Origin of the sequence: Microbacterium sp. (assembly GCF_035554235.1) — a bacterium.
Taxonomy (GTDB): domain Bacteria; phylum Actinomycetota; class Actinomycetes; order Actinomycetales; family Microbacteriaceae; genus Microbacterium.
This window is the reverse complement of the sequence record NZ_DATMIO010000018.1, coordinates 1-45,554: the sequence shown is the minus strand read 5'-3', so window position 1 is coordinate 45,554 and position 45,554 is coordinate 1. Positions and strand designations below refer to the sequence as shown.

General features: G+C 67.9%; 37 protein-coding genes. 25 read left to right on the top strand and 12 right to left on the bottom strand.

Annotated elements, in window-relative coordinates; translation table 11 throughout:
• Nucleotides 1-12 precede the first annotated feature (12 nt).
• Both VNT50_RS01085 and VNT50_RS01080 read right to left on the bottom strand, forming a co-directional pair.
• On the bottom strand, nucleotides 13-951 hold the full coding sequence (locus VNT50_RS01085) for a carbohydrate ABC transporter permease (protein ID WP_325483262.1): 939 nt from the start codon (nucleotides 949-951) through the stop codon (nucleotides 13-15).
• 16 nt (nucleotides 952-967) lie between these two features.
• Nucleotides 968-2,311 carry an ABC transporter substrate-binding protein gene (locus VNT50_RS01080; protein WP_325483261.1) on the bottom strand — a complete coding sequence of 448 codons (1,344 nt, stop codon included), beginning with the start codon at nucleotides 2,309-2,311 and terminating at the stop codon, nucleotides 968-970.
• A gap of 187 nt (nucleotides 2,312-2,498) precedes the next feature.
• On the opposite strand from VNT50_RS01080, the gene VNT50_RS01075 reads away from it, so the two are divergent.
• Nucleotides 2,499-3,227, top strand: a complete 729-nt coding sequence (locus VNT50_RS01075; protein ID WP_325483264.1) for an alpha/beta fold hydrolase — start codon at nucleotides 2,499-2,501, stop codon at nucleotides 3,225-3,227.
• On the opposite strand, the gene VNT50_RS01070 is transcribed toward VNT50_RS01075, so the two are convergent.
• From VNT50_RS01070 to rraA, 3 genes are all read right to left on the bottom strand, one after another.
• Nucleotides 3,224-4,252 (bottom strand): LacI family DNA-binding transcriptional regulator, encoded by a 1,029-nt coding sequence (locus VNT50_RS01070; RefSeq protein ID WP_325483260.1) that lies wholly within the window; start codon nucleotides 4,250-4,252, stop codon nucleotides 3,224-3,226. The genes VNT50_RS01075 and VNT50_RS01070 overlap by 4 nt on opposite strands.
• 358 nt (nucleotides 4,253-4,610) lie before the next feature.
• Nucleotides 4,611-5,408, bottom strand: coding sequence for a FadR/GntR family transcriptional regulator (locus VNT50_RS01065; protein ID WP_325483259.1), 798 nt, complete (start codon nucleotides 5,406-5,408; stop codon nucleotides 4,611-4,613).
• Nucleotides 5,398-5,865 (bottom strand): ribonuclease E activity regulator RraA, encoded by a 468-nt coding sequence (gene rraA, locus VNT50_RS01060; RefSeq protein WP_325483258.1) that lies wholly within the window; start codon nucleotides 5,863-5,865, stop codon nucleotides 5,398-5,400. Before rraA ends, VNT50_RS01065 begins: the two co-directional genes overlap by 11 nt.
• Before the next feature lie 160 nt (nucleotides 5,866-6,025).
• Between rraA and VNT50_RS01055 the strand changes: the two genes are divergently transcribed.
• Genes VNT50_RS01055 through VNT50_RS01040 form a run of 4 tightly spaced genes read left to right on the top strand, consistent with a single transcriptional unit; the run spans nucleotide 6,026 to nucleotide 11,786 of the window.
• The gene (locus VNT50_RS01055) at nucleotides 6,026-7,096 is read left to right on the top strand and encodes a serine hydrolase domain-containing protein (protein ID WP_325483257.1); all 1,071 of its coding nucleotides are present in this window, start codon (nucleotides 6,026-6,028) and stop codon (nucleotides 7,094-7,096) included.
• 2 nt (nucleotides 7,097-7,098) lie between these two features.
• Nucleotides 7,099-8,475, top strand: coding sequence for an NAD(P)/FAD-dependent oxidoreductase (locus tag VNT50_RS01050; RefSeq protein ID WP_325483256.1), 1,377 nt, complete (start codon nucleotides 7,099-7,101; stop codon nucleotides 8,473-8,475).
• A 13-nt stretch (nucleotides 8,476-8,488) separates the two neighbouring features.
• The gene (locus VNT50_RS01045) at nucleotides 8,489-8,836 is read left to right on the top strand and encodes a cupin domain-containing protein (protein ID WP_325483255.1); all 348 of its coding nucleotides are present in this window, start codon (nucleotides 8,489-8,491) and stop codon (nucleotides 8,834-8,836) included.
• A gap of 43 nt (nucleotides 8,837-8,879) precedes the next feature.
• A complete protein-coding gene (locus VNT50_RS01040) occupies nucleotides 8,880-11,786 on the top strand; it encodes an aminotransferase (RefSeq protein ID WP_325483254.1) in 2,907 nt (968 codons plus the stop codon).
• Nucleotide 11,787: 1 nt separating this feature from the next.
• Here the strand turns inward: VNT50_RS01040 and VNT50_RS01035 are convergent, their stop codons facing one another.
• The gene (locus tag VNT50_RS01035) at nucleotides 11,788-13,152 is read right to left on the bottom strand and encodes an MFS transporter (RefSeq protein WP_325483263.1); all 1,365 of its coding nucleotides are present in this window, start codon (nucleotides 13,150-13,152) and stop codon (nucleotides 11,788-11,790) included.
• Nucleotides 13,153-13,190: 38 nt separating this feature from the next.
• Nucleotides 13,191-13,862, bottom strand: a complete 672-nt coding sequence (locus VNT50_RS01030) for a TetR/AcrR family transcriptional regulator (protein ID WP_325483253.1) — start codon at nucleotides 13,860-13,862, stop codon at nucleotides 13,191-13,193.
• A gap of 260 nt (nucleotides 13,863-14,122) precedes the next feature.
• On the opposite strand from VNT50_RS01030, the gene VNT50_RS01025 reads away from it, so the two are divergent.
• The 7 genes from VNT50_RS01025 to VNT50_RS00995 all read left to right on the top strand — a co-directional run bounded on the left by VNT50_RS01025 (nucleotide 14,123) and on the right by VNT50_RS00995 (nucleotide 23,880).
• Complete coding sequence (locus tag VNT50_RS01025; protein ID WP_325483252.1) at nucleotides 14,123-15,700, top strand: amidohydrolase; 1,578 nt, start codon at nucleotides 14,123-14,125, stop codon at nucleotides 15,698-15,700.
• Nucleotides 15,701-15,736: 36 nt separating this feature from the next.
• On the top strand, nucleotides 15,737-17,395 hold the full coding sequence (locus VNT50_RS01020; RefSeq protein WP_325483251.1) for an ABC transporter substrate-binding protein: 1,659 nt from the start codon (nucleotides 15,737-15,739) through the stop codon (nucleotides 17,393-17,395).
• Nucleotides 17,395-18,354: an ABC transporter permease gene (locus VNT50_RS01015; RefSeq protein WP_325483250.1), complete on the top strand. Its 960-nt coding sequence runs from the start codon at nucleotides 17,395-17,397 to the stop codon at nucleotides 18,352-18,354. The genes VNT50_RS01020 and VNT50_RS01015 overlap by 1 nt, the downstream gene beginning before the upstream one ends.
• On the top strand, nucleotides 18,351-19,214 hold the full coding sequence (locus VNT50_RS01010) for an ABC transporter permease (protein ID WP_325483249.1): 864 nt from the start codon (nucleotides 18,351-18,353) through the stop codon (nucleotides 19,212-19,214). The genes VNT50_RS01015 and VNT50_RS01010 overlap by 4 nt, the downstream gene beginning before the upstream one ends.
• A complete protein-coding gene (locus VNT50_RS01005) occupies nucleotides 19,211-20,857 on the top strand; it encodes an ABC transporter ATP-binding protein (protein ID WP_325483248.1) in 1,647 nt (548 codons plus the stop codon). The genes VNT50_RS01010 and VNT50_RS01005 overlap by 4 nt, the downstream gene beginning before the upstream one ends.
• A gap of 95 nt (nucleotides 20,858-20,952) precedes the next feature.
• Nucleotides 20,953-22,461 carry a gamma-glutamyltransferase family protein gene (locus VNT50_RS01000; RefSeq protein ID WP_325483247.1) on the top strand — a complete coding sequence of 503 codons (1,509 nt, stop codon included), beginning with the start codon at nucleotides 20,953-20,955 and terminating at the stop codon, nucleotides 22,459-22,461.
• A gap of 159 nt (nucleotides 22,462-22,620) precedes the next feature.
• Nucleotides 22,621-23,880: an MFS transporter gene (locus VNT50_RS00995; RefSeq protein ID WP_325483246.1), complete on the top strand. Its 1,260-nt coding sequence runs from the start codon at nucleotides 22,621-22,623 to the stop codon at nucleotides 23,878-23,880.
• A 49-nt stretch (nucleotides 23,881-23,929) separates the two neighbouring features.
• Here the strand turns inward: VNT50_RS00995 and VNT50_RS00990 are convergent, their stop codons facing one another.
• The 3 genes from VNT50_RS00990 to VNT50_RS00980 all read right to left on the bottom strand — a co-directional run bounded on the left by VNT50_RS00990 (nucleotide 23,930) and on the right by VNT50_RS00980 (nucleotide 27,050).
• A complete protein-coding gene (locus tag VNT50_RS00990; RefSeq protein ID WP_325483245.1) occupies nucleotides 23,930-25,132 on the bottom strand; it encodes a serine hydrolase domain-containing protein in 1,203 nt (400 codons plus the stop codon).
• An 86-nt stretch (nucleotides 25,133-25,218) separates the two neighbouring features.
• Complete coding sequence (locus VNT50_RS00985) at nucleotides 25,219-26,631, bottom strand: NAD(P)/FAD-dependent oxidoreductase (RefSeq protein ID WP_325483244.1); 1,413 nt, start codon at nucleotides 26,629-26,631, stop codon at nucleotides 25,219-25,221.
• A gap of 38 nt (nucleotides 26,632-26,669) precedes the next feature.
• Nucleotides 26,670-27,050, bottom strand: a complete 381-nt coding sequence (locus VNT50_RS00980; RefSeq protein WP_325483243.1) for a cupin domain-containing protein — start codon at nucleotides 27,048-27,050, stop codon at nucleotides 26,670-26,672.
• 173 nt (nucleotides 27,051-27,223) lie between these two features.
• On the opposite strand from VNT50_RS00980, the gene VNT50_RS00975 reads away from it, so the two are divergent.
• Nucleotides 27,224-28,738, top strand: coding sequence for a CoA-acylating methylmalonate-semialdehyde dehydrogenase (locus tag VNT50_RS00975; protein WP_325483242.1), 1,515 nt, complete (start codon nucleotides 27,224-27,226; stop codon nucleotides 28,736-28,738).
• Between the two features lie 16 nt (nucleotides 28,739-28,754).
• Here the strand turns inward: VNT50_RS00975 and VNT50_RS00970 are convergent, their stop codons facing one another.
• Entirely contained in the window at nucleotides 28,755-30,278 is a 1,524-nt protein-coding gene (locus VNT50_RS00970) for a helix-turn-helix domain-containing protein (protein ID WP_325483241.1), read from the bottom strand.
• Between the two features lie 112 nt (nucleotides 30,279-30,390).
• On the opposite strand from VNT50_RS00970, the gene VNT50_RS00965 reads away from it, so the two are divergent.
• The 11 genes from VNT50_RS00965 to acnA all read left to right on the top strand — a co-directional run bounded on the left by VNT50_RS00965 (nucleotide 30,391) and on the right by acnA (nucleotide 43,846).
• Entirely contained in the window at nucleotides 30,391-31,716 is a 1,326-nt protein-coding gene (locus VNT50_RS00965; RefSeq protein ID WP_325483240.1) for an aspartate aminotransferase family protein, read from the top strand.
• A 168-nt stretch (nucleotides 31,717-31,884) separates the two neighbouring features.
• The gene (locus VNT50_RS00960; RefSeq protein ID WP_325483239.1) at nucleotides 31,885-33,660 is read left to right on the top strand and encodes an ABC transporter permease; all 1,776 of its coding nucleotides are present in this window, start codon (nucleotides 31,885-31,887) and stop codon (nucleotides 33,658-33,660) included.
• Entirely contained in the window at nucleotides 33,653-34,777 is a 1,125-nt protein-coding gene (locus VNT50_RS00955; RefSeq protein ID WP_325483238.1) for an ABC transporter ATP-binding protein, read from the top strand. The genes VNT50_RS00960 and VNT50_RS00955 overlap by 8 nt, the downstream gene beginning before the upstream one ends.
• A 49-nt stretch (nucleotides 34,778-34,826) precedes the next feature.
• Nucleotides 34,827-35,906, top strand: coding sequence for an isocitrate/isopropylmalate dehydrogenase family protein (locus tag VNT50_RS00950; protein WP_325483237.1), 1,080 nt, complete (start codon nucleotides 34,827-34,829; stop codon nucleotides 35,904-35,906).
• A gap of 10 nt (nucleotides 35,907-35,916) precedes the next feature.
• Nucleotides 35,917-36,597: a hypothetical protein gene (locus VNT50_RS00945; protein ID WP_325483236.1), complete on the top strand. Its 681-nt coding sequence runs from the start codon at nucleotides 35,917-35,919 to the stop codon at nucleotides 36,595-36,597.
• Nucleotides 36,594-37,868 carry a 3-oxo-tetronate kinase gene (gene otnK, locus VNT50_RS00940; protein WP_325483235.1) on the top strand — a complete coding sequence of 425 codons (1,275 nt, stop codon included), beginning with the start codon at nucleotides 36,594-36,596 and terminating at the stop codon, nucleotides 37,866-37,868. The genes VNT50_RS00945 and otnK overlap by 4 nt, the downstream gene beginning before the upstream one ends.
• Nucleotides 37,865-38,497, top strand: coding sequence for a 3-oxo-tetronate 4-phosphate decarboxylase (gene otnC / locus VNT50_RS00935; RefSeq protein WP_325483234.1), 633 nt, complete (start codon nucleotides 37,865-37,867; stop codon nucleotides 38,495-38,497). Before otnK ends, otnC begins: the two co-directional genes overlap by 4 nt.
• Nucleotides 38,498-38,593: 96 nt before the next feature.
• Nucleotides 38,594-39,763, top strand: a complete 1,170-nt coding sequence (locus tag VNT50_RS00930; protein WP_325483233.1) for an ABC transporter substrate-binding protein — start codon at nucleotides 38,594-38,596, stop codon at nucleotides 39,761-39,763.
• Nucleotides 39,764-39,846: 83 nt separating this feature from the next.
• Nucleotides 39,847-40,923 carry an Ldh family oxidoreductase gene (locus VNT50_RS00925; RefSeq protein WP_325483232.1) on the top strand — a complete coding sequence of 359 codons (1,077 nt, stop codon included), beginning with the start codon at nucleotides 39,847-39,849 and terminating at the stop codon, nucleotides 40,921-40,923.
• On the top strand, nucleotides 40,920-41,237 hold the full coding sequence (locus VNT50_RS00920) for an antibiotic biosynthesis monooxygenase (protein WP_325483231.1): 318 nt from the start codon (nucleotides 40,920-40,922) through the stop codon (nucleotides 41,235-41,237). Before VNT50_RS00925 ends, VNT50_RS00920 begins: the two co-directional genes overlap by 4 nt.
• Complete coding sequence (gene acnA, locus VNT50_RS00915; RefSeq protein ID WP_325483230.1) at nucleotides 41,234-43,846, top strand: aconitate hydratase AcnA; 2,613 nt, start codon at nucleotides 41,234-41,236, stop codon at nucleotides 43,844-43,846. Before VNT50_RS00920 ends, acnA begins: the two co-directional genes overlap by 4 nt.
• A 43-nt stretch (nucleotides 43,847-43,889) precedes the next feature.
• Here acnA and VNT50_RS00910 read toward each other — a convergent pair whose 3' ends face one another.
• Nucleotides 43,890-44,888, bottom strand: a complete 999-nt coding sequence (locus VNT50_RS00910; protein WP_325483229.1) for an amidohydrolase family protein — start codon at nucleotides 44,886-44,888, stop codon at nucleotides 43,890-43,892.
• Nucleotides 44,889-45,115: 227 nt separating this feature from the next.
• On the opposite strand from VNT50_RS00910, the gene VNT50_RS00905 reads away from it, so the two are divergent.
• On the top strand, nucleotides 45,116-45,554 hold a 439-nt coding region (locus VNT50_RS00905), incomplete at its 3' end, for an aminotransferase class III-fold pyridoxal phosphate-dependent enzyme (protein ID WP_325483228.1).

Sequence of the window (45,554 nt, the reverse complement as noted above, 5' to 3'; positions counted from 1 at the left end):
GGAGATCGACGCTCATGACGTCTCCTTGCGGGTGGTGAGTTTGTAGAAGCCGAACGAGAGCAGGCCCACGACGACGGCCAGCACGACAGACAAGGCGGCGGCGTAGTTGTAGTTGTTGCTCGTGAATGCCTGGAAGTAGATGGCCATGATCGGCGTGAAGTCCTTTGTCACCGTTTCGGGCGATGCGGCTCGGAAGAGAAGCGGCTCGTTGAAGATCTGCAGCATTCCGATGATGGAGATGAGGCCGGCGAGCACGAGCGTTCCGCGGATAGCGGGAATCTTGATCGACCACGCGATCCGCAGCGCCCCGGCGCCGTCGACGCGTGCCGCCTCGAGGGTCGACCGGTCCACGCTTCGCAGCGAGCTGTAGAGGATCAGCATGTTGAAGCCGAGCACCATCCAGACGATCAGGTTGCCGATCGAGATCCACAGCAGGCTCGAGCCGAAGAAGTTGACGTCGAGCCCGAACACCTTTCCGACCGCGGTGAGCGGGCCCACTCTCGGTGAGTACAGGTACACCCAGATCAGGCTCGCGACGACGGCCGGCACCATGTACGGCACCAGGAGCGCGGTGCGCAGACCCGAACTGCGACGCTCGGAGTTCACCGAATCGAGGAGCAGCGCCGCGCCCAGGCTCAAACCGAGGGAGATCGGGATCTGGATCAGGGCGAACACCGCGACCCGCAGCATCGACGCCCAGAAACCGTCGTCCCCGAATGCCTTGATGTAATTTTCGAATCCGGCGAAGACCGTGTCGGTCCCGCCGAGGCCGAGGCCGCCCGCCGCCTCGACGCGGAAGAAGCTCTGGTAGAGCGCATAGGCGATGGGCAGCACGAAGACGAAGACGAAACCCAGAAAGAAGGGTGCGCCGAAGGCGATGCCGGCCTTCTGGTGCGAAGCCTGCCCGCGGCGGCGTTGCACCGGCGACTCTGTGGAAGGCGTTGTCGTCATCGTGCTACCCATCATGTCAATCGACGACGGCGATGTTCTGCGACTCCAGGTCGGCGGTCGTCCATTCCTGCATGTGCTCGAGCAGCTGGGCGACGGTGACTTCCTTCGTCAGCGCGCGGGCCCACCAGTCGACCATCTCTTCGGTCGCAGCGACCTGGTTCGGGCCCTCCCGCATGGAACGGCTCGTTGCCACGGCGTTCTCGACGACCTCCGGTGCCGAAGCGAGGTTGTCTCCGAGGAGAGCGCTCGGCAGGAGATCCTCGATGTACGGCGTCGGGTCGGCGACGACGGGGAAGACCGACGCGCCATCGGTGGTGTCGGCGAGAATGGCGACGGCGTCGGGGTCGGTGGCGAGCCACTCCGCGAAGTCGACGGCCGCCTCGGGGTGCTTGCTGCCGGCCGACACGCCGTAGATGTTGAAGTAGCTGGGCGAGACGAGGTCACCCGAGTCGGACTCGGCAGGATAGGGCGCGAGGGCCCAGTCGCCGACGGAGCTCGCGAAATTCGTTTCGTACACCGGGAGCTGCCAGGTGGATGTCGTGAACTGCGAGAGCTGGCCCGACGCGAAGAACTGCATGAGCGCGTCCCACTCGATGTAGGTGTGGTTCGAGACGACGTTCGCGTCGATGGCCTGCTGGATCACTTCGCCCGCTGCGAGCGACTCCGGTGACGCGAACCCGACCTTCCAGGCATCGCCCTCGGGTGACCACCACTCCGCGCCGAACTGCGTCGCGAGATCCCGGAGGTACGACGGGTCTTCACCCGGCAGGTTCATGCTCTTGACATCGCCCTGCGTCTGCATCGTCTCGGCCTGCGTGAGGAACTCGTCCCAGGTCTTCGGTGCCTCGAAACCGTACTTCGAGAAGGTCGCCATGTTGACGGCGTTGAAGGTCGGGTTGGTCGCGTACGGAACGCCCACCACGACGTCGCCGATGTGGACGAATTCGAGCGCGCTCTCCGCGAGCTTGTCATCGGCGTCGAACCACTCCGCCAGGTCGCGTGACACGCCGTCCACGAGGAACGACACCCCGTAGCCGCGGGGCGTCTCGAAGAGGTCGGGGGCGTTGCCTGCGGCCGTGGCGTTCTGCAGCGCGGTGGTCATGTCGGCGTCACCGCCCTGCTCGACGTAGGTGACCTGCGTCTCTGGATGCTTCTCGTTCCAGAGATCGACCTGGGCCTGCTGACCCTGGGTCGTGCCCCAGAAGGTGAGCGACACCTTCTCGTCGGGCGACTGTGTGTCAGTGGGACCCCCACCGGTGCAGGCCGCCAGGCTGATCGTGAGGCCGGCGACGACTGCTGTGGCGACCCACATCTTCCGAGATGCCATCTTCTCTCCTTTGATGAAGTGCTCGTATTTCATGAAGTGCTCGTTCGGTCCAGCAGTTGCAGGAAGCTGGGGCAAGCGCTATCACGCTAGATCACGTGAGAGTGTCTGTCAATACGAGCCATGCGATTGCTTATCAAGACAACGTTTGCTCTAATGAAGACTCAGCCCGCAGACGGGCGTCGAGCAAAGGGGGTTGGCGTTGCAGGATTCGAGCGCAATCGTGTTCGTCCACGGATGGGCCGGCTCCGCGGAGTCCTGGACTCCCATTCTCAGCTTGCTCCCGCCCGGTGCTCGAGCGCACAGCGCGCGGCTGCCGCACTCACCGCGATCCGCGTCGGCCTCGCCGCCCAGCATCGTCGCGGCCGCGGTCGAGGTCGCATCGTGGCTCCGGTCAACGGGGGTCCCTGCCGTCCTGGTCGGCCACTCGCTGGGGGCGCAGGTCACGATGCGCGTGCATGGAATGGTTCCCGAACTGGTGCGGGGAGAGATCGTCGTGGATCCCGCGTACGGCGGGAGCGCGGCGGAGCGCTCCGCCATGAAGTCCTGGGCGCACGACATCGAAGAGCGCGGACACGAGAGCGTGGACGAATTCTTCCGGAGTGCCCTCGGAGGCCTCAACGGCGCCGATCGCGAGCGGGTGGTCCGCGACCTCGCCGACACTCCGGGATGGGTGATCGCCGCCTACCTGCGGTCGGAATACCTCGACGCCGAGGCCTTCGGGCTGCTGCCCCGGTCAGCCGAAGTAGCAGGCCTTCGCACCAAGCCCGTCCTCGCACTGCACTCGACGAGCGAGGGGGTCGAGCGCGAGCGCCGCATTCCCGCCCCGCCCGGCTCTCGCATCGATCTGTGGTCGGGCCGCGGCCACTACCTGCACCTCGAAGATCCCGAACGCTTCGCCGCGCTCGTCGCCGAGTGGTGCGCTCACGTGGCGGATTTGACCTCTGACTAGCCTCTCTCCGGGGTGGACGCCCGAACGACCGGATGCCCCTTGAGCACCACCGCTCGTTCCGCGGACCGTTCATAGGAGGCCAGCTCGAAGGCATGCTCGGCCGCCTCCGTCCACGGGAGGTGCATCGTCGTCAGCGGGGGGTCGAAGTCGCGAAGCGCGGGAATGTCATCGCACCCCGCGACCGCGATTTCGGGGCCGATCCGAACGCCCTGCTCGCGCAGCCGGACACAGGCCCCGATCGCCATGGCGTCGTTGACGCAGAAGATCGCCTGGGGTCGCGGGCGGCGTCGAAGGAGTTCGCCGGCCCCGCGATATCCGCCGTCGTGGCTGAACTCCTGCCACAGGACCTGGGTGGGGGGTATCACGGTTCCCAGCGACGCCATCGTTTCGATGAAGCCGCTCGTTCGCTGCGCACTCAGCTCGCCAGGGCCCACACCGGCGAGGAGACTGACATCGGTGTAGCCGAGCGAGAAGAAGGTCTGCGCCATGACTGCGCCGGCCTGGTAGTCGTCGACGACCACCGAGTCGAACGGCGTTCCGCCGATCCCGATCATCACCACCCGGCATCCATCGCTTTCCACGTGAGCCAGCTCCTCGAGAAGCTCTCGCACACCGGGGGCATCCGGGCCCTCGGTGCCGACGACGAACACCGTGGCGGGACGCTGCCCGCGGAGCTGGCGAACAGCCTGGCCGGTGCGTTCGACGTCGCTTATGCCGCTCACGGCGGTCGTGACAACCATGTCGCGGCGTGCTGCCGCCCGGAAGATTCCCGCCAGCACCGGGTTCTGATAGTCCTCGGGCACGCTGCCCACGATGAGTCCCACCGCCCGGGATTGCCCGAGAACGAGGGCTTGGGCGCCGAGGTTCGTCGCATACCCGAGCCTGCGTGCGATCGCGCGGACGCGCTCCTGGGTCTCGATCCCCACCTTCGCCGGGCGCCCGTTGAGGGTGCGGGATGCCGTCGAGACCGATACGCCCGCCTCACGCGCGACATCCTGGAGCGTCACTGTGCGACGGGGCGGCATGGGGTTCTCCCTCGCTGGTGGACCTGGTCGGACTTACTCTATGGGCCGCCTGCCCGGCCCGGGGCGACATTCCCATCCCTTCTCAGATTGGCCGATCGGCCATCAAGAGACAACGTTTGCGTGCGAGAAGTGCTTACGCTGATTGCTATCGCGGCTCATGGGCTGAGATTCAAAGAAAAGCCTTGCTCTCTCTGGACGCCCTGTGAGATCGTATGGATCGAGCGAACGCCGGCCAGCGTCTCGCGAGAACACGAAATCGAAACCAGCGCGCGATGCCCGATCGTGCCGCTGGCGGGCGGGTCAGGATCGCGAGTCGATCCTGGCCCGCTTTGTGCGCTCCGCGCTCGCGCCCCGGCGGTCAGCCCTGAGCGGCGTTCGACTCGTTCAGCGTTTCGACGAGCCGCGCGCTGGCGCGACCCATGTGGAGCTCCATCGCCGCGCTCGCGCGGGCGCGATCGCGCGCCTTGATCGCTTCGAACACGGGGACGTGCTCCTGGAACGACGACCATGCCTGCGGCCACGTGGCGGGTTCCCCCTCGCTGAGGACGCGTGCGTGCTCCGCCTCGACGACGCGGTGAATCCAGACATGAAGAAGCGAGGAGATGTTCTTCAGCATGTTGCTCAGCACCCCGTTGCCCGAGGCATCCGCCACGGCCAAGTGGAACCGCACGTCGGCGTCGACGAACTCGTCGACGTTGGTGGCCGCGCCCATCGACTCCAGGGCGGCGGCGATCGCTTCGAGATGCTCGGGCGTGTGGCGATCGGCCGCGAGCCCGGAGGTGACGCGTTCGATGTACTGGCGGGCCTCGACGAGATCGGTCGTGCTGCGCTCTCCGAGCATCAGCCCCCACTCGATCACTCGAGGAAGGAGGTCGGAGTCGGCGCTGCGAAGATACGTGCCGCCCCCGTGGCGCCACTCGACCAGGCCCAGCAGGCCCAGTGACTTGATTCCCTCGCGCACCACCGAGCGCCCCACGCCGAAAGACTCGCTGAGCTGCCGCTCGGAGGGCAGCTTCTCGCCCGGGCCGATCTGGCCCGAGAAGATGTAGTCGAGCAGCGCGCGAGCGACCTCGGATGACGCAGGCTCCTGCTTCTGCAGATTGACTGGGCGAAGCCCTGCGATCTTGCCCGTGGCGCCGGGAACGTCAGCGCTCAACGAGTACTCCATCGTCATCGCTGTACAGGCGCGCTCCGACCCGGAAGGTGACGCCGCCGAAAGTCACGTCGACATCGACCTCACCCTCGCCCGCCTTCGTGCTCTTGCGCGGGTTGGTGCCGAGCGCCTTCACTCCGATGGGCAGGGCGTTCACGGCGGACTGGTCGCGGATGACACCGTTGATCACGATCCCCGCCCACCCGGCATCCGACGCGATCTGCGCGATCATGTCGCCCATCAGCGCCCGTTCGAGCGAGCCGCCGCCATCGACCACCAGGACCGCCCCGTCGCCGGGTGTCTGAACGGTCTGCTTCAGCAGGGCGTTGTCCTCGTAGCATCGGACGGTGCGAATGGGGCCCTCGAACGATCGATGCGCACCGAAGGAGCGCATCTGCAGCCAAAGGGACTGGAGTTCTTCACCGTGCTCGTCGTACAGGTCTGCGGTGACAATCGACATCTGGGCTCCTTCGCGTCACACACAGTCTACGCCCGTGGCCGACTGGTCGACCAGTTTGCCGGCTCTCGGCGGACGGATCGGTTCCTCCGCGGATCGCTGTCATCGCCCGCCTCCCTTCGTCTACACTGTTGTCAACATCGATGACAGAAATGAGATCCATATGCCCCCCGCAAGCTCCGATCTCCTCGCCCGCGTCGCTGCATCTCCTCCGTCTCGGCGGGGTGAGCTCTTTCCCTACCGCGAGGTGCGCGTCGGCGCCGCTGTTCGCCCGTTCGCGCGCACCGCTGTCATCGAGAGCCTGGGAGAGGTTCCGTGGCTCGACGGGCCGCTCCCCACCGCGGACTTCCTGACCGCGACGTCCACGAACGCGCTGCTCATCGTCCGGGACGGCGTGCTCACCACCGAATGGTACGCGCCGGGCGTGTCGCCGGAGCGCAAGCACAGTTCCTGGTCGGTGGCCAAATCGATCGTCTCGCTGCTCATCGGCCACGCCGTGACGGACGGACTGATCGACGTCGATGACCGACTCGTCGACATCCTGCCGGAAATGCGGACCGGCGGTCCGTTCGATGACGTGACCGTGCTGCACCTGCTGAACATGACGTCATCGATCGACGTGCCGGAGAACGTGGAAGGGGGCGACACGGAAACCGGAACGATGGGGATGTACTACGCGGACGACTCCGCGGCCTACCTCGCACGCTTTCGCACGGTCACGGCGGCTCCGGGCACGGTGGGCACGTATCGAAGCGTCGACACGGCCTACCTCGGGATGATCCTCGCCCGGGTGACGGGCCAGCCGCTCGCCGAGCTGGCCACCGCATGGTTATGGCAGCCGATCGGCGCCGAGGCGCCCGCCCGGTGGAACCTCGATCGCGTCGGGGTGGAGAAGGCCTACTGCTGCTTCAACGCCACCGCGAGGGATTTCGCCCGCCTCGGCCGACTCATGGCCGAGGACGGCATGGTCGGAGACCAGAGAATCGTCGCCGCACACTGGATGGAGCGCATTGCGGCTCCGTCACCGCTCCCCGTCGACGAGCTGCCCTATTCGACGCAGTGGTGGCACACGCAGGGAACCGAGCGCGACTTCAGCGCGCTGGGCATCCACGGGCAGTATGTCTATGTGCACCCGGCAACCCGGACCACCATCGTGAAGCTGAGCGACTACGGCACCGAACAGCACGAGCTGGAGACACTGTCGGCCCTGCAGCACCTCGCGACGGGGAGATGACCATGAACGCGATCGTCAACGGCGGTGTCTCGTGGTGGTGGGAGCGCGAAGGGGCTCCGGCGCCGCGTCCGGCGCTGCAGCAGTCTTTGGATGCCGACGTCTGCATCGTCGGCGCGGGCTTCACTGGCCTGTGGACGGCGTACTACGTCAAGAAGCAGCAACCCGATGCTCGCGTCGTCGTGCTCGAGCAGCGGTTCGCGGGCTTCGGGGCGTCCGGCCGCAATGGCGGCTGGCTGACGAACTCGGTGACGGGAGGCCGTGGCCAATACGTCAAATCCCACGGACGACAGGCGGCGATCGATCAGCAGCGTGCGATGAACGCCGCGGTCGACGAAGTCATCGACGTCGCGGCCGCAGAGGGGATCGATGCCGACATCCGAAAGGGCGGTGAGCTGAATGTGGCGCTGCTGCCCGCGCAGGCGGCGCGCCTGAAGGCGTCGCACGCCGCCGAGAGCGCCTGGCCTTGCACGGATGTGCAGCTGTGGTCGGCGGAAGAGACCGCTCGCAGCGTGAACGTCGATGGCGTGCTGGCCGGCCTCTGGCACCCCCACTGCGCAAGCGTGGATCCGGTGAAGCTGGTGAAGGGGCTCGCGGATGCCGTGCAGCGTCTCGGAGTGACGATCTTCGAGGGGACGACGGTCACCGAGATCGTCCCCGGCGAGGCACGCACCGCGGGCGGAGTGGTGCGTGCGCCGTTCGTGATCCGGGCTACCGAGGGGTTCACCGCCGATCTGAAGGGGCAGCACCGTACGCTGCTGCCGCTGAACTCCTCGATGATCGTGACCGAGCCGCTCCCCGCCGCATTCTGGGATGCCGTCGGCTGGGCCGACGGCACCACGCTGGGGGATTTCGCGCACATCTACATGTACGCGCAGCGCACGGCCGACGACCGGATCGCCTTCGGCGGTCGAGGCGTGCCCTACCGCTACGGCTCGCGAGTGGACGACGACGGAAAGACGCAGGAGCGCACGATCGGGCAGCTCAGGGCGCTGCTGGATCGGTTCTTCCCCGGCGCAGCGGGAGTCCCCCTCGCACACGCGTGGGCGGGGGTTCTCGGCGTGTCACGTGACTGGGCCGCGAGCGTGGATGTGGACCGCTCCACGGGACTGGGTTGGGCCGGCGGCTACGTGGGAACGGGCGTCACGACCACGAACCTGGCCGGCCGAACCCTCGCCGATCTCATCGCGGGCCGAGACACGGACCTGACAAGGCTTCCGTGGGTCGGGCGCCGCACCAGGAAGTGGGAGATCGAGCCTCTCCGCTGGCTAGGGGTGAGCGCCGTCTACGGCGCCTACGCTGTGGCAGACAGGCGAGAGGCCGGGGGACAGCCGAACACGGCAGCCGCCGCCAAGCTCGCCGGACTCATAGCAGGCCGCTGAAGAAAGGCATGACATGCAGATGATCGTTTCCGAAGCCCGCGAGGTTCAGCTCGGCGAGTTCGCCCAGAAGCCGACGGCGCTCACGCCCGACCTCGTCGAAGCCAGTGTCGACTTGTGGACCGAGGGTGACGCGTCGGCCGGGTACTGGGAATGCTCCCCGGGAACCTTCACGGCCGTGCGGGACGGATACACCGAAGTGTGCGAGATCGCCTGGGGTTCTGCAACGATCCAGCCAGACGACGGCGACCCCGTCCTGATCACCGCCGGCTCCACCCTGATCATGCCCGACGGCTGGCGCGGCACGTGGACGGTGCACGAGCAGCTGCGCAAGCTGTTCGTCATCGTTCCGACATTCCGCTGACGGCAGCCCACGCGTTTCATTCCGCAACCGACGGAGGAGAGCCATGCATCCGGAATTCGCCGATACTCCCCGGCTCGCCCCGCTGACTGCCGAGTTCGCGGCCGAGCTCGCGGCACAGCGATTCGGTGTGCGCGGCGCCGTGCGCTCACTCGGGAGCAACGAGGATCAGAACTTCCTGGTCGATGTCGACGGGCAGCGCAGGCTGCTGAAGATCTCGCACGGGGGGACGACGCGCCCGCAGCTGGAGGCGCAGAACGAAGCTCTCCGCATCCTTGCCCAGAGCCCGCCCGCCGGCCTCAGCGTGCCGTCGGTGGTGGCCGGGCTGGATGGGCAGGACATCTACGCGGTGGAGGTGTGCGGTGAAACCCATCACGCTCGCATGCTCGACTTTCTGGAGGGGACTCCCGCCGGCGGACGGCGTGCGCTCGCCGCAGAGACGGCGGCCGATCTCGGACGAGTCGCCGGGACGATCGTCGCGGCGCTGGCCGGTTTCGAGCACGTCGGGCTGCACAGCGATGGCGAGTGGGATCTGCGCCAGGCATCGCGGGTCGTCGGCGCCGCCGACGAGCTGCTCGGTGACGCCGAGCGGGCGTGGCGGCAGGAACTCTTCCAGGCGGCGCAGCAACGGCTCGACTCGGTGCAGCATGCTCTCGCGGTGCAGGCCCTGCATGGCGACCTGAGCACCGACAACGTGGTGGTCGATGCCGACGGGCGCGTCATCGGGGCGATCGACTTCGGCGACCTCGCTGCGGGTTGGCGGGTGGCCGAACTCGCGGTCGCGGTCGCGTCGCTCCTCCATCACGATGGCGAGGACCTCTCACAAGCATTGACCTGCATCCGGGCCTTCGACGCGGTGTGCCCCCTCACCGACGCGGAGATCGTTGCGCTCTGGCCTCTCGTCGTGCAGCGCGCGCTCGTGCTCGTCGCCAGCGCCGAGCGCATCGAAGCCGACGATCCCGAGAACGTCTACGCGGCGGCGAGGCGCCCGCTCGAGCGGCGGATACTCGATCGGGCCGCCGCGGTCGGGGCCGTCGAGGCGGAACTGCTCATCAGGGATGCACTCGGCAGGCTGCCAGAGCTCGCGGTCGCACCGGCGGCCATCCTGGCGAACCTCGAGAACGCCGTCGAGGTCGACCTGTCGGTCTTCTCGCCGGCGCACAACTCCGGCGCATGGCTCGACGAGGGCCACTCGGAGGCCGTGCTCCGGGATGCCTGGGCGGCGCGCGGACCCGTCGTCACCCGCTACGGGGAGTATCGACTCCACCCCGATGCGGCGGGCGGGGGAGTCCCGCGCTCGTACGCCCTGGCGGTGGATGCGGTGGTGAGCGCCGGCACCCCGCTGCTCAGTCCCGCCGACGGAGTGCTCGATCGCACCGAGGACGGACGGCTCGCGCTCGAGGTCGAGGACGGCCTCACGATCATCATCGGGGGCGCCACGGCAGAGCTTTCGCTTCCGGCGCCGTGCGCGGCCGGGCAGCACATCGCGACCGCCGTGGGCGACCACGGCGGCGCACTGCTGTCGGTGCAGCTGAGTGCCGGACCCGGGCTGCGGCCGCCGCAGTTCGTGACGCCAGGACACGAATCCGCGTGGCGGCGGATCTGCCCCGACCCTGCGCCGCTGCTCGGGCGGATCGCCGCAGCGAACGAGCGCCGCAGTTCGGCCGACCTGCTCGGCAGACGCCAGGGCACCTTCGCGCCCGTGCAGGAGCACTACTACGAAGACCCGCCCCAGATCGAGCGCGGGTGGCGTCATCACCTCATCGACGTCCGCGGCCGGGGCTACCTCGACATGGTCAACAACGTCGCGATCCTCGGCCATGGAGACCCGCGCATCGCCGACGCGACGGCGGCTCAGCTGCGGATGCTGAACACGAACTCGCGCTTCCACTACGCGGCGCTGGCGACGTTCACCGAGGAACTCACGGCGCACACCCCGCCGGGCCTCGACGTCGTGTTCCTCGTCAACAGCGGCAGCGAAGCGGTGGATCTCTCGATCAGGCTCGCCAAAGCGGCGACCGGGCGGTCGGATGTCCTGGCGTTGACCGAGGCGTACCACGGATGGACGGTAGGAGCCGACGCGATCTCGACCTCCATCGGTGACAACCCGTTCGCGGTCGAAAGCCGCCCCGAGTGGGTGCATCTTCTGCCCACGCCCAACGCGTACCGAGGAGAACACCGCGGCCGGGACGCCGGTCGCTATCTCGGAGACGCGCTGGCGAAGCTGGATCAGCTCGACGCTCGTGGGGTCAGCCTCGCCGGGGTGATCAGCGAGCCGGTGTTCGGCAACGGCGGCGGCGTGCTCCTGCCGGACGGCTACCTCGCGGGCCTCTGGGAGGCCGTCCGTGCGCGAGGCGGGGTGTGCGTCTCGGACGAAGTGCAAGTCGGCTACGGTCGTCTCGGGCACCACTTCTGGGGCTTTCAGCAGCAGGGTGTCGTCCCTGACGTCATCGCCGTCGCGAAGGCGATGGGGAACGGCCATCCCCTGGGAGCGGTGATCACCACCTCTGCCATCGCCGAAGCGTTCGCGTCCGAGGGCTCGTTCTTCTCGTCGGCCGGGGGCAGCCCGGTCAGCTGCGTAGTGGGGACGACCGTGCTGCGTGTGCTCGCCGACGACGACCTGCAGGCGAACGCTCGGGAGACGGGCGACTACCTGACCGCTCGCATTCGCGAGCTGTGCGCGAAACATCCGAAACTGGGTACCGTTCACGGGATGGGCCTCTATCTCGGGATCGAGATCATCGGCAAGGATGTCGATGACCCCGACGGTACCGCCGCGTTCGAGATCTGCCGCGATCTCCTCGACGAGGGGATCATCGTGCAGCCGACCGGTGACCACAAGAATGTGCTGAAGATCAAGCCGCCGCTGACCCTCGACCGCGGTGCGGTCGACCGGTTCATCGCCGCCCTCGATCGGGTGATGATCTGGCGCGCCGCTCACGAACTCCTGTGAGTCACATCTCGGCGATGGGCCGAGTGCGCGGCAGCGAGAACGCGGCCCCGAGAGAGAGCAGCCCGACGAAGCTGAGTGACCCGAACGCCGCGGGATAGGCGAACTCGGGACCGAGGGCATACGCCACGGCCCACACCGCTGCGGTGACCTGGGCGCCGACCGCGCCGCCGATGTTCCGGGCGGTGAGGTTGACCCCCGTCGCGACGCCCGTGCTGCGCTGCGGCACGTGCCACACCACGATGTTGGGCACGACGGCGAACAGCGCACCGACCCCCACCCCGCTGAGCACCGCCGGCACCAGCACATTCCAGTCGTGTCCGTGGAAGGCGACGAGCAGTCCCGCCGCCGCCGTGAGGCCGGCCGACGCGACGAGCATGCTGCGACGACCACCGACGACGCGGGTGAGCCACCCCGCGGCGAGCCCGGTCAGGAAGAGCACGATCGTCTGCGGCGACTGGAGCAGGCTCGCCACCCCGATGCTCTTTCCCAGGCCGCCGTCCGATACGGCGGCCTGGAGAAACTGAGGCAGCAGCGTCAGGCTCGCGAACAGGTACCATCCCCCCAGGAAGGCGAGCACGTTCACCGCGACCAGCGCGGGTCGGGTGAGCAGATCAACGTCGATGAGCGGCGACGTCGACCGCCGCTCAGTACCCACCCACGCGCCGGTGAACACGAGGCAGGCCACCGAAACCACCAGCGTCGCCCACGACCAGCCCCACCTCGGCAGTTCTGTCACCACGACCAGAAAGGTGGTCAGCGCGCCCGACAAGAGCGCGGCAGACCACCAGCTCACCCGCCCGGACGGGTCGATGCTCGACGTGCTGGGTATCACCGCGAACGCGAGCGCCGTCGCCACCGCTGCGAGGGCGACAGGAAGCGCCAGCACGGCGCGATAGCCGAGAGCCGCCTCGAGTGGTGCGACCACCACTATGCCGATGCCGGCGCCCAGGGCGACGATCGACGATGTCAACCCGATCGCACCGGCGATGCGCTCAGCGGGGAACTGATCGCGGATGATGCCGAACGCGAGCGGAAAGATGCAGCCCCCGAGGCCCTGCACGAAGCGCGCAACCAGCAGCCATCCGAAGTCGGGAGCGAGCACCGCCAGCACACCGCCGGCGGTGAGAACGATCAGGACCAGTCGCAGGACGCGTGGCCGCCCATACAGGTCGCCGAGCCTGCCCCCGACGGGTGTGGCGACCGCGGCGCTGATCAGGTAGGCGGTGATCAGCCACGACGCCTCACGGTGGTCGATTCCGAAGTGAGCACCGAGAGACGGCAACAGGGGTGCCAGGAGCGACGGGAGAATCGAGTACGACATCGCGGCAACCGCGAGGGCGCAGTAGGTGACTCGATAACCGTTGATGTCAACGATGATGACATCAAATGCGCGCCGCTACAAGATCACGGAGTCCGGGCACTCGCGAGAGAGCGGACCCCGGCCCAGTAGATGGCGAGGAAACCCTCTGCGACCTTCTCATCGGTCATCGACAGGTGCAGATCGATGGCGCTCATGGTGTGGGGGAAATCCTCCGGCTCGAGCTGGTACAGGGCCGCACGCGCCATGGCGAATTCACGAGCCCGCTCCTCGGCGGACCGCTGCTGCTCTACGGCCTTGGAGGCGGAGAGAGCGATCATCACGTCGGCGAACACGCGGTAGTGAAGAACGACGTCTTCACTGGGCACGCCCATCTCCAGAAGCGCCGCCACGATGCGCTCCCACGCGGTGCTCCCGTTGACCAGAGTGAAGTTGCGTGGTCCGAGCTCGGATGCCACGAAGGGGTACCGGCCGAATGTCCTGATGAAGGCGCGGAACATCTCCTCGAGGCGTTTCTGCGGCGAGGCCGATGGCGGAAGGGACTCGAGGATCACGCCGATGATACGGTCGGCGACCGCGAGCAGAAGGTCGTCCTTATCCTCGAAGTGGCGCCAGATGGCGGACCGGTCTACCCCCAGGGCGTCACCCAGCGACCGGCCGGTAAGCGCCTGACCGGGCTGGTCGTCGGTCTTCTCGGCGATCTCCAGCGCACGATCGAGGATCACTGTTCGGGAGAGGCGCGGACTCGTTCTCGGCATCGGGCCAGCCTATCCAACGGGTTGACGCGAATGTCCCCTCTAGCTGTCAACACTGATGTCAGCTATGTTTACTTTTGTTTCAACGCCGTAAACCATTGGTCAGATCACCGTCGTCCTGCCCTGCGCGTTTGTACGCTGTTCGGCATTCGACCAGTTCTTTCTTAGGAGCCTGAATGCCGATCTTCGTCGGAGGAAGCACATACCTGCCGGGCCGGGGGCCCGTCGACGGGGTGGGTGTAGCCGTTCACGGGGAACGGATCGTGGCGGTCGCACCCGACGCGGAGATTCGCGATCTCGGATCGCCCGACGGGCGGGTGGTCGACCTCGCGGGCGGCCTCGTGTCGGCCTCCTTCGTCGATTCGCATCTCCATCCGATCATGGGCGGTTTCGAACTGGGTCAGTGCAACCTCGTCGGTGCGGCCGACGCGGAGGAGTGCAAAGCGCTGATTCGCGCCTACGTGGACGCGCACCCCGACGACGAGTGGATCGTCGGGGGAGGCTGGCAGCTCTCGTGGTTCCCCGGTGGCACGCCGACTTCCGACATCCTGGACGAGATCTGCCCCGATCGCCCGGTGTCCCTCGCAAACGCCGACCACCACGGATCGTGGGTCAACTCGCGCGCGCTCGCCCTCGCAGGCATCACCGCCGAGACTCCCGACCCCGTGGACGGGCGCATCGAGCGGAGCGCGGACGGTGCTCCCTCGGGCACGCTCCACGAGGGAGCGGCCTACCTGGTCGACCGCGTCAGGCCCGCCGTGTCACCCGATGAGCTCTATGCCGCGCTGCTTCGCGCGCAGGAGCATTGCCTCGCGCTGGGCATCACGGGCTGGCAGGACGCTGCGGTGCAGGTGCGCGACGGGGTGGATCACCTGGATGTCTATCGCCGGGCGCTGCGCGACGGCTCCCTCAAAGCGCGGGTCACGGCCGCTCTCTGGTACGACCGGCAGGAGAGCGAAGACCAGGTCGCTGCGCTGCTCGAGCGTCGCGCCTCCGTCGATGAGGACCCGGCCCGCTTCGATGCCGACTCCGTGAAGATCATGGTTGACGGCATCGCCGAGAACTTCACAGCGGCGATGACCCAGCCGTACCGCGACGCGTGCGGTCACGAAACGACGAATGCCGGGCTGAGCTTCGTGGACGTCGAGGTGCTTGGGCGGGTCGTCGCCGCGCTTGACGCCGCGGGAACGCAGGTGCACTTCCACGCGCTCGGCGACCGCGCCGTCGTCGAGGCCCTCGACGCGGTCGCGAACGCCGCCCGGCAGAACGGCACGACGGGCCGCCGTCATCATCTCGCCCATGTCCAGGTGGTGCAGAGTGCGGATGTGCGCCGGTTCGCGGAACTGGGGGCTGTTGCGAACATCCAGCCCTACTGGGCTCGCAACGAGGCCCAGATGACCGAGCTCACCCTTCCCTTCTTGCATCCCGATCTGGCTACGCGTCAGTATCCCTTCGCGGAGTTCGCGGCCGCGGGGGTTCGGCTCGCCGGTGGCAGCGACTGGCCGGTCTCGAGTGCCGATCCGCTCGCGGGAATGCAGGTGGCCGTGACCCGAGTCGCCGAGGTGGCCGACGAGGCGAAGGAGCCGTTCCTGCCCGAACAGGCCCTGACCCTCGTCCAAGCGTGGGACGCGTACACGGTCGGAAGCAGCTTCGTCAACCGACGCGAGAACCTGACCGGTGCCATCGCGGAAGGGATGCTGGCCGACCTCGTCGTGCTTGCAGTGAATCCCTTCACGGTCGAGCCCCGAGAGATCGCCGACTGTCGCGTCGCATCCACCTGGATCGGCGGAGAACCCGTCTACGAAGCCGACCTCGCGTACGCGCGACCGACCGCATCCTGATTCGCTTCCGCTCTACCCGAAACCCGAGGAGTCACCATGTCTCAGCACCATTCCCGACGCAGCCGCACGCGCCGCTCCGCCCTTGCCTCGACCGGCATAGCGCTCTCCGCCGCGTTCGTCCTGACCTCATGCGCGGGTGCGCCCGACTCCGGGGAGTCGGTCGCGCCCGCTGAGTTCGAGATCACGGCGGACAGCCCTGACCCGACCGGCCCCATCGACTCCTTCACGTGGTCGCTGCCCAACGAGCCGGGATCGCTCGACTTCGCGTACACGAACGACTACGCCCCGAGCACGGTGCTGGCGAACGTGTGCGATTCGCTCTTCCGCTGGGACAACGACCTCTCGGTCTCGCCCGGCCTCGCCGAGTCGTACACCCAGGTCGATGACACGACCTACGTGTATAAGCTTCGTCCCGATGTGAAGTTCCACGACGGGACGGTCATGACCTCGGCCGATGTCGTGGCCTCCTTCACTCGCCATCAGGATCCCGCGGTCGGCTCGTACTGGGTCTCGGAGTTCCTCGATGCGCAGATCCAAGCCACGGGGCCGCTGGAGGTGACCATCACCCTTCCCAGGCCCAACGCCCTCTTCAACAGCTGGCTCGCGACGACCGCCGGAGTCGTGGAGTCCGCTCAGACTCTCGCCACGGCGGACGAGACCTACGGCACTCCATCGGGCGGTGTGAACTGCACCGGGCCGTTCACGCTCGGCTCGTGGACGAGCGGCAAGTCCATCACCCTGGAGAAGTTCGATGACTACTGGGATCCCGAGCTCACCGCGCAGGCCGGCGAGGTGGAGTTCGTCTTCCTTCCCGACTGGACTGCCCGCATGAACGCGATGACCGCGGGCGAGGTCGACGGCGGCTTCGGAATCGCCCCGAGTGCGTTGAGCCAGCTGTCCGACTCCGACCACGGCGACGTGTACTTCGGATTGAACACGACGACCGACAGCGTGATCGTCACCGACATGGAGGGGCCTCTCGGAGACACGCGCGTGCGCCAGGCGCTCCTGACCGCGCTCGACCGCCAGGGCATGGTCGATTCGATCTACCGGGGCTACGCCAAGACCGCCGACACGCTCATTCCCGACAGCACGTGGGTCGGATACGACGTTGATGCGATCGAAGCCGCCCTGCCGGACGGCTATGACTACGACCCTGAGGCGGCCAAGAAGCTGGTCGAGGGCATCGACCTGTCCGGGGAGAGCATCGTCATCGCTTCCTATGCGGGGTTCGAGCCGTTCGAGATCCTCGCACAGGCTCTCGTGCAGGCCGCCGAGACGATCGGCCTGGACGCGACCATCAACTCGGTCGCGGGCGATGAGTACGGCGCGTACTTCGGCGAGCCCGAGAACCGCAAGGACATCGACCTGCTGCCCACGTTGTGGTACATCTCGTCTGGAGACGGTGCGCAGTTCATGTCCACCCTGCTCCCGGACGGTTTCTCCAACTACGGCAACTGGAAGAACGACGAGTACGTCGATCTGTACAACCAGATGAGCGCGCAGGCGACACCGGAGGACCGGCAGGACACCGTCGCCAAGATGAACGCCCTCCTTGCGACCGAGATTCCGTGGCTGCCGCTGGAGACCCAGCCGAGCACCATGTTCATCAGTGATCGGATCACCGGTCCCTCGCCCGCCATCAACTACCTCTACTACCCGTGGGCGGCAGCGGTCGGGGCCGCAGGGTCCTGATGGGCGTCACCTCGTCCGTGCTCCGGCAAGTCGGGAATGTCCTGATCACGCTCCTCGTGGTCTCGGCACTCGTCTTCCTGGCGCTGCAGCTGGTTCCCGGCGATCCCCTGGACATTCTCATCCAGGGGAGGGGGAACCGCGACCCCGCCGCCGTCGCGGCGGTCACCGAGAAGTACGGACTGGATCAACCGCTGTGGGTGCAGTTCTGGAACTGGCTCACGAATGTCGTGACCGGTGACTTCGGCTACTCGTACCGCTTCCGCAGTCCCGTCTCGGAACTGATCGTTTCGCGGCTGCCCACGACGATCGGCTTGGTGGCGTACTCGATGGCCCTCATCGCGATCGTCGGAGTGGCCGTGGGCGTGTATTCGGCAGTCAAGGCAGGCAGGACCATCGATCGCGCACTGGTGATCGTGGTCACTGCGGTGGCGGCGGTGCCGGCGTTCGTGGCGGGTGTCGTCCTGATCTCCGCCTTCAGCGTCGGTCTCGGCTGGTTCCCGACATTCGGCATGGGTTCAGGCTTTTTCGACGCGGTGTGGCATCTGACCCTCCCCGCGATCGCCCTCGCAATCGGCGCGATCGCGCTCGTCGCGCGGGTGGTCAGGGTGGCGATGATCGAGCAGCTCGGCAAGGAGCACGTCGAGGTCGCTCTGAGCCGGGGCGTGCCGTTTCGGACCGTGGTGGGGCGGCATGCCTTCCGCAATTCCCTCGGCCCCATCACGACCATCCTCGGCACCCTCCTGGCAGCCCTCTTCGTCGGCAGTTCGGTCGTGGAGCAGCTCTTCGGGCTCAACGGAGTGGGATCGCTTCTCGTGCAGGCCATCAATGGATCGGACTTCCCCGTCGTGCAGGCCATCGTGCTCATCGTGGTCGTCGCGTTCGTCGTCACCAACGCGATCGTCGACTCTCTGCAGCCGCTGATCGATCCGAGGTCCGCAGCCGGAAGGAGCGCCCGATGAGCGCCGCCACGATGCTCAGCAGCCCACCGGTGGCCCGCACTTTCAAGGTCGGGACGGGCAATCTGTTCTTCGGGCTGAGCGTGGGCTTCATCGCTCTCGTGGCGGCGGCCGCGCTGCTGGCCCCGGTGCTGCCCATCCAGAGCCCCACACAGCTCTCGTTCGACGCGCCCATGGCGCTGCCCTCGGCGGGGCATGTGCTCGGTACCGACGCGTCGGGGCGCGACATCCTCTCGCGGATGATCTGGGGGGCGCAGAGTGCGCTTATCGCGCCGCTCGTGATCGTCGCGATCTCCACGCTCCTGGGCACGGCGATCGGGCTGTTCGCCGGGTGGTTCGGCGGATGGGTCGATCGGGTCCTGACGCGAGTCACCGATATAGTCTTCGCGTTTCCCGGTCTGCTGATCGCCATCATCGCGGTCGCGATCTTCGGAAAGGGAGTCGTCGCCCCGGTCGTGGCGATGTGCATCGCGTACTCGCCGTACGTCGCGCGACTCGTGCGAAACGTCGTCGTGTCGGAGCGGACGAAACCCTATATCGCGGCGTACCGGGTGCAGGGCTTCTCGAGCCCGTTCGTCGCCCTGCGCGCCCTGATGCCGAACATCGCGCCGACGATCTCGGCGCAGTCCGCGATGAACTTCGCGTACGCCATGCTCGACCTGGCCGCCCTGTCGTTCCTGGGGCTCGGCATCCAGCCCCCGACCCCCGATTGGGGTGCGATGGTCAACGATGCGCGTACGGCCATGCTGGATGGGCACCCCCTTCCCGCTTTCATCCCTGCAGCCGCGATCGTTCTCACCGTCGTGGCGTTCAACATCGTGGGCGATCACCTCGCTGATCGCTTCGCGCGGAGGTCCGCATGACTGCGCTGCTGAACATCGACGATCTTCGCCTGAGCGTGGGATCGCACCCCGGAACCGAGTTGCTGCGCGGAGTCTCCCTCTCGGTGGCGAAGGGAGAGGTCGTGGGCCTCGTGGGCGAATCGGGGTCAGGAAAATCCCTGACCGCGCGCGCGGCGATCGGATTGCTCCCCGCCCGCGCCGTCACGAGCGGAACGGTCCACGTCACCGGGCTCGAGGCGCTCTCGGCCTCGACGTCGCAGTTGCGTGCCCTGCGTCGGAGCAAAGTGAGCATGGTGTTCCAGGACCCGCGCTCGGCGATCAACCCCTCGCGCCGCCTCGGTGACTTCCTGACCGAGTCCCTCCTGCTGGACCCGTCGTGGACTCGCGCACGGGCCGAGGAGCGAGCCCTGTCGCTGCTGCAGGAGGTCGGCCTTCCCGACCCCGCCATGCACATGCGTCAGTATCCCCACCAGCTGTCCGGGGGAATGCTTCAGCGGGTCATGATCGCGGGTGCGCTCATGTGCGAACCGCAGCTGCTGGTGTGCGATGAGCCGACATCCGCGCTCGATGTGCTCTCGCAGGCCGAAGTGGTGCGCATCCTTCGCTCCGAGCAGAGCAGCCGTGATATGGGCATGCTCTTCATCACCCACGATCTGGATCTCGCGGGGGCGGTCTGCGACCGCATCTGCGTCATGACCGGCGGCGTGATCGTGGAGAGCGGAACTCCCCGAGAGGTGTTCAGCGCTCCGGCCGCGCCGTATACGCGGACGCTTCTGGCCGCTCGCCCGTCGGCGATCGCGACACGCTCTTTCGAGGTCTCGGCATCCGCCGAAGCCGACGACACCCCCGCTCTCCGAGTCGACGGGCTGCGCAAGAGCTATCACACGAGGCAGGGCGATGTCGTGGCGGTCGAACGCATCAGCTTCGATGTGCGGCGCGGACAGACCGTGGCCCTGGTCGGCGAATCGGGATCGGGAAAGTCCACGACCGCGCGCATGCTCGTGGGGCTGGAGGAGCCCGATGACGGTGTCGTCGACTTCCCGCGGATGAGTGCTCCCGTCGCACCCGGTCGCCGCAACGCGCGGCTCGCGCGTGCGCGCCGCGCGCAGATCGTCTTCCAGGATCCGTACCACTCCCTCGACCCTCGACTCACGGTTCGTCAGGGCATCGAAAGGGTCCTGGGGCTCCACGGGCTGGCGAAAGGCGCTCAGCGCACGGAGAGGATCGACGAACTGCTCAGCCGAGTCGGCCTCGAAGAACGGCACGGCGCTGCGCAGCCGCGATCGCTCTCCGGAGGCCAGCGACAGCGGGCCGCGATCGCTTGCTCCCTCGCGGTCGATCCCGAGGTGCTCGTGCTCGATGAGGCCACCTCCGCTCTCGATGTGTCGGTGCGGGCCCAGGTCCTCGAGCTGATCGACTCCGTGCGCATCGCGACCGGATTGGCCGTCGTCTTCGTCAGCCACGACCTGAACCTCGTGAGCAGCATCGCCGACCACGCCCTCGTGATGCGATCGGGTCAGGTGGTGGAAGAGGGCGATCCCCGAACGCTGCTGGCTGCGCCGCAGCATCCGTACACTCGCGCTCTCGTCGAGGCGATCCCGCGCGCGGCGTGGGATCTCCTCACGCTTTCGACGCCTGCCGTCGAAGCGTCGCTGGCAAGCTGATCGCGGCCACAGCGGGAACAATGGGCCACACCAACGACGTACGGAGCGGAATGAAATCGGCGAGCAGCGCACACACTGGCCTCGGCGCAGGGACGGTGGCATCGCCGCATCGACTGGCGACGGAGGCGGCGACGGCCGTGCTCGGAGAGGGCGGAAACGCGGTGGATGCCGCGATCGCGGCCGCCGCCGTGCTGACCGTCGTCTATCCGCAGAACGTCGCACTCGGCAGTGACCTGGTCGCCCTCGTCCGATTCCCGGATGGCCGGATGATCTGCATCAATGCCACGGGTGGCGCGCCGGCCGCGGAATCCGCCGAGCGGCTGCGGGCACGGCACGGAGAGAGCATCCCCGTGCATGGCATCGACACGATCACCGTCCCGGGCGGGGTGGGCGGGTGGGGGCTGCTTCATCGGCTCGCGGGCGCCACACCCTGGGAGCGCCTGTTCGAGGATCCCGTTCGATTCGCCGAAGAGGGCGTGCCCGTCGCGCGTGATCTCGCTCACTGCCTCGGCTCGGCGCCGCACCTGTGGGATGACCCGGGGGCGGCCGCCGTGTTCGCGCCAGGGGGAGTGCGTTTGGAGCTCGGCGACATCATGAAGCAGCCGGCACTGGCGGCTACGCTCCGGCGGATCCAGGCCGACGGTGCCGACGAGTTCTATCGCGGTCGAACCGCCGAGCAGATCGTCGACGGGATGCGGAAGCTCGGCTCGGTGATCTCGCGCGACGATCTCGCCGCGTATGAGCCGGAGGTCCGCGATCCGATCACGGCGCGATTCGCCGGAGTCGATGTGCACACGAGCGGTCCCAATACCCAGGGGTTCGTCCTCCTGCGAGCGCTCGCGGCATTCGAGGCCGCGGGTCTGGGGCCGACTCTGCTCGGCTCGGATGCCGGGGTGTTCGCTGACGCGTTCCGCGAAGCGAACGCGGTGCGCGACGCTCTGCTCGCCGACCCGAGGTTTGCCGAGGTGGAGCTCGACACCCTGCTCTCCTCCTCTGCGGCCGCACTCCCGGTCCCTCCTGCGCGCGAGCTGCCCCATCGGCCGCGCGGCGACACGGTCGGAGTCGCGGTGGTCGACTCCGCCGGGTTCGCGGTCTCCCTCATCCAGAGCGTGTACTACGCCTTCGGCTCCGGGGTGCTCGAGCCGAACACGGGAGTGCTGCTGCACAATCGCGGCACATCCTTCTCGCTTCGGGATGACTCTCCGAACGCGGTGGCGCCGCGCAAGCGTCCGGCGCACACGCTGATGCCCGTGCTGGTCACCCGCGATGGATCGCTCTCCTGGGCCCTGGCCACCCAGGGCGGACAGGGCCAGCCGCAGGTGCATGCGCAACTGCTCCTGCGGCTCCTGAACGGCGCCTCACCCCGGGAGGCGGTGAGCCTGCCGAGGTTCATCGTCGGAGGCGGAACGCCGGTGCATCCGGCGGAGACCGTGATCGTCGAGGAGGACGCCGATCCGGCCGCGCGGCGCGCTCTCGTCGCCTCCGGCGACACGGTGGAGGTCGGTGCGATGAGCGATCTGGTCGGTCAGGCCAACATCGTCTCGGCGGTCGGACCGCTCGCCGCGGCGAGCGATCCGCGAGCCGATGGAGCAGTTCTCGGCTGACGGGCGGCCGGCGTGGCGTGCTGGTCCGCCAGGACCCTTCGGGGGATTTGGCAACAATGATGTCATCAGTGATGGCATAGTCATGCGAAGTCAGGGATGACGGCACGGTCGTGCGGCGCATGCGAGACGAAGGTAAACGAATGCGCGGGAAAGGCGATCATGTCACAACTGCAGGCCCAGGAAGTGGGCGCTGATCGGGTGCGGGGTGCCGTTCCCGCGCTCAGCATCGTCACCACCTGGGTGTTCGCGCTGCTGCCCGCCAACCTCGTGCCGATGATCGTCGGAGAGCTGGTCGGCAGATTCTCGGTTCCGCTCGATCTCGCAGGGATCGCCGCAACCTCGATGACCCTGGTGAACGCGGCCGTCGTCCTGAGCGTCCGGCCGTTGCTGGCCAAAGGACGACGAGGCTCACTGAGCGCGGTCGGCCTCGCGATCCTGGTGAGCGTGTACCTTGTCGCGGCGCTGATCCCGATCGCCCCGGTGGTGCTTGGTGCGCTCGTGCTCGGCGGTGTGGGTTCGGGTCTGATGGTCGCCGCGGCGACGGCCTCGCTGTCGAGCATGCAGAATCCCGACCCCATAACGGCGGTCGCGATGATCGTCAATCGCGTCGTGGTGGCGGGAGTCTTCATCCTCATCCCTGTGCTGGGGGGATCCTTCGAGGCGATGATGTGGGCCCTCATCTCGATCGGCCTGATCACGTTCGCCCTGTCGCGACGACTGCCACCGGCAGTGGCGACCTCGCCCGACGTTGCCCCCGCGGGCCGTCCAGCCGCGCAGTCGCGGCAGGCGCTCGCGTGGCTCCTCTCCGTCGGGTTCGCCCTGTGGACGGTCACCGATGAGGCGACATACGCCCTCATCGAGATCTTCCTGGGCGTCAACATTCCGACCCTGAGCAAGGACGATCTGCCCATGATCTACGCGGGCGCGATCCTCTTCGGCCTGCTCGGGGCGCTCGCCGCGCCGCTCTTCCTGCGGTTCGTGGGTCGCGTGCCCAGCCTGGCGGTCCTGTTCGGAGTGAGCATCGTCGCCAAGTTCCTGCTCGCGGGCGGGACGGATCAGATCGAGGTGCTGGTCGCCAGCCTCGCGTGGGGATTCGCGCTGGGCGCGATCATCCCGCTGATCTTCGGTCTCGCGGCGGCGACCTCGTCGGATGGCCGTGTCAGTGTGCTCGTCAACGGCTTCTACACGCTGGGTGCCGGGCTCGGACCCCTGATCGGCACGCAGCTCCTGGTGCGGAGCTCGCCGGTGTGGGTCGGTGCGATCCTCGCCGTCATCGGCGCGATCGCGGCGATCACTGTCGTTCTCGTCGCCGCACGCCTCGTAAAGAGGCAGAAGCTCGGAAACGGGGAACCCCTCGAGCCGCATGCGGGGGCTGTGGATGCGGAGCGCGATGAGTCATACGCGATAGCCGTGCGATAGCGGGAGGCGTCGGAGGCCGTCGCGGGCGACCGCCGGCTTCTGCGTGTGGTCAGCCGCCGGCGAGCTGTGCTGCGATCGACTCGAACGCGCGGACCGTCTCGTGGTTGCGCACGAGATCATCGGCCGCCGACCACGCGCTCGTCTTGGCGATGACCACTTCGCGCTCAGGGTCGACGAAGAGGTACTGTCCGTGCACACCGATCGCGCAGAAGGCTCGTGTCGGACCGCCCAGTGTCCACCACTGATTCGCGTAGCCGAACTCGGGATAGCCGCTCATGCCGAGCTCGCCGAGCTGCAGATACGAGTACTCAGAAGTGCGTCCGCGCTCCACCCACGCCGGGTCGACGATCTGATCGGCACCGACTCTGCCGTTCGTGGACATCATGTGCCCGATGCGGGCGAGGTCGCGCGACGTCAGGTTGAGCGAGCCCCCGGCGATTGCCGCCCGCGGAGCCTTGCGCGTCAGGAAGTAGTACCCGTCCCGCTCGGCTCCGATCCGGGCAAGGAGGCGGGCCGAGGCGTACTCGGCGAGAGACATGCCACTGGCACTCTCCAGCATCCAGCCGATGACCTGGGTGTCGACGGTCGAGTAGTTGAAGGCCGTGCCGGCCGGGCGCGTGCGCTCGGCCACTCGGGCGACCTCTCGGATGTCGCCCGAGCCCGAAGCGGCGGCATCGAAGCGCATGAGAAGGCTGTTCGGGTCGTTCCAATCCTCCAGATCGCCGACGCCGCTGGACATGTCGAGCAGTTGTTCGAGCGTGACGTCGCTGAACGCGCTGCCGACCAGCCACCAGCACCTGTCCCGGACTCGGTCGCTGAGCGAAAGGAGTCCCTCCTCGATCGCGATCCCCGTAAGGATCGATGTCACCGACTTCGACACCGAGAAGAGCTGCATTCTCCGGTCTGGATTCGCGAACCGGCCCGGATACGTCTCGTGCGTGAGCTCGCCCCGGTGCAGGACGACCATCGATGTCGTGTTCGTGCGCCGGTGGAGCTCGTCGAGACCGCGTCGGGCGCCGTCGACCTCATAGGTGCGAGGCATCGGGGTGGACGAGGGTCGCAGTGGCCGGACGGCGCCGCCGCGCGGGACCGGCGCGGTCGGCATGATGCGGTCCATGTGGGAGAAGGTCCACTCGTTGAGTGGACGGCCGAAGGCGATGCGGGACTGGTTCGCCCACACCGCCCGAGCGGCGAGAATCGCTCCCGACGCGATCGCAGTCACTCCGAGGGCTCGGATGAGTCGGTTGTCCACGTTTTCTCCGAAGTTAAGTCAACACAGTTGTCATCATTGTAGACGGCACGCCCACGCGACCGAAGGCGCGCTCCGACCAGTATCCGTCAGGAGTCGAAGCCCACGCCGAACCGAGCGGCGGTCCGCAGCAGGAACCCGTCCTTGCCGCCGTTGCGGTCGGACTTCGCGACGGCGTGCCGCATCGTCTGGATGAGCGGGTAGGCGAGGGGTTCGGGGGGGATCGGGATGGGGAGCCGGCGCGACATCCTCAGCCGCGTGCGCTCGGTGTCGGCCCCCTCGAGGAGGTCGAGCATGACCGCGGCCCCGAAGCGCGTCGCGACGACGCCCAGCCCGGTATAGCCGGAGCTGTACGCCACGCGCCCGCCGTACGCGGATCCGTGGAACGCGACCAGCTGGGTGGACATGTCGATCATGCCGCCCCAAGCGTGGGTGAACCGTGTGGCCGCGAGCGAGGGGAACGTTGAGAAGAAGTGGTCGGCGAGCCGGAGGAAGGTCTCGGGCCGCTGATCATGCGCCGGCGTGACCCGGCGGCCGCGGTGGTAGACGGCGTCATAGCCGCCGAAGAGGATGCGGTTGTCCCTCGACTTGCGGTAGTAGTGAAACTCGCGGCCGAGATCGGTGATGCCATGCCGGCCGGTCCAGCCGATCTCCGCGAGCTGGTCGGCGCTGAGCGGCTCCGTCATCAGCGCGTAGTCGTAGATCGGCACGGTGAAAAGGCGCAGCCTTCGCAGCAGCGACGGGAATCCGTTCGTCGCCAGCGCCACTCGTGCCGCGCGCACCACACCGTTCCGCGTCTGGGCGATGACGCCGCCAGCGGATTTCGCCAGCCGGAGGACGGCGGAGCGCTCGTAGATCTCGACGCCGAGCTGCGCGGCGGCGTCGGCGAGGCCCCACGCGAGCTTCGCGGGATGCACGAGCGATGCTCCTTCGGCGGTGAAGAGCCCTGCGCGGTAGAGCGGCGAGCGCGCGCGGGCCTCGAGCGCCTCGCCGACGAGGAGGGGCGCACCCGACTCCCGGAGCGCCTCGACCTGGTGCGGTTCGGTCGCCACCGCGAGAACCCCCGACGCCTCGTACTCCGCGTCGATGCCGTAGCGGGCGATGGACTGCGCGAATCCGTCGAAGTTCTCGTCGGCGAGCCGCCCGATGACGTCGAGCTCGTCGGGAAAGTGCAGGCTGCCGTTCTCCTCGCCGTGGGTGAGGCTGGCCTCGGCGAACCCGCCGTTGCGTCCGCTCGCGGCACGCCCGACGCGGTCGCCTTCCAGCAGCACCACGCGCCGCCCGGGCTGACGCTCCTTCGCCTGGATGGCCGTCCAGAGGCCGGCGTACCCGCCGCCGATCACGAGGAGGTCGGTCTCGACGTCGCCTGGGAGAACGGCACGCGGCTCGGGCTGGGCGGCGTCGTCCTGCCAGAACGGAATGGGTGATGCGTCGGCGATGCTCGCTCGCAGCGAGGCGAGGGGGTGGCGCAGCTCGTGACCGTAAGCGGTGGGGAGGGGCATGCAATCTCCTGGGTTCGGGCGGCGGGGAACGCCGCGGGTCACGCCTGAGTCGGCGCCTCTGCAGGAGCGATGTACACCTTGCGCAACGTGCGGGTCACCGTCCAGCGGGTTCGCGTGCCGGCATACAGCCGACCGACGATGCCGGCGCGCAGCACCGTCGTCTCCGCGACCAGCCCGCTCGCGTCGAGCACGTCCACGGTGCCCTCGCCTTCGAGCACCACGAACGCTTCGTCGATCTCTACGTCGTACATGGCACCCACGCCCATGTCCCAGATTCCCAGCTCGGTGGAGCCGAAGTTGAACAACACCTTCGATCCGACCGAAGGGTCGCCCCCCGCGTCCTGGTCCCGCGGGATGCGATCCCGGAGGATCGTCAGGTCGAAGGCATCCACGCTGTCGATGTTTGGCTGGGGGGTCATGGGCTGCTCCGAATCGGTGAAGGCGGGAACTCATCGTCCCGCGACTCGCGCCGCGAGGTCATCGACAATCTGTCCATTCCCCCTCGCAGGCTTCGACAGATAGACGATCCGGCGCACGGAGACACTGGATACGTTTCCAGGGCACATCTTCCCTGCCACCGAGGTGAATAGCCATGACTCTGACGGATAACTCCGAAAAACGCCCGCTGGTCTCTCACTGGATCGGCGGAGCGGCCGTCTCCGAGCCCGTTGGGCGCACGGCGCCGGTCTACGACCCCGCGACCGGTGTCGAGACGAAGCGGGTTCTCCTCGCCGACGATGCGACCGTCGCCTCTGCCGTCGCCGCGGCGAAAGCCGCCTACCCCGCGTGGCGGGACACCTCGCTCGCGAAGCGGCAGACGATCGTCTTCCGCTTCCGCGAACTGCTCGACGCACGCAAGGGCGAGCTCGCCGAGATCATCACGAGCGAGCACGGCAAGGTCCTCTCCGACGCACTCGGCGAGATCAGCCGCGGGCAGGAGGTCGTGGAGTTCGCGACCGGGCTCGCGCATCATCTGAAAGGCGAGTTCTCCGAGCAGGTGTCGACGGGCGTCGACGTCTACTCGATCCGGCAGCCGCTCGGCGTCGTGGGCATCGTCTCGCCCTTCAACTTTCCGGCGATGGTCCCGATGTGGTTCTTCCCGATCGCGATCGCGGCGGGCAACTCCGTCATCCTGAAGCCCAGCGAGAAGGACCCCTCCGCGGCGATCTGGCTCGCCGAGCTCTGGAAGGAGGCCGGTCTGCCGGACGGGGTGTTCACGGTTCTGCAGGGCGACAAGGTCGCCGTGGACGGGCTGCTCACCCATCCCGACGTGCATGCGATCTCGTTCGTGGGGTCGACGCCCATCGCGGAGTACGTGTACGAGACCGGCGCACGCCACGGCAAACGCGTGCAAGCCCTCGGTGGCGCCAAGAACCACATGCTCGTGCTTCCCGACGCGGATCTCGACCTCGTCGCGGACTCGGCCATCAACGCGGGATTCGGCTCGGCCGGCGAGCGGTGCATGGCGATCTCGGTCGTGGTCGCCGTCGAGCCGATCGCCGATGCGCTCGTGGCGAAGATACGGGAACGGGCGCTCTCGCTCAAGATCGGCGACGGCCGTCGCGGCTGCGACATGGGACCCCTCGTGACCCAGCAGCACCGGGACAAGGTCGCGTCGTACATCGACATCGCGATCGAGGACGGCGCGACCGTCGTCGTCGACGGACGCGGGGTGCAGGTCGACGGCGAGCCGGGCGGCTTCTGGCTCGGCCCCACCCTCATCGACGACGTGCCCACGACTTCGCGGGTCTACACCGAGGAGATCTTCGGCCCTGTGCTGTCGGTCGTGCGTGTCGCGAGCTACGAGGAGGGCGTGCAGTTGATCAACGAGGGCGCCTTCGGCAACGGTACGGCGATCTTCACGAACGACGGCGGCGCGGCGCGCAGGTTCCAGAACGAGGTGCAGGTCGGCATGATCGGCATCAACGTGCCGATTCCGGTGCCGGTGGCGACCTTCTCCTTCGGGGGCTGGAAGGCGTCGCTGTTCGGCGACACCAAGGCGCACGGCGCGGAGGGCGTGCGGTTCTATACGCAGCTCAAGGCCGTCACGGCGCGCTGGCTCGACCCGAGCCACGGCGGCATCAACCTCGGATTCCCCCAGAACTGAGCCCGCGAGCGCGGCGTCAGTCGTCGCTCAGGAGCGCCATGGCCTGCCAGACCTCGGCGCGGTCTCCGAACGAGTCGAGGTCTCGGTTGAGCAGCGCGCCGGCGATCTCTACACGGCTGCGCAAGGTGTGGCGATGGATGCCGAGCGCTCGCGCCGCCGGGTCCCATGCCCCATTGTGCGCCAGCCACACCCAGAGCGTCCGGCGCAGATCGACGCCGTCCGCGCTCGCCTCCAGGGGCGCCAGCATCCGCTGGGCGACATCGCGCGCACCGGTCTGCTCGAGGTGATCGAGCAGACCGGCCGCCGCCATCTCGTCCATCGCCACGAACGGAGCCTGTCCGCTCGTCCGTCGTGCCGCGCGCCGCGCTTCGCGCAGGGCTTCCGGAAAATCCGCCCAGCGTGACGGGCCCGAGAAGCCGACACGTGCGCGATGCTGGCGCAGGAGGGCGCTGAGCCCATCGACGTCGTCGTGCGCCGTGATCACGAAGACCTGCTCGTCGCGCTCCGCGAAGAACAGGCGGCCGCGGCCGTCGTCGGCCATGAGCTCGAGCGCCGCGAGCAGCGAATCGGCCCGGGTGTCGGCATCCAGTACCACGCATCCCACGCGCACGGGCTCGACCGGGAGGTGGCCCCAGAGGTGTCGCACGGTGCGACTGGCGACATCGGTGATGCCCGAGGCCAGCAGCTCGATGATGCCGGAGCGCAGCCGGCGGCGCGCGGAATCGAGCGCCCTGCTCTGCTCGAGTGCGATGCTCGAGAGCGCGATGACGCTCTCGACGAGATCCGAGTCGGCGCGGTCGAGGGTCGCGCCGGTGCCGACCGCGAGCGCGCCGCGCAGGTTCTCGCCGTGCCCGAGAGTCTGCAGCGTGACCTCGCCCAGATCGGGAATGCTCAATCGCCGTGCCGCCGAGCGGCCACGGGCGAGGGTGGCTCGAACGGCGATCGCGACGTCCTCCACATGCGCCGGAGGCAGCGGGTGCTTCGTCAGCACGGGGACGAGCTGCCCGGCGCCGTCGAAGAGGGCCACCCAGCATCCGAGATTCCTCTCGAGCTCGCGGAGGATGGCCGCGAGGCCGTCGGGACGCAGCGCGGCGCGGGCCACCGCCCGCTGCGCGGCGAGGGATGCTTCCAGGCGCGCGCGCTGGTCGGCGGCGACCGAATCGGATACGAACCGGATGATCCCCATGAACGGGGTGGCCGCGGCGACCTCGAGCAGGGGGAGCCCGTGGGCGACGCACGCGTCGACCAGGGCAGGCGGCATCCGGTCGTGCACGATGCGCGTCGCGAACCCGAGAGCGCGGATGCCGTGCGCAGTGAGCCTGCGCACATAAGGGTCGACGACCGCCGGCGACGCGTCATCGAGGAACTGCACTCCGTCGGTGAGCAGCAGCCCGCCCTCCGTGAGCCAGGGCGTCGGATCGGGGAGGTCGGAGCTGTGGGCCCACGCGAGGGGAGCGGCCAGGGCGAGCGGGTCGGCGGGAGTGCGGAGCTCGGTCCGGAACCGGCGCTCGTCGAGCAGCACCTGCAGGGAGATGGACATACGGGCTGGCTCCAGATTGTCGATGGTGCACTCGGTCGACCAACAGTCTGTCACTCAGCGCGATCGGGTGCGATCGCACAATCGAAAGGCAACCCAGTGACCGAGGAGAACCATGAGCACCGTCGAGGACACACTGACCGGCAACGCCGCGATCTCGCACGCGGACCGCACCGCTGTCTTCCACTCGTGGTCGGCGCAAGGCGCTCTGAACCCGCTGCCGATCGTCGGCGGTTCCGGCTCGTTCGTGTGGGACGCGGACGGACGGCGGTACCTCGACTTCTCGAGTCAGCTGGTCAACGTGAACATCGGGCATCAGCATCCGCGTGTCGTCCGCGCGATCCAGGAGCAGGCGGCGATCCTCACCACGATCGCCCCGGCGCACGCGAACGCCACTCGCGCACAGGCCGCGCGCAAGATCACCGCGCTCGCGCCCGACGGGTTCTCGAAGGTGTTCTTCACCAACGGGGGTGCGGATGCGAACGAGAACGCGATCCGGATGGCCCGCCTCTTCACCGGTCGCGACAAGGTGATCTCCCGCTACCGGTCCTACCACGGCAACACCGGCGCCGCGATCGTGGCGACGGGCGACTGGCGCCGGGTGCCGAACGAGTACGCGCGCGGTCACGTGCACGTGTTCGGCCCCTACCTGTACCGCTCCGAGTTCTGGGCCGAGACGCCGGAGCAGGAGTGCGAGCGCGCGCTGCACCACCTCGAGCGGGTCGTGCAGGCGGAAGGCCCCGACTCGATCGCCGCGATCCTGCTCGAGACCGTTCCCGGAACCGCCGGCGTGCTCACCCCACCGCCCGGGTACCTCGCCGGCGTGCGGGAGATCGCCGACAGGTACGGTGCCCTGCTGATCCTCGACGAGGTCATGGCTGGGTTCGGGCGCACCGGCGAGTGGTTCGCCTTCGACGCCTTCGACGTGCGCCCCGACCTCATCACGTTCGCGAAGGGCGTGAACTCGGGGTACGTGCCGGTCGGTGGCGTGGTGATCTCGGATGCTGTCGCCCAGCACTTCGACGAGCGCGTCTTTCCCGGGGGACTCACCTATTCGGGGCACCCGCTCGCCGCCGCCAGCATCATCGCAACCCTCGACGCCATGGCCGAGGAGGGCATCGTCGCCAACGCCAAGCGCATCGGCGCCGATGCGCTCGGGCCGCAGCTGCGGTCGCTCGCCGACCGGCACCCGGTGATCGGCGAGGTGCGCGGATCGGGTGTCTTCTGGGCGCTCGAGCTCGTCGCCGACCGCGGCACCCGCGAGCCCGCGGCCCCGGGATACATGCAGCGGCTGAAGTCCGGGCTCCTCGGCCGCGGCATCCTTCCGTTCGTGGTGGACAACCGCCTGCATGTGGTTCCGCCGGCCGTCGTGACCGACGAAGAGGTCGCCGAGGGCGTGGCGGCGATCGACGCGACCCTCACCGAGATCGGTCCGAGCTGACCTCATTCGCCGTGCCCTCGGGCGGTCTCCGACGAGAAATCGCATAGTGGTTGACTGGTCGACCACTTTGTTGCATGATGTTCTCACTCGCACTTCTCGCGAGTGAAGTCTCCAAGGAAGAGGACGAGGACACATGTCAGAGTCGACATCATCTGCGAGGGCACGCCGATGACCGGGTTGATCGAAAGCCCCGCCGCCGCGAGTGCCGCGCCCACCGAGGAGGAGTTCAAGGCTCCGAAGTATCGGAAGCTGTTCGGCGCCGATCGCGGCAACATCATCTTCTGGGTCACCATCATCGTGCTCGCGGTGTGGGTGCTCGCTCCCGTCATCCCGACGCTCATCCAGGCTCTCTCGGATCGGCCGCTGTACGAGGCGGGCGGGGTCTTCACGCTCGAGAACTTCACCAAGCTGTTCACCGAAGCCGACTTCGGCATCGTGATCCTGAACACCTTCCTCTTCGCGGCGATGACCACGGTCCTCACGCTGCTCATCGCCGTGCCGATGGCGATCGTCGTGATCAGAACGAACATCCCCGGTCGCCGGATCTTCGGCACGAGCATGCAGTGGCCTTTCTTCATCTCGTCGCTGATCCTCGGCTTCGGGTGGATCACGATGTACGGGCCGGCGGGATTCATCAGCGTCGAAGCGGCCAAGTGGTTCGGCGACGTGCCGTGGGATCTCTACACGATCCCCGGCATGGCCATCACCGAGGCCGTCGCCCTCTCGCCGATCGCCTATGTCTTCTGCGCGAACGCGCTGCGCAACGCCGACGCGAGCCTCGAGGGCGCCGCGCAGACGGTCGGCGCGGGACCGTTCCGCATCCTGCGATCGGTCGTGGTCCCGATGCTTCGCCCCCCGATCGTCTACAGCGCGATCCTCGTGGCATCGATGTCCATCGAGACGCTGAGCATCCCGCTGCTCTACGGGCAGCCGGTCGGAATCACGGTCTTCTCGACGTTCCTCTATAAGAACGGTCTGCAGTCCATCAACCCCGACTACGGCATTCTCGGTGCGGCGTCGACCCTGATCCTGCTGGTCACGATCCTCCTGGTGGCCGTTCAGGCCAAACTGCTGAAGGACGCCAAGCGGTTCGTTTCGGTTCGTGGCAAGGCGACCCGTCCTCGGCTGCTCGAGCTGGGCTGGATCAAGTGGGTCGCGATCTTCTTCATCTCCGTCTACCTCATCTTCGGCGCCCTGATTCCGCTGGGTGGGCTGGTGTTCCGGTCGTTCACCACGTTCTTCACGCCGCTGGCGAACCCGTTCGAGTTCCTCACCCTCGCCAACTACGAGCGCATCTTCGGATTCCCGGTCTATGTGCAGTCGATCCAGAACAGCCTCGTCGTCGCCGGCGTGGGCGCGATCGTGGTCAGCGTGATCGCCACCGTCGCGGTCGTCGTCGCACGACGCTCCAGCTTCCGGCTGCGCAAGCTCATCGAGTACCTCGCTCTGGCTCCGCAGGCGATGCCCGGCCTGATCATCGGTATCGGGCTGTTCTGGGCGATCGCGCTGCTCCCGTTCGGCTGGAGCGCCGTCGTGCAGGGCACGCTCGGCGCGATCATCATCGGCTTCGGTCTGCGCGCGCTCCCCAGCGCCTACGGGTCCATCTCGCCGGCCGTCATGCAGATCGGCGAGGAACTCGACAACGCGGCACGCGTGTCGGGGGCCGACTGGCTGATGACCTTCTGGCGCATCCTGCGCAAGCTGCTCACGCCGGCGTTCGGGGCTGCGCTGATCCTCGTCTTCGTCACGATGCTCAAGGAGTACTCCCCGGCCATCTTCCTGGGTTCCGCCCAGTCGAACATCATCGGCACGACCATGCTCGAGCTCTGGGTCCAGGGCAACACGGGCTCGGTGGCCGCCCTGGCCACCATCCAGATTGCAATCACCGCAGCGTTCGTCTTCGTCGCCGGCCTGCTCATGAGAGGAAAGAAAGAGAATGCCTGACGTCATCATCAGCGGGCTGCGCAAGGAGTTCGCAGGCAACGTCGTTCTGCAGGACATCGACATCCACATCAAGGACGGTGAGTTCTTCACCCTCCTCGGCCCCAGCGGCTGCGGCAAGTCCACGACCCTTTCCTGCATCGCGGGTCTCGAGCGTCCCACGGACGGGACGATCGCCGTGGGCGACGCGGTGTTCTTCGACGGACGCAAGTTCGTCCCTCCCGAGGAGCGCGACCTCGGCATGGTGTTCCAGAGCTACGCGCTGTGGCCGCACATGACGCTGACGCAGAACCTGGCGGTGCCGCTCAACATCCGCAAGGTGCCCAAGGCGCGCCAGAAGGGGCTCATCCACGACGCGCTCGACAAGGTCGGGCTCGCCCACCTCGCGAAGCGCTACCCCCACCAGCTCTCCGGCGGGCAGCAGCAGCGCGTCGCACTCGCGCGAGCGCTGGTCTACTCGCCCAAGGTGCTGCTGCTGGACGAGCCGCTCTCCAACCTCGACGCGAAGCTGCGCGAGCAGGCCAGGGTCTGGCTCAAGCGGCTCCAATCCGAGCTGGGCATCACCACCGTCTACGTGACCCATGACCAAGAAGAGGCGCTCGCCATGAGCGACCGCATCGCGGTGATGTCGAACGGGCACCTGATGCAGGTCGGAACGCCTCATGAGATCTACGAGACGCCGGCGACGGCCGAAGTGAACGCCTTCATCGGGCGCTCCAACTTCCTGCACGGCAAGGTCATCGGGTCGGAGGGCGGAAAGCTCCGCGTCTCGCTCGACGATTCGCCCGAAGAGGTGCTCCTCGCCGATGACGGGACGTTCGGTGCCGGTGCCGCGGTCACGATCGCGTTCCGCCCCGAGCGCACCGCGCTGGCCCGCGAGGGCCAGAGCCTGCCCGATAACGAGGTGTCGCTCTCCGCGGAGGTACTCGCCACCTCCTACGTCGGGTCGCGCTACGAATACGACCTCAAGTTCGGCAACCACACGCTGCTCACCGACTACCACCGAGGTGACCTCTCCGGCCGGGTCCGTGTCCTCATCCCCGAGGATGCGATCCGCATATACCCGAAGACCGACGTCCTCGACGCCGATCTCGAAGAACTCATCGCCGTCACCATCTGACGCACCCGCTCACCCCGATCACTCAGATCCATAGAAGAAGGAACCTCTCGTGACCTCGAAGCAGTATCGACTCGGCGTCCTCCACGGCGATGGCATCGGCCCGGAGATCGTCCCCTCGTCCGTCGACGTCCTCGATGCGGCGATGGCCGCGGCCGGCGCTCCCGCGATCGAATGGGAGGTGCTGCCGCTGGGCCGCTCCGCCATCGACTCGCACGGCATCGCCGTGCCCGAATCCACCCTCGAGGCGCTCGAGCACGTCGACGGCTGGCTGCTCGGTCCGCACGACAGCGCGTCGTACCCGGAGCCGCACAAGTCGATGCTGAACCCGAGCGGAACGATCCGCAAGCACTTCGGACTCTTCGCGAACATCCGTCCCGCCAAGTCCTATGAGGGCGGCAACGCGATCGTCGCCGACACCGACCTGGTGATCGTGCGCGAGAACACCGAGGGCTTCTACGCCGACCGCAACACCTACGCCGGCACCGGTGAGTTCATGCCGACGCCCGATGTGGCGATCATGCACGGCATCATCACCCGGCAGGCCACCGAACGGATCGCGCACGAGGCGTTCAAGCTCGCCCGCGTGCGAGACAAGCGCCTCACGATCGTGCACAAGGCCAACGTGCTCAAGATGACCACCGGGCTGTTCCGCGACGTGACCCGCGAGGTCGCGAAGCAGTACCCCGATGTCACAGTGAACGACTTCCACATCGACGCCGCGACCGTGCATCTCGTTCGCCGCGCAGACAAGTTCGACGTGATCGTCACCGAGAACATGTTCGGCGACATCCTGTCGGACCTCGCCGGCGAGGTCGCGGGCTCACTCGGGATCGCCCCCTCGCTGAACTCCTCCGACACGAAGGCGATGGCGCAGGCATCCCACGGCAGCGCTCCCGACATCGCGGGAAAGAACATCGCCAACCCCGTGGCCATGATCCTCTCGTCCGCGATGCTGCTCCGCTGGCTCGGTGCGAAGTTCGACGACGCGGCCGTGCTGGATGCGGCGGACCGGGTCGAGGCGGCCGTGACCCGGACGATCGAATCGGGCGTGAAGACCCGCGACATGGCCGGAAGCGCGGACACGACGGACTTCACCGCCGCGGTCGTCGCCGCCCTCGCCGCGAAGTAGCGGTTCCACGATGACCAGTGATCCACCGCTGATCGCTCTGATCAGCGCTGTCCCTGCGGCGATACCGCCGGCGGTGCAGGCGCTCAAGGACGGGTTCCCGGACGCCCGCATCTGGAACATCCTCGATGACCGGCTCATCGACGAGGCCAACGAGCGCGGCTCCGTCGATGCCGACCTGCAGAGGCGGATGAACAGGCTCATCGAGCACGCCGTCCGGGAAGGCGCCGACGGGATCCTGCTGACCTGCTCGATCTACGGGTTCCTCGCCGGCCGCGCGGCGTCGAGCCTCGAGATCCCGGTTCTCGGGCCCGACGATGCCGCGTTCGCGGCCGTCCTGGATGACGGCCACCAGCGGATCATCGTCATCTCATCCGTCGAACTCGCGCTAGGGGACACCGTGGAGCGGTTGCGGACCGCCGCCGCCGCGCGAAAGCTGTCGCCGGAGATCATCCCCGTCTTCGCGCCCGGCGCGTACGACGCGAGCAAGCGCAACGACATGGGCGCGCTCACCGGTGCCCTGAAGACCGCGGCGGCCGGCCGCGCCGACGAGGGCGACGCGATCCTCTTCGCGCAGTACTCCCTGGCCCCCGCGGCGATGGCCGTGCAGCTGCACACGAAGCTGCCCGTCTACACGGGGCCCGCGCGCTCGGCTGCTGCCCTGCGATCGGCTGTCGGAGAGGCGCGGTCGTGATCGGAGCCATCGCCGACGACTTCACCGGCGCAACCGACGTCGCCGTCGCGTTCCGGCGAGCCGGACTGCGGACAGTGGTCTTCTTCGGGCTGCCCACCGCAGACACCCACCTCCCCGAGCACGATGCCGTCGTCATCGGATTGAAGACCAGGACGATCCCCGCGGACCAGGCCGTCGAGCAGTCCTTGGCCGCCCTGCGCTGGCTGCAGTCGCACCGCACCGAGCAGTTCTTCTTCAAGTACTGCTCGACGTTCGACTCACGCCCGGAGGGAAACATCGGTCCGGTCGCCGATGCCCTCGCCGATCATCTCGGCGCGGGGCTCACCGCCGTCACGCCGAGCTCACCCGAGCACGGCCGCACGCAGTACCTCGGCCATCTCTTCGTCGGGGGCGCGCTGCTCTCGGATTCGCCGATGAGCCATCACCCGCTGACGCCGATGACCGACTCGCTCATCCCGCGCGTGCTTCAGGCGCAGACCACCCGGCCGGTGTCGCTGGTCTCACACGACGTCGTGCGTGCCGGCGAGCCCGCGATCCGCGAGGAGTTGCTGCGACTGCGCAACGGCGGCGTCCGGTATGCCGTCATCGACGCCGTCGACGACGAGGATCTCGTCGCCATCGGTCGCGCCTGCTCCGCAGAAATCCTGGTCACCGGAGCGGCAGGACTCGCCGGCGGCGTCGGTCTCGTGCACGCGGAGCGACTCTCCTCATCACGCCGACCGCCCAACCTCGATCCGGTCGGCGAGGTCCCTGCCGTCGCCCTGGCCGGCAGCTGCTCTGCCCGCACGCTCGAGCAGATCGCCGTCATGGCTGCCCACCACGACTCGTACTTCCTCGACGCGGTCGCCGTGCCCGACAGCGCCGAGCTCGCCCGGGGAGCACTCGCCTGGTATGACGGCCGCAACTCCACGGCGAGCGCCCTGATCTACTCCTCGGTGCCGGCCGATCGCCTTCGCATGGTGCAAGCCGAACTCGGCGTCGAGCGCGCATCGGCGATCCTCGAAGGAGCCCTCGCCGAGATCGCACGTGCCCTGGTCGCGCGCGGCGTGCGGCGGCTGGTGATCGCCGGCGGCGAGACATCCGGCGCCGTCGTGACCGCGCTGGATGTGCGCGGGGGGCTGATCGGCGAGGAACTCGCCCCCGGAGTGCCGTGGATCTACACCGTCGGAGAGGAGCCCCTCGCCCTGATGCTCAAATCGGGCAACTTCGGGGAGCCCGACCTCCTGCTCCGAGCGGTGTCCGTGCGCGAATCGGAAGGACAGCGGGCATGACGCAGGCCACTCGCCTCGCCATCGTGGAGACGGCCAGGTCGCTGTTCAGCCGCGGGCTCACCCACGGCAGCACGGGCAACATCAGTGCCCGCAGCGGCGATCTCATCCTGGTGACCCCCACCGGCAGCAGCCTCGGCACCGTGCAGCCCGAAGGGCTGTCTGTCATCGACCTCGACGGGCAGCACGTCGACGGCCCCGCGCCGTCGAAGGAGGCGTTCCTGCACGCGGCCATGCTGCGCGCCCGGCCGCAGGCCGGCGCCGTCATCCACACCCATTCGACCTACTCGGCCGCCGTGTCGTGCCTGATTCCCGACGACCCGGACGACATCCTGCCGCCCCTCACGGCGTACTTCGTGATGCGGATCGGCCGCCTGCCGCTGCTGCCCTATCACGCTCCGGGGGATGACACCCTCGGGGCTGCCGCCGAGGCGGCCGCCCGCAGCAGCGCGGCGCTGATGCTGAGCAATCACGGGCCGATCGTCGCGGCGAACACCCTGGGCGTCGCGATGGACGCCATCGAAGAACTCGAACAGACCGCGCGGCTGCATCTCACGCTGCGCGGGATGAACGTGCGCCACCTCGCACCCGCCGAAGTGGCTGACCTGAACTCGCGGTACGGACGCCCGTAACGACGAGATCACGAATTGGTCAGGTGGTTGACAGGTCGACCACTTTTGAACAACATGGAGGCACAGCACCCGCTGCGCCCGACACAAAGGAGTGAAATGGACCACGTTCTGACGGCCCGCACCAAGCGCACCCCCCGGCGCCTGGTGTCGACGGCCATTGTTGCAATCGCCGCCGTTGGCATGCTCGCCGGATGCTCGGGCGGTGGGGGCGGCGCGACCGCACCGACCAACCCGATCGCCGAGGGCGAGTTTCCGGACTACTATCCCGCCGACTACCAGGACATCATCGACGCCTCGAAGGAGGAGAGCGGCGAGCTCACGATCTACTCGAACACCGATCAGGAGAACTGGGCGCCGATCTTCCGCGACTTCCAGAAGAAGTACCCCTGGGTAAAGAAGATCAACGCGAACAACCTGGACTCGGACGAGGTGTTCCAGCGTCAGCTCTCGGAGTCGGCAACCGGCAGCTCGACCGCCGACCTGCTCGTCTCCAACGCCGCTCAGGCGTGGGCCGAGTTCGCCGAGGACCCCTCGGTGCTCCTGGAGTACGCGTCGCCCGAGCTCCCCGAGCTCCCGGAGTTCGCCCAGCTGCTCCCGAACGTCTACTCCATGTCGACGGACCCGATGACGATCGCCTACAACACGGCGCTCATGGACGAAGCCCCCACCGGCATCGCGAGCCTCGCCGAGATCGTGGCCGCAGATCCGGAGAAGTACGCCGACAAGATCACCACGCGTGACATCAACGGGGCGTTCGGCTTCACCGTGTCGTACGTGTTCACCCAGGCCCGCGAGGAATCCTGGAGCGATCTCGAGCAGATCCTGCCGCTGGCCCGTCCCGAAACGTCGTCTGGCACGCAGGGCGAGAAGATCCTCGCGGGTGAGTACCTCGCCGGGTTCTTCATCAGCGCCGCGCCGGCCTACCCGATCGTGGACAGCAGCAACGGCATCTTCCAGGTCGTCTTCCCCGAGGACGGAACCGTCGTCCTGCCCCGGGGCATCGGCATCACCCCCGACGCGCCGAACGTGAACACCGCGAAGCTGTTCGTCGACTTCGTGCTCTCGGAAGAGGGCCAGGCTGCCGTCGCCGAGGGTGGACTCACGTCCTACCGCGACAGCGTCAAGGCGGCCGAGGGTCTGCACACCTACCAAGAGGTCGTGGACGCCGTGGGTGAAGACAACGTGATCTTCGCGAACTACGAGCTGGTCCCCGACGCCGATGTGCAGGAGTTCATCGGCCGCTGGGACGGTCTGCTCGGCCAGTAGCACCCCGAGCCGCCCGGTCCCGATCTCTCGGGGCCGGGCGGCTTCTCTCGTCCCACGGCCAGTCCGCGACAATCAGGAGCGACATGCCCGACCAGACCGTGCCCATGGACGCGCTCGCCCGGTTCGGGGCCGCCGTGCTCATCGAGCACGGACTTCCCGAGGCAGACGCGATGCTCGTCGCCGACAGCCTCGTCGTCGCCGACGCGTGGGGGCATCCCTCGCATGGAATGCTTCGCCTGGACTGGTACGTCGCCCGGCTGCGCAGCGGCGCGATGTCGCCGGTCACCGCTGTCGAGTTCGTTGTGGATGCCGGCGCGCTCGCCGTCATCGACGGACACGACGGCGTCGGACAGGTCATCACCGACATCGCGTGCGCGCAGGCCGTCGCTCGCGCGCAGTCGCACGGCGTCGGCGTCGTCGCGGTGCGCAACAGCAACCACTTCGGCACGGCGGCCTACTGGACCCGGCGGATGGCGGAGGCAGGATGCGTCGGCATCCTGACCACGAACGGCAGCCCTGCCATGGCACCCTGGGGCGGCCGCGAGAAGACGGTCGGTGCCAATCCCTGGTCCATCGCAACGCCCGGCGGCGACCGCGGCGTCGTCGTCCTCGACATCGCCAACACGGGCGTCGCGCGTGGCAAGATCTACTCCGCGCTGCAGAAGGGGGAGGAGATCCCCGACACCTGGGCGATCGACTCCGAAGGAGCGCCGACCACCGACCCGAAGTCCGCGATCGACGGGATTCTCCTGCCGATGGCGGGGCACAAGGGCTACGGGATCTCGTTCATGATGGATGTCCTCTCCGGCGTCCTCACCGGCAGCAGCTATGCCACGGGGGTCGCCGGCCCGTATGTGCCCGACCAGCGCAGCGGCTGCGGCCACCTCGCCATCGCCATCGACATCGAAGCGGTGATCGGCCGCGATGCCTTCAACGAACGCATGAACGACCTGATCGCCCTCACCAAGAGCGTGCCCCTCGCCGCGAACGTGGACGAGATCTTCTTCCCCGGCGAGCTGGAGAACCGCGCGGAACGACGCGGCCGCGAAAGCGGCGTCTGGCTCCCCGCCAAGACGGTTGATGAGCTCACGGCACACGGGGAGGCCGTCGGCGTAGCCTGGCCGTACACCGAAGAGGAGGTCGCCCGATCTACACCGTGATCGTCACCCTCGATGTCTTCGAGGACCGCATCGACGAGTTCCTCGAAGGGATCCACGCCAACGCGCTCGCATCGCTGAACGACGAACCCGGGTGCCTCCGCTTCGACGTGCACAGATCCATCGACCCACACAATCGCTTCTACTTCTACGAGATCTACCGCGACCGCGCGGCGTTCGAAGCCGATCACAAGGCGGCGCCGCACTACCGGGTCTGGCAGGGGGTCGTCGAGCGCTGCGTCGTCCCCGGCACCCAGCACAATGCCTACGCCGAACCGGCCTTTCCGGCCGACATCCCCGAACGCCCCGCCCCATGAATGACCCGCATCCGTTTCCGCACCGCGTCATCGATGTCGGCGGCACCCCTGTCCGTGTGACCGATATGGGACCGTCCGATCGCCTGCGGACACTGCCCTACAGCATCCGAGTGCTGCTCGAATGCGCGATTCGGCGCGGCGGTCACGACAGCCCGGACGTCGCGCGACTGCACGACTGGCAGCGGGCCGCCGCCGCGGGGGAATCGATCGATCTGTACGCCACACGCGTGTTCCTGCACGACACGAACGGCGTCCCCACGATCGTCGACCTGGCCAGCATGCGCGCCGCAGCCGCCCAGATCGGTGCCGACCCGATGACGGTCAATCCGCAGATCCCGGCCGAATTGGTGATCGATCATTCCGTGATCGTCGACGTGTTCGGCACGAAGGACGCGGCCGAACGCAATGTCGCCATCGAGTACGAGCGCAATGCGGAGCGATATCGGTTCTTGCGCTGGGCGGAGCAGACCTTCGACGGGTTCGTCGTCGTTCCGCCGGGCACGGGCATCATGCACCAGGTCAACATCGAATACCTCGCCCGCGTCGTCGAGCGCTCCGGCGACCTCGCGTACCCCGACGTGTGTCTGGGCACCGACTCGCACACGACGATGGTCGACGCGCTCGGCGTCGTCGGGTGGGGGATCGGCGGCATCGAGGCAGAGGCGGTGCTCCTCGGCGAACCGTACTCCATGACGGTTCCGAAGGTCATCGGCGTACACCTCAGCGGACAGCTGCCGCCCGGAGCGACCGCCACCGACCTCGTGCTCACCATCACCGAGATGCTCCGGCAATACGGCGTCGTCGGCGCTTTCGTCGAGTTCACCGGACCGGGACTGGCCGTCATGCCGGTCGCCGACCGCGCCACGATCGCCAACATGTGCCCAGAGTTCGGCGCAACCCTGGCGTACTTCCCGATCGATGCCGCCACCATCGATTACCTCCGCTTCACCGGCCGCCCCGACGAGCGGATCGCCCTCGTCGAGGCATACGCACGTGAGCAGTCGCTCTGGCACGATCCCGACGAGCCCATCACCTACGACGACGTCATCCGTGTCGACCTCGGATCGATCAGGCCCTCGCTCGCCGGGCCGCAGAGGCCGCAGGACCGGGTCGACCTCGATGGCGCTGGCGCATCGTTCCGGCGGGCGCTGAGCGGCATCACCGGCCAGAGCCCGGACGATGACGCCGCCGCGATCGAACTCGGCGGTGCCGTTCACGAACTCCGCAACGGCGATGTCGTCATCGCCGCGATCACGTCGTGCACGAACACCTCGAACCCCTCGGTCATGGTCGCGGCCGGCCTGCTCGCACGCAACGCCGCCGGGCGGGGCCTGCGCAGCAAGCCATGGGTGAAGACCAGCCTGTCGCCCGGGTCGCGCGTCGTCACGGATTACCTCGACCTTGCCGGCCTGACCCCGCACCTCGACTCCCTCGGATTCTCGCTCGCCGGATACGGCTGCATGACCTGCATCGGCGCCTCCGGACCCCTCATCGACGAGGTGCAGACCGCGGTCCGGGAGGCCGGGCTCAGCGTCGCCTCCGTGCTGTCGGGCAATCGCAACTTCGACGGCCGCATCAACCCCGATGTGCGCCTGAACTATCTCGCCTCCCCGCCGCTGGTGGTCGCCTACGCCCTGGCCGGAACGATGGATGTCGACCTCACGAGAGATCCCTTGGGCACCGACGACTCCGGGGAACCGGTCTATCTCGCCGACATCTGGCCGGGCGACGCGGAGATCCAGGACACGATCCGCGCCTCCATCACACCCGGCATGTACACGGAGGCATACTCCCGCGTGTTCCACGGCGACGAGCACTGGCGGGGCCTGGAGACGCCCACCGGCCCGGTCTTCCCATGGGACGAGGCATCCACCTACCTGCGGCGGCCCCCGTACTTCGACGACCTCGCCGGCGATCGGCCGTGGTCGTTGAAGGGCGCGCGCGTGCTGGCATCGCTGGGCGACCAGATCACCACGGATCATCTGTCGCCCGCGGGCGCGATCCCCGCGCATACGCCCGCAGGCCGGTACCTCACCGAACTGGGAGTGCCCCGATTCGAGCTGAACACCTACGCCTCCCGCAGGGGAAATCATGAAGTGATGATGCGCGGAACGCTCGCGAACGTGCGGCTGCGCAATCGGCTCGTTCCCGGCGTCGAGGGCGGAAGCACCGTCGGGCCCGTGAGCGGCAACGTCGTGCCGATATACGACGCTGCCCTCGAGGCGCGCGCGGCGAACATCCCGCTGATCATCCTCGGCGGCAGGCTCTACGGCGCCGGATCGTCACGGGACTGGGCGGCCAAGGGGCCGGCCCTGCTCGGAGTCCGGGCGGTCATCGCGGCATCGTTCGAACGGATCCACCGCTCGAACCTGATCGGCATGGGCATTCTGCCGCTCGAGTTCATGGACGGTGCGGATGCCGCAGGGCTGGGGCTGACCGGGTTCGAGACCTTCGACATCGTCGGGGACCCGCTCCGGGACGACGTGGTCGCCGTCCGGGCGGATGACATCGCCTTCACCGTTCGTGTGAGACTCGACACCGACCGGGAGAAGGACTACTTCCGTCATGGCGGCATCATGAAGACCGTGCTGCGCCACCTTCCGGCGTGACTTCGCTCGCCGCGCTGCGGGGGGCCGTGGCCGGGCTGGCCGGCTAGAAGCCGTAGAGCACCCTCGGGTTGTCCACCAGAATGCGCTTGCGGTCGTGCTGGCTCGGCACCCAGGAAGCGAACATGTCGAGCATCGCGGCGTCGTCGGGCATGGGCACCTCGCCCCGTGATGCCGTCGGGTGCGGCCAGTCACTGCCCCACAGCATCCGTTCCGGAGCGGCATGGGCGAATGCCGCGCCGACGGCGGCGCGGTCGCTGTAGAAGGGGGGTCCGACGGGGGATTCGTGATAGACCCCGGAGAGCTTCACCCAGGTGTTTCCGGTGTCCACGAGCCGGAGGATCGCGGTATAGGCGGGGTGCGCCGTGCCGGTCGAACCGGGTATGCGGCCCATGTGGTCGATCACCAATCCGGTGGGAAGATCAGTGATCCGCTCGAGGTTCTCCAGGATGCCCTCGGCGGTCATGTGGATCTGAACATGCCAGCCGAGGCCGGCCGTGCGTTCGGCCAGCGGCCGGATCAGCTCGGCTCCCGCGCCTCCGGGGCGGGTGAGGTTGAAGCGGATGCCGCGGATGCCGCCGTCATGCAGATCCCGCAGCTGCGCGTCCGAGAACGTGTTGTCGATGACGGCGACGCCCCGTGCGTCCTTGAGCCCCAGCTGGCTGATGGCGTCAAGGGTGCAGCGGTTGTCGGTGCCGTAGTTCGACGGGGTGACCACGACGGTGCGCTTGGTGCCGGTGCGGCGCTGCAGCAGACGGTAGTCGGCGACAGTCGCCTTGGGCGGGGGAGTGGCAGTAGGCAGCGGATAGGGAAATCGGTCCGGGTCGAAGACATGCATATGGCAGTCGGCGGCTTGGCCCGGCACCCGATAGGCGGCGCGGCCCGTGCCCGACGAGAAGGGCGCCTGCGCGTCCGTCGCGCCGTGTGCGGCGCCGGCGCCGGCGGCGGCGAGTGCCATGCCCGCCAGGGCGCCCCGCATCAGCGTGCGGCGTGACACAGGGCCGAAAGCGAGGGGCCGGTCATCCGGGAGTTCTTCAGGTGTCACTGGATTCTCTCTCCGTCGAGGAAGCCCCATCGTCAACGGCGACGTGGAGCAGATCCATCATGGAGCAAAGTGGCTGACCAGTCAACCACTCGGCTCGAGCGGCGAAACCTTCGAGAGCGACAGTGTCGTCGGCACGAGCGCTCGCTTGTCGTATCCGTCCATCCCTGAGCCCCACGATGGACACATTTGCGCACCGAATTCTCTTGTGACCATCGAGACTGGATGACATGCCTACGAACGAGTTCGTCAGCCGCGCCGACCGGACGTCCGTCTTCCACTCCTGGTCGGCGCAAGGGGCACTCGCGCCCTTGGCCCTTGCCGGAGCCGCCGGATGCGTGGTCTGGGACTTCGAGGGCAAGGAGTACCTCGACTTCGCCAGCCAGCTCGTCAACGTCAACATCGGTCATCAGCATCCCAAAGTCGTCGCCGCGATCCAGCAGCAGGCAGCAGCATTGACCACGGTCGCCCCGGCGCACGCGAATCAGACGCGTGCCCGCGCTGCCGAGTTGATTCTCGAGCGTGCCCCTGAGGGCTTCGAGAAGATCTTCTTCACCAACGGCGGCGCCGATGCGAACGAGAACGCGATCCGCATGGCGCGCCAGGTCACCGGCCGTGACAAGGTGATCTCGCACTACCGCTCGTACCACGGCAACACGGGGGCGGCGA

Coding starts and splice junctions, on each gene's coding strand:
- VNT50_RS01085 (WP_325483262.1), bottom strand. CDS start 951: ATGACGACAACGCCTTCCACAGAGTCGCCGGTGCAACGCCGCCGCGGG.
- VNT50_RS01070 (WP_325483260.1), bottom strand. CDS start 4,252: ATGCCGCCCCGTCGCACAGTGACGCTCCAGGATGTCGCGCGTGAGGCG.
- otnC (WP_325483234.1), top strand. CDS start 37,865: ATGACGCAGGCCACTCGCCTCGCCATCGTGGAGACGGCCAGGTCGCTG.
- VNT50_RS01015 (WP_325483250.1), top strand. CDS start 17,395: ATGGGCGTCACCTCGTCCGTGCTCCGGCAAGTCGGGAATGTCCTGATC.
- VNT50_RS01010 (WP_325483249.1), top strand. CDS start 18,351: ATGAGCGCCGCCACGATGCTCAGCAGCCCACCGGTGGCCCGCACTTTC.
- VNT50_RS00930 (WP_325483233.1), top strand. CDS start 38,594: ATGGACCACGTTCTGACGGCCCGCACCAAGCGCACCCCCCGGCGCCTG.
- VNT50_RS00970 (WP_325483241.1), bottom strand. CDS start 30,278: ATGTCCATCTCCCTGCAGGTGCTGCTCGACGAGCGCCGGTTCCGGACC.
- VNT50_RS00945 (WP_325483236.1), top strand. CDS start 35,917: ATGACCAGTGATCCACCGCTGATCGCTCTGATCAGCGCTGTCCCTGCG.
- VNT50_RS00985 (WP_325483244.1), bottom strand. CDS start 26,631: ATGCCCCTCCCCACCGCTTACGGTCACGAGCTGCGCCACCCCCTCGCC.
- VNT50_RS01045 (WP_325483255.1), top strand. CDS start 8,489: ATGCAGATGATCGTTTCCGAAGCCCGCGAGGTTCAGCTCGGCGAGTTC.
- VNT50_RS00960 (WP_325483239.1), top strand. CDS start 31,885: ATGACCGGGTTGATCGAAAGCCCCGCCGCCGCGAGTGCCGCGCCCACC.
- VNT50_RS00995 (WP_325483246.1), top strand. CDS start 22,621: ATGTCACAACTGCAGGCCCAGGAAGTGGGCGCTGATCGGGTGCGGGGT.
- VNT50_RS00965 (WP_325483240.1), top strand. CDS start 30,391: ATGAGCACCGTCGAGGACACACTGACCGGCAACGCCGCGATCTCGCAC.
- VNT50_RS01050 (WP_325483256.1), top strand. CDS start 7,099: ATGAACGCGATCGTCAACGGCGGTGTCTCGTGGTGGTGGGAGCGCGAA.
- VNT50_RS00955 (WP_325483238.1), top strand. CDS start 33,653: ATGCCTGACGTCATCATCAGCGGGCTGCGCAAGGAGTTCGCAGGCAAC.
- VNT50_RS00925 (WP_325483232.1), top strand. CDS start 39,847: ATGCCCGACCAGACCGTGCCCATGGACGCGCTCGCCCGGTTCGGGGCC.
- VNT50_RS01020 (WP_325483251.1), top strand. CDS start 15,737: ATGTCTCAGCACCATTCCCGACGCAGCCGCACGCGCCGCTCCGCCCTT.
- VNT50_RS01055 (WP_325483257.1), top strand. CDS start 6,026: ATGCCCCCCGCAAGCTCCGATCTCCTCGCCCGCGTCGCTGCATCTCCT.
- VNT50_RS00975 (WP_325483242.1), top strand. CDS start 27,224: ATGACTCTGACGGATAACTCCGAAAAACGCCCGCTGGTCTCTCACTGG.
- VNT50_RS01005 (WP_325483248.1), top strand. CDS start 19,211: ATGACTGCGCTGCTGAACATCGACGATCTTCGCCTGAGCGTGGGATCG.
- acnA (WP_325483230.1), top strand. CDS start 41,234: ATGAATGACCCGCATCCGTTTCCGCACCGCGTCATCGATGTCGGCGGC.
- VNT50_RS00980 (WP_325483243.1), bottom strand. CDS start 27,050: ATGACCCCCCAGCCAAACATCGACAGCGTGGATGCCTTCGACCTGACG.
- VNT50_RS01030 (WP_325483253.1), bottom strand. CDS start 13,862: ATGCCGAGAACGAGTCCGCGCCTCTCCCGAACAGTGATCCTCGATCGT.
- rraA (WP_325483258.1), bottom strand. CDS start 5,865: ATGTCGATTGTCACCGCAGACCTGTACGACGAGCACGGTGAAGAACTC.
- VNT50_RS01080 (WP_325483261.1), bottom strand. CDS start 2,311: ATGAAATACGAGCACTTCATCAAAGGAGAGAAGATGGCATCTCGGAAG.
- VNT50_RS01040 (WP_325483254.1), top strand. CDS start 8,880: ATGCATCCGGAATTCGCCGATACTCCCCGGCTCGCCCCGCTGACTGCC.